General features: G+C 59.5%; 49 protein-coding genes, 2 tRNA genes and 1 pseudogene (1 of these 52 running past the window's edge). 18 read left to right on the forward strand and 34 right to left on the reverse strand.

The genetic code is table 11. The features are described from left to right. Positions 1-1,710 (forward strand): 4Fe-4S binding protein (locus tag SOX55_RS02185; RefSeq protein WP_325285797.1); only part of this gene is annotated, 1,710 nt, incomplete at its 5' end. 47 nt (positions 1,711-1,757) lie between these two features. Here SOX55_RS02185 and SOX55_RS02190 read toward each other — a convergent pair. Then, complete coding sequence (locus SOX55_RS02190) at positions 1,758-1,997, reverse strand: hypothetical protein (RefSeq protein ID WP_325285798.1); 240 nt, start codon at positions 1,995-1,997, stop codon at positions 1,758-1,760. A gap of 131 nt (positions 1,998-2,128) precedes the next feature. On the opposite strand from SOX55_RS02190, the gene SOX55_RS02195 reads away from it, so the two are divergent. Next, positions 2,129-3,037: an AraC family transcriptional regulator gene (locus tag SOX55_RS02195; protein ID WP_325285892.1), complete on the forward strand. Its 909-nt coding sequence runs from the start codon at positions 2,129-2,131 to the stop codon at positions 3,035-3,037. Between the two features lie 64 nt (positions 3,038-3,101). Here the strand turns inward: SOX55_RS02195 and SOX55_RS02200 are convergent, their stop codons facing one another. The 7 genes from SOX55_RS02200 to SOX55_RS02230 all read right to left on the reverse strand — a co-directional run bounded on the left by SOX55_RS02200 (position 3,102) and on the right by SOX55_RS02230 (position 10,693). Next, positions 3,102-4,487, reverse strand: a complete 1,386-nt coding sequence (locus tag SOX55_RS02200) for an MATE family efflux transporter (RefSeq protein WP_325285799.1) — start codon at positions 4,485-4,487, stop codon at positions 3,102-3,104. Beyond that, positions 4,488-5,099: a TetR/AcrR family transcriptional regulator gene (locus SOX55_RS02205; protein ID WP_325285800.1), complete on the reverse strand. Its 612-nt coding sequence runs from the start codon at positions 5,097-5,099 to the stop codon at positions 4,488-4,490. A 115-nt stretch (positions 5,100-5,214) separates the two neighbouring features. Then, a complete protein-coding gene (locus tag SOX55_RS02210) occupies positions 5,215-5,949 on the reverse strand; it encodes a type 1 glutamine amidotransferase (RefSeq protein ID WP_325285801.1) in 735 nt (244 codons plus the stop codon). Between the two features lies 1 nt (position 5,950). Further along, complete coding sequence (locus SOX55_RS02215; RefSeq protein ID WP_325285802.1) at positions 5,951-7,291, reverse strand: MurT ligase domain-containing protein; 1,341 nt, start codon at positions 7,289-7,291, stop codon at positions 5,951-5,953. Next, the gene (locus SOX55_RS02220) at positions 7,288-7,938 is read right to left on the reverse strand and encodes a cyclase family protein (protein WP_325285803.1); all 651 of its coding nucleotides are present in this window, start codon (positions 7,936-7,938) and stop codon (positions 7,288-7,290) included. The genes SOX55_RS02215 and SOX55_RS02220 overlap by 4 nt, the downstream gene beginning before the upstream one ends. Positions 7,939-7,942: 4 nt before the next feature. Then, on the reverse strand, positions 7,943-9,823 hold the full coding sequence (gene mnmG, locus SOX55_RS02225; RefSeq protein WP_325285804.1) for a tRNA uridine-5-carboxymethylaminomethyl(34) synthesis enzyme MnmG: 1,881 nt from the start codon (positions 9,821-9,823) through the stop codon (positions 7,943-7,945). Between the two features lie 18 nt (positions 9,824-9,841). Beyond that, positions 9,842-10,693 (reverse strand): metallophosphoesterase, encoded by an 852-nt coding sequence (locus SOX55_RS02230; RefSeq protein WP_325285805.1) that lies wholly within the window; start codon positions 10,691-10,693, stop codon positions 9,842-9,844. 265 nt (positions 10,694-10,958) lie between these two features. Between SOX55_RS02230 and SOX55_RS02235 the strand changes: the two genes are divergently transcribed. Together SOX55_RS02235 and SOX55_RS02240 are read left to right on the forward strand one after the other, a co-directional pair. Further along, entirely contained in the window at positions 10,959-11,600 is a 642-nt protein-coding gene (locus tag SOX55_RS02235; protein ID WP_325285806.1) for a hypothetical protein, read from the forward strand. A gap of 260 nt (positions 11,601-11,860) precedes the next feature. Continuing rightward, positions 11,861-13,948 (forward strand): sodium-translocating pyrophosphatase, encoded by a 2,088-nt coding sequence (locus SOX55_RS02240; protein WP_325285807.1) that lies wholly within the window; start codon positions 11,861-11,863, stop codon positions 13,946-13,948. Positions 13,949-14,068: 120 nt separating this feature from the next. Here SOX55_RS02240 and pta read toward each other — a convergent pair whose 3' ends face one another. Next, the gene (gene pta / locus SOX55_RS02245) at positions 14,069-15,049 is read right to left on the reverse strand and encodes a phosphate acetyltransferase (RefSeq protein ID WP_325285808.1); all 981 of its coding nucleotides are present in this window, start codon (positions 15,047-15,049) and stop codon (positions 14,069-14,071) included. 311 nt (positions 15,050-15,360) lie between these two features. On the opposite strand from pta, the gene SOX55_RS02250 reads away from it, so the two are divergent. After that, positions 15,361-17,226, forward strand: coding sequence for a peptidoglycan DD-metalloendopeptidase family protein (locus tag SOX55_RS02250; protein WP_325285809.1), 1,866 nt, complete (start codon positions 15,361-15,363; stop codon positions 17,224-17,226). A gap of 91 nt (positions 17,227-17,317) precedes the next feature. Here SOX55_RS02250 and SOX55_RS02255 read toward each other — a convergent pair whose 3' ends face one another. Further along, on the reverse strand, positions 17,318-18,733 hold the full coding sequence (locus SOX55_RS02255; protein ID WP_325285810.1) for an S-layer homology domain-containing protein: 1,416 nt from the start codon (positions 18,731-18,733) through the stop codon (positions 17,318-17,320). Between the two features lie 222 nt (positions 18,734-18,955). After that, positions 18,956-19,441, reverse strand: coding sequence for a zinc ribbon domain-containing protein (locus tag SOX55_RS02260; protein WP_325285811.1), 486 nt, complete (start codon positions 19,439-19,441; stop codon positions 18,956-18,958). A gap of 102 nt (positions 19,442-19,543) precedes the next feature. Between SOX55_RS02260 and SOX55_RS02265 the strand changes: the two genes are divergently transcribed. Continuing rightward, the gene (locus SOX55_RS02265; protein WP_325285812.1) at positions 19,544-19,753 is read left to right on the forward strand and encodes a helix-turn-helix domain-containing protein; all 210 of its coding nucleotides are present in this window, start codon (positions 19,544-19,546) and stop codon (positions 19,751-19,753) included. 333 nt (positions 19,754-20,086) lie between these two features. On the opposite strand, the pseudogene SOX55_RS02270 reads toward SOX55_RS02265, so the two are convergent. After that, a pseudogene (locus SOX55_RS02270) lies at positions 20,087-20,179 on the reverse strand (GGGtGRT protein); the annotation flags it as partial. 475 nt (positions 20,180-20,654) lie between these two features. Between SOX55_RS02270 and SOX55_RS02275 the strand changes: the two are divergent. From SOX55_RS02275 to SOX55_RS02285, 3 genes are all read left to right on the forward strand, one after another. Then, on the forward strand, positions 20,655-21,098 hold the full coding sequence (locus tag SOX55_RS02275; protein ID WP_325285813.1) for a hypothetical protein: 444 nt from the start codon (positions 20,655-20,657) through the stop codon (positions 21,096-21,098). Positions 21,099-21,143: 45 nt separating this feature from the next. Then, the gene (locus SOX55_RS02280) at positions 21,144-21,608 is read left to right on the forward strand and encodes a hypothetical protein (RefSeq protein WP_325285814.1); all 465 of its coding nucleotides are present in this window, start codon (positions 21,144-21,146) and stop codon (positions 21,606-21,608) included. A 105-nt stretch (positions 21,609-21,713) separates the two neighbouring features. Beyond that, positions 21,714-22,070, forward strand: a complete 357-nt coding sequence (locus tag SOX55_RS02285; protein WP_325285815.1) for a hypothetical protein — start codon at positions 21,714-21,716, stop codon at positions 22,068-22,070. A gap of 708 nt (positions 22,071-22,778) precedes the next feature. Here SOX55_RS02285 and SOX55_RS02290 read toward each other — a convergent pair. Beyond that, a complete protein-coding gene (locus SOX55_RS02290; RefSeq protein ID WP_325285816.1) occupies positions 22,779-22,991 on the reverse strand; it encodes a helix-turn-helix domain-containing protein in 213 nt (70 codons plus the stop codon). Between the two features lie 246 nt (positions 22,992-23,237). Between SOX55_RS02290 and SOX55_RS02295 the strand changes: the two genes are divergently transcribed. From SOX55_RS02295 to SOX55_RS02305, 3 genes are all read left to right on the forward strand, one after another. Next, the gene (locus tag SOX55_RS02295; RefSeq protein ID WP_325285817.1) at positions 23,238-23,516 is read left to right on the forward strand and encodes a hypothetical protein; all 279 of its coding nucleotides are present in this window, start codon (positions 23,238-23,240) and stop codon (positions 23,514-23,516) included. Between the two features lie 61 nt (positions 23,517-23,577). After that, entirely contained in the window at positions 23,578-23,886 is a 309-nt protein-coding gene (locus SOX55_RS02300) for a DUF6809 family protein (protein ID WP_325285818.1), read from the forward strand. Positions 23,887-24,031: 145 nt separating this feature from the next. Next, on the forward strand, positions 24,032-24,595 hold the full coding sequence (locus SOX55_RS02305; protein ID WP_325285819.1) for a tyrosine-type recombinase/integrase: 564 nt from the start codon (positions 24,032-24,034) through the stop codon (positions 24,593-24,595). A 79-nt stretch (positions 24,596-24,674) separates the two neighbouring features. Here SOX55_RS02305 and SOX55_RS02310 read toward each other — a convergent pair whose 3' ends face one another. Both SOX55_RS02310 and SOX55_RS02315 read right to left on the reverse strand, forming a co-directional pair. Then, positions 24,675-27,995, reverse strand: coding sequence for a type ISP restriction/modification enzyme (locus SOX55_RS02310; RefSeq protein ID WP_325285820.1), 3,321 nt, complete (start codon positions 27,993-27,995; stop codon positions 24,675-24,677). Between the two features lie 10 nt (positions 27,996-28,005). Beyond that, entirely contained in the window at positions 28,006-31,101 is a 3,096-nt protein-coding gene (locus SOX55_RS02315) for a helicase-related protein (protein ID WP_325285821.1), read from the reverse strand. A 153-nt stretch (positions 31,102-31,254) separates the two neighbouring features. On the opposite strand from SOX55_RS02315, the gene SOX55_RS02320 reads away from it, so the two are divergent. Beyond that, positions 31,255-32,331, forward strand: a complete 1,077-nt coding sequence (locus SOX55_RS02320; protein WP_325285822.1) for a helix-turn-helix transcriptional regulator — start codon at positions 31,255-31,257, stop codon at positions 32,329-32,331. A gap of 81 nt (positions 32,332-32,412) precedes the next feature. On the opposite strand, the gene SOX55_RS02325 is transcribed toward SOX55_RS02320, so the two are convergent. From SOX55_RS02325 to SOX55_RS02370, 10 genes are all read right to left on the reverse strand, one after another. Beyond that, complete coding sequence (locus SOX55_RS02325; RefSeq protein ID WP_325285823.1) at positions 32,413-33,351, reverse strand: tyrosine-type recombinase/integrase; 939 nt, start codon at positions 33,349-33,351, stop codon at positions 32,413-32,415. Between the two features lie 137 nt (positions 33,352-33,488). Continuing rightward, a complete protein-coding gene (locus SOX55_RS02330) occupies positions 33,489-34,487 on the reverse strand; it encodes a GGGtGRT protein (RefSeq protein ID WP_325285824.1) in 999 nt (332 codons plus the stop codon). A gap of 19 nt (positions 34,488-34,506) precedes the next feature. Beyond that, a complete protein-coding gene (locus SOX55_RS02335) occupies positions 34,507-35,199 on the reverse strand; it encodes an iron-sulfur cluster assembly scaffold protein (protein WP_325285825.1) in 693 nt (230 codons plus the stop codon). Positions 35,200-35,390: 191 nt separating this feature from the next. Beyond that, positions 35,391-36,509 (reverse strand): Coenzyme F420 hydrogenase/dehydrogenase, beta subunit C-terminal domain, encoded by a 1,119-nt coding sequence (locus SOX55_RS02340; protein ID WP_325285826.1) that lies wholly within the window; start codon positions 36,507-36,509, stop codon positions 35,391-35,393. Positions 36,510-36,524: 15 nt separating this feature from the next. Continuing rightward, entirely contained in the window at positions 36,525-36,782 is a 258-nt protein-coding gene (locus SOX55_RS02345) for a hypothetical protein (RefSeq protein ID WP_325285827.1), read from the reverse strand. Further along, positions 36,782-37,411, reverse strand: a complete 630-nt coding sequence (locus SOX55_RS02350) for an indolepyruvate oxidoreductase subunit beta (RefSeq protein ID WP_325285828.1) — start codon at positions 37,409-37,411, stop codon at positions 36,782-36,784. The genes SOX55_RS02345 and SOX55_RS02350 overlap by 1 nt, the downstream gene beginning before the upstream one ends. Next, entirely contained in the window at positions 37,408-39,291 is a 1,884-nt protein-coding gene (locus tag SOX55_RS02355) for a thiamine pyrophosphate-dependent enzyme (protein ID WP_325285829.1), read from the reverse strand. The genes SOX55_RS02350 and SOX55_RS02355 overlap by 4 nt, the downstream gene beginning before the upstream one ends. Positions 39,292-39,453: 162 nt before the next feature. Next, entirely contained in the window at positions 39,454-40,842 is a 1,389-nt protein-coding gene (locus SOX55_RS02360; protein ID WP_325285830.1) for a Na+/H+ antiporter NhaC family protein, read from the reverse strand. Between the two features lie 290 nt (positions 40,843-41,132). Continuing rightward, the gene (locus tag SOX55_RS02365; protein WP_325285831.1) at positions 41,133-42,875 is read right to left on the reverse strand and encodes a sigma-54 interaction domain-containing protein; all 1,743 of its coding nucleotides are present in this window, start codon (positions 42,873-42,875) and stop codon (positions 41,133-41,135) included. 114 nt (positions 42,876-42,989) lie between these two features. After that, entirely contained in the window at positions 42,990-44,675 is a 1,686-nt protein-coding gene (locus SOX55_RS02370) for a tetratricopeptide repeat protein (RefSeq protein WP_325285832.1), read from the reverse strand. A 240-nt stretch (positions 44,676-44,915) separates the two neighbouring features. Between SOX55_RS02370 and SOX55_RS02375 the strand changes: the two genes are divergently transcribed. Both SOX55_RS02375 and SOX55_RS02380 read left to right on the forward strand, forming a co-directional pair. Further along, positions 44,916-45,158 carry an acyl carrier protein gene (locus tag SOX55_RS02375; RefSeq protein ID WP_325285833.1) on the forward strand — a complete coding sequence of 81 codons (243 nt, stop codon included), beginning with the start codon at positions 44,916-44,918 and terminating at the stop codon, positions 45,156-45,158. Between the two features lie 168 nt (positions 45,159-45,326). After that, positions 45,327-46,025 carry a metallophosphoesterase gene (locus tag SOX55_RS02380; protein WP_325285834.1) on the forward strand — a complete coding sequence of 233 codons (699 nt, stop codon included), beginning with the start codon at positions 45,327-45,329 and terminating at the stop codon, positions 46,023-46,025. Here the strand turns inward: SOX55_RS02380 and SOX55_RS02385 are convergent. From SOX55_RS02385 to SOX55_RS02410, 6 genes are all read right to left on the reverse strand, one after another. After that, the gene (locus SOX55_RS02385) at positions 46,017-46,790 is read right to left on the reverse strand and encodes a hypothetical protein (protein WP_325285835.1); all 774 of its coding nucleotides are present in this window, start codon (positions 46,788-46,790) and stop codon (positions 46,017-46,019) included. The genes SOX55_RS02380 and SOX55_RS02385 overlap by 9 nt on opposite strands. A 73-nt stretch (positions 46,791-46,863) precedes the next feature. Continuing rightward, complete coding sequence (locus SOX55_RS02390) at positions 46,864-47,448, reverse strand: metallophosphoesterase (RefSeq protein WP_325285836.1); 585 nt, start codon at positions 47,446-47,448, stop codon at positions 46,864-46,866. Further along, entirely contained in the window at positions 47,448-47,795 is a 348-nt protein-coding gene (locus SOX55_RS02395) for a hypothetical protein (protein WP_325285837.1), read from the reverse strand. The genes SOX55_RS02390 and SOX55_RS02395 overlap by 1 nt, the downstream gene beginning before the upstream one ends. 64 nt (positions 47,796-47,859) lie before the next feature. Beyond that, positions 47,860-49,638: an RICIN domain-containing protein gene (locus SOX55_RS02400; protein ID WP_325285838.1), complete on the reverse strand. Its 1,779-nt coding sequence runs from the start codon at positions 49,636-49,638 to the stop codon at positions 47,860-47,862. Between the two features lie 15 nt (positions 49,639-49,653). Then, the gene (locus SOX55_RS02405; protein ID WP_325285839.1) at positions 49,654-50,190 is read right to left on the reverse strand and encodes a hypothetical protein; all 537 of its coding nucleotides are present in this window, start codon (positions 50,188-50,190) and stop codon (positions 49,654-49,656) included. A 176-nt stretch (positions 50,191-50,366) separates the two neighbouring features. Beyond that, a complete protein-coding gene (locus SOX55_RS02410) occupies positions 50,367-51,071 on the reverse strand; it encodes a protein phosphatase 2C domain-containing protein (RefSeq protein ID WP_325285840.1) in 705 nt (234 codons plus the stop codon). Between the two features lie 182 nt (positions 51,072-51,253). Between SOX55_RS02410 and SOX55_RS02415 the strand changes: the two genes are divergently transcribed. Genes SOX55_RS02415 through SOX55_RS02425 form a run of 3 tightly spaced genes read left to right on the forward strand, consistent with a single transcriptional unit; the run spans position 51,254 to position 56,448 of the window. Beyond that, positions 51,254-52,666 carry a hypothetical protein gene (locus tag SOX55_RS02415; RefSeq protein WP_325285841.1) on the forward strand — a complete coding sequence of 471 codons (1,413 nt, stop codon included), beginning with the start codon at positions 51,254-51,256 and terminating at the stop codon, positions 52,664-52,666. Positions 52,667-52,686: 20 nt separating this feature from the next. Then, entirely contained in the window at positions 52,687-55,371 is a 2,685-nt protein-coding gene (locus tag SOX55_RS02420; protein ID WP_325285842.1) for a protein kinase domain-containing protein, read from the forward strand. A gap of 48 nt (positions 55,372-55,419) precedes the next feature. After that, positions 55,420-56,448: a hypothetical protein gene (locus tag SOX55_RS02425; protein ID WP_325285843.1), complete on the forward strand. Its 1,029-nt coding sequence runs from the start codon at positions 55,420-55,422 to the stop codon at positions 56,446-56,448. A gap of 154 nt (positions 56,449-56,602) precedes the next feature. Here SOX55_RS02425 and SOX55_RS02430 read toward each other — a convergent pair. From SOX55_RS02430 to mnmA, 3 genes are all read right to left on the reverse strand, one after another. After that, positions 56,603-56,678: transfer RNA gene (locus SOX55_RS02430), tRNA-Met, on the reverse strand. Positions 56,679-56,689: 11 nt separating this feature from the next. Then, positions 56,690-56,776: transfer RNA gene (locus tag SOX55_RS02435), tRNA-Leu, on the reverse strand. Positions 56,777-57,024: 248 nt separating this feature from the next. Further along, positions 57,025-57,521, reverse strand: partial view of a tRNA 2-thiouridine(34) synthase MnmA gene (mnmA, locus tag SOX55_RS02440; protein WP_325285844.1) — the 3' end only. It continues 547 nt past the right edge of the window; 497 of the gene's 1,044 nt are visible here — the last part of the coding sequence; its start codon lies off the right edge, out of view; its stop codon occupies positions 57,025-57,027.

A 57,521-nucleotide genomic window follows, 5' to 3' on the forward strand; every position in this document is an offset into this window, starting at 1 on the left:
GATGCTGGCGCCACCGCCTTCAAGAAGGTGGAGATCCCCGCCGACTGGGCTACCGCCGAGGATGCCAAGAAGGAGAACGTCCTGACCGGTCCCGCCAAGCTGGTCAAGATGGTGGAGAACATTCTGGAGCCCGTGGACCGCATGGACGGCGACAGCCTGCCTGTCTCCGCTTTTGCCGAGCATGTGGACGGTACCTTCGAGCTGGGTGCCGCCGCCTACGAGAAGCGCGGCGTGGCCGTCTCCGTGCCCACCTGGAACTCCGACAAGTGTATCCAGTGTAACCAGTGCGCCTATGTCTGCCCCCACGCTACCATCCGTCCCTTCATGCTGACTGAGGAAGAGGCCGCCAAGGCTCCCGCCTCCGCCAAGATCGTGGACGTGAAGGCCGGCAAGGGCAAGGGCGTGTACAAGTTCACCATGGCCATCTCTCCCCTGGACTGCATGGGCTGCGAGGTCTGCGTGGGTCAGTGCCCCGTGGGCGCTCTGTCCATGGTTCCCCAGGAGAAGGAGGCCGCTCAGCAGGACGTGTTCAACTACTGCGTCGCCGAGGTGGCGGAGAAGAAGGATCTGCAGGACAACACCGTCAAGGGCAGCCAGTTCAAGCAGCCCATGCTGGAGTTCTCCGGCTCCTGCGCCGGCTGCGCCGAGACCAGCTATGCCCGCCTGATCACCCAGCTGTTCGGCGATCATATGTACATCTCCAACGCCACCGGCTGCTCCTCCATCTGGGGCGGTCCCGCCGCTACCTCTCCCTACTGCACCAACAAGGAAGGCCACGGCCCCGCCTGGTCCAACTCCCTGTTCGAGGATAACGCCGAGCACGGCCTGGGCATGTTCCTGGGTCAGCAGGCCACCCGCAACCGCCTGGCCGACAAGGTCAAGGAGCTGGCCGGCGTGACCACCGTTGACGCCAAGCGGGCTGCCTGCGAGGAGTATCTGGCCACCATGGATGACTATGCGGCCAACAAGGCTGCCACCGAGAAGCTGGTTGCCGCTCTGGAAGCCGATCCCGACTGCCCCTACAGCAAGGCCATCCTGGCGGAGAAGGAGTTCCTGGGCAAGAAGTCCATGTGGATCTTCGGCGGCGACGGCTGGGCCTATGACATCGGCTTCGGCGGCGTGGACCACGTGCTGGCTTCCGGCAACAATGTGAACATCTTCGTCTTCGACACCGAGGTGTACTCCAACACCGGCGGCCAGGCTTCCAAGGCCTCCAACATCGGCCAGGTGGCGCAGTTCGCCGCCGCCGGCAAGGAGATCAAGAAGAAGTCCCTGGCGGAGATCGCCATGTCCTACGGCTACATCTACGTGGCGCAGGTGGCCATGGGCGCCAACCCCGCCCAGACCCTGAAGGCCATTCAGGAGGCCGAGGCCTACAACGGTCCCTCCCTGATCATCGGCTATGCTCCCTGCGAGATGCACAGCATCAAGGGCGGCATGAAGAACTGCCAGAAGGAAATGAAGCGTGCCGTGGAGTGCGGCTACTGGAACCTGTTCCGCTTCAATCCCGCTGCCGAGGGCGCCAAGTTCACCCTGGACTCCAAGGAGCCCAAGGACGGCTACCGCGAGTTCCTGATGAACGAGGCCCGTTATGCCCGTCTGACCCAGGAGTTCCCCGAGCGCGCCGAGACCCTGTTCGAGCGCAACGAGAAGAACGCCATGGAGCGCTACGAGCATCTGCTGAAGCTGAAGGCCATGTACGCCGAGTAAGCTGCAAAGCAAATAAAGGACCGCAGGTTTTACCTGCGGTCCTTTTCTTACGCCCGGCCGGCCTCCATCATGTAGCGGAGGTAGGCAGGCAGATCCGCCGGGTCTGACAGGCGGAGGGAGATGCCCTCCGGCCCCGGCTCCAGCAGCCGCAGCATCTGCCGGGCGGCGGGATCGTGTTTCAGGTCGCAGGCGGTCTGATCCGGCAGCTGCAGCAGAACGCTGCCCCGGCTGCGGGCCACAAGGTTGAAAAATGACTCCCGGTCCGGGAGCAGCTTCATGGTCAGCATACGCTTCCTCTTTTCTGATGATCTCACGTTGACGGGATGTCCCGGTACTATTATAATATCATCAGGATTTCCGGCATGTTAGGAGATAACCGCCGGTTTTCTGGCAGAAAACCGTCAGAGAGGTGAGTGCGATGTCCCTGGTGCCCTGCAGTGCCGGCGCCGATCCCCACGGCCGGGAGCTGTCCGCCCACGGCACGGCCCGGTTTCCGGTGGCCTGCTACCGGGATGAGCTGTATCTGGAGGACGTCCCCTGCCCCTGGCACTGGCATGACGAGCTGGAGGCGGTTGTGGTGTCCCGGGGAGAGGTGCAGGTGACGGCCGGCGGGGAGACATTTTCCGTCTCCGCCGGCGGCGGGTTCTTTCTGAACGCCCGGGTGCTGCACAACGTCCGGGGCCGCGGCGGCGGGGGATTCCGCCTCCGTTCGGTGGTGTTCCACCCCCGTCTGGTGGGCGGCAGCGCGGACAGCGTTTTCTGGCAGGATTACCTGCAGCCGCTGCTCTCCCCCGGGGCGCCGGCCTTTGTGCGCCTGGACCCGGACATCCCGTGGAACCGGGAGGCCCTGGCGGCGGTGGAGGCCGCCTGGAGCAGCGCGGAGCGGGAGCCGCCGGACTACGTGTTCCGGATTCGTGCCGCGCTGTCGGAGCTGGTGTTTCAGCTGGTGACCCATCTTCCCGTGGAGCCGGGACTGCCCCCGGAAAAAGTCCTGCGGAATGAAGAGCGGATGAAAAACATGATGCGGTTTATCCAGGCCCATTACGGGGAGGAGCTGACCGTGGCCCGGATCGCGGCCAGCATCTCCGTCAGCGAGAGCGAGTGCCTGCGGTGCTTCCGCGCCGTCATCGGCACGACGCCCATTCAGTACCTGCGGCAGCTGCGGGTGCAGAAGGCGGCGGAGCTGCTGGCAGGCAGCGACCGGAAGATCAGCGACATCGGGGAGCAGTGCGGCTTCCGGGAGATGAGCTACTTCACCAAAACCTTCCGTGAGCTGATGGGCTGCCCGCCGTCCCGCTACCGGGAGAAAAAACGGGCGGGAGGATAACCTCCGCCGGCGCAGAAAACGGCCCGCAGGCGAATGCCTGCGGGCCGTTTTCGGATTTCGGGGGTCACACTCCGCCGCTGTCCGCCGCCATGTTCCGGGAGGCGATGCGCTTCATGGACCGGATGGACAGCACGCATACCAGAACGGTCAGGATGTCGGCGGCGGGCTGGGCGCAGTAGATGCCGGTGACGCCCAGCAGCCGGGGCAGCGTCAGGATGAAGGGGACATAGAACAGCCCCTGGCGGATGCGGGAGAGGAACAGGCCGTACCGGGCGGCGCCGATGGTCTGATAGGTGATGGTCATCATATAGCACAGGCCGAAGGCGGGGTACAGGGCCACCTGGGAGATCAGCAGCCGCCGGCCGTAGGTGACGATCACCGGGTTGCGGTTGAACAGCAGAATCAGCGGCCTGGACACCAGGATATACACCGCTGCCACCAGTACCGTCAGCGCCAGGGCGCCTTTCAGGGCGAACCGCACCGACTGGTGGAACCGGTCCTCGTCCCTGGCGCCGAAGGCGTAGGATGCCACCGGCTGGTAGCCCTGCATGAAGCCCATCACCACGTAGCAGCCGATGAGAATCAGCCGCTGCACCACGCCGTAGGCGGCGATGATCTCGTCGGACTGGGGCAGGCCCGCGGCAGCGATGTTGGTGAGGGAGGAGGCCACCGACAGGCAGATCTGAATCACAGCCGTGGGAATGCCGATCATGGCTACCGTCCGGATCAGCTGCCAGCTGGGGCGGAAGGCCGACGCCTTCAGCCTGATGACCGACCGGCCGCTGGCGTAGAACCAGATCAGAATGAAAAACGTGACGAACTGGGACACGGTGGTGGCCAGGGAGGCGCCCTCCACCCCCAGGTTCAGCCCCCAGTCAAACATGAAAACCGGGTCCAGCAGAATGTTCAGCATAGCGCCGGTGACCACGGCCACGGAGGAGATCTTCACGGAGGACTCCGCCCGGGCGGCGCAGTTCATGCTCTGGGCCGGCAGGTTGGCCAGCGCCGCCACAAACATCCAGAAGGCGTAGTCCTTGGCCAGGGGCAGGGAGGCGTCCGACGCGCCGAAGGCCCGCATCAGCGGCTCCATAAACACGATGCCTCCCACGCACAGCGCAATGCCGATGCCCACCGACAGTCCGATGATGGTGGTGACGGTGCGGCTGGCACCCTCCGGGTCTTTGGCGCCCAGCTGGCGGCCTGCCAGCACGGCGGCGCCGGCGGCGAAGATGTTCTCCACCGACACCATGATCAGCAGCAGGGGCACCGTGACCCCCACCGCCGTCAGGGCGATGTCGGAGTCCAGCATGCCGATATAGGCGGTGTCCACCAGGTTGTACACGGCCTTGGCCAGCAGGGCCAGCGTGGCCGGAACGGCCAGCTTCACAATGGCTTTCGCGGGCGCCATCTCCCCCAGCACGGAGGAGGCCTGAGACGGTTTTTCGGACATTCAGCAAAGCCCCCTTCGCTCAATGATCCCGTAGAGCAGAATGTTCAGCGCCTGGCGGCAGCCCCGCTCCCGGGCGGCGAAGTCCGTCTCCGCCGTGTGGCAGCGGGCGTTGACAAAGTCCTGAAACAGGCGGAAGGCGTCCGCCGCCTCTTCCCTGGTGATGTCGGGCCGCAGGGGAACGGAGGCCAGCAGGCCCTCCAGAATCTCCGTGTTCAGGGCGTCGAAGTCCTGCCGGCGCTGCCGGATTTCCCCGCTGAGATGGGCGGGGGGCGTCATCACCGCCTCGCAGAAAATGCGCTGGTAGACGGGATGCTCCCGGAAAAAGGTCCACCGGGCGTCGAAATATTGCTCCAGCCGGGCCTCCGGGTTCTCCTGCTCCGGCGTCATCCGGGTGCGGATGAAGTCGGTCAGGCGGCGAAAGCACTCCTCCACGCAGGCCAGGAACAGGGCGTCCTTCGTGTCAAAATAGTGGTAGACAATGCCCTTGGAAATGTCCCGGGCGGCGCAGAGGCGGTTGAGGGAGCTGCCGCCGTAGCCCTGGGCGGAGAACTCGGCCAGGGCGCCGTCCAGAATCTTCCGCAGAGTCTGTTGGTTTTTTTCCTCGCGGTTCATAGGGTCACCTCGCAAATATTGACCACTCGGTCTGTTTTGCGATAATAGCATAAATAGACCGGTCGGTCAATATTTTCGGCAAAAAAAGAGACGGCCCCGGGCCGTCTCTATTTGCTCACTGTTTGTCCCACCGCAGCCGCAGCTGCTCTGCCGTGACGGCGTAGCTCCGGGCCTCGTCGGGGTAGGCGGGGCGGTTTTCCGGCAGCGCTTCGCCCCGGCGGCGGTAAATGGCCTCCACCACCGTGTCCAGCAGCTTCGGGTTTTTCACCAGCAGCGGCCCCGTCAGCTGGGAGGCCAGCAGCGTGCCCCGGCAGTAGCCCTCGGGGGTGTCCGGGCCCTCGTTGCCGATGCCCATTTTCAGCTCCTTCAGCAGGGGGTGCTCCACCCCGGCGGTGACGGAGGACTTGTTCATGAAGCCCACCACCGGCTCCGGATAGAGATCCGTGAAGCCGTACACATCCTCCACGAACCGCTTCGGCCCCTGGACGGTGGAAAACTCCGCCAGCCCCAGGCCCCGGTACACGGTGCCCTCCTTGTCGGTGATGGTTTGCCCCAGCAGGTCCATGGCGGTGCCGGCGAACAGCACCGCCGCGCCGCCGCTCACAGCCGCCTCCAGCGCCGGACCGTACTGCCGCAGGTCCTCCAGCGCCGCCTTCTGGGCCCGCTCCGTCCCGGCCCCCAGATACAGGAAGTCGGCGCCGGTGAGGTCGGCGGTCTTTCCCGGCACCACGGCCTCCACCGTGACGGAATGGCCCAGGTCCTCCAGATGGCGGCGCAGCACCGCCACGTTGGCCCAGCCGCCGTACAGGTTCATCAGGTCGGGATAAAAGTGGATGATTTTCACGTCCATATCACAGCGCCTCCTTTTTTACGGCGGGCAGGTCCAGCAGCTTGTCCCGGTCGGAGAAGCAGGTGACCACGTAGAGGTCCTCGTCTCCCTGCTCCTGCAGCAGCGCGGCGGCCTCCGGAATGTCCTCCCCCACGTGAATCTTCTCCGGGGGGATGGCGGTGAAGCGGAAGCGCACCGCCAGGTCGCTGGCGTACCGGCCGCAGAGCATCACCCGCTCCACGTGCTGGCAGTTCAGCAGATCGAAGTCGATGTCCCACAGCCAGCTGGTTTCGCTGGTGTAGTACTTCCGGCTCACCGCGTCCACAATCACCAGCACCGTGCAGGGGGCCTCCCCGGCGCCGCGGATGTAGCGCAGGTTGGTGTCATAGGCGATGGAGTTTTCGTGCTTGCTGGTGAGAAGGGTGCCGTGGTGGCTCCCCAGGGTGAATTTCTGCATCCGGCCGTTTTTCAGAATGTAGCGGCTGATGACCCCGGCGGCGGTGTCGGGGCTGACGCCGCACTCCCGGCAGGCGGCGTAGGCCGCCAGAATGTTGTATACATTATAAATACTGCGGAAGCTCAGCTCCACCGTGACGGCGTTGTCGATGGTCAGCCGGCCGGCGTCCAGGTCCAGGGCCGTGGCGGTGTAGTCGGTAGTGGGCTTCCGGTGGCCGCAGGCGGTGCAGCGGTAGGCGCCGATGTGGTTGTAGTGGACGTAGTCATACTCCATGGGAGCGCGGCACACGGGACAGTAAGCGCCGTCATGGTAGGCGCCGGTGGGGGCGTCGGCGGAGACGGAGCAGCGGTCCAGGCCGAACCACTTCACGTTGTCCCGCCCCCGGGCGAAGCAGGAGGACAGGGGATCGTCAGCGTTCAGCAGCAGGGCGGTGTCCGGGTGGAGGGCCGGGAGAATGGCGTCATAGACGAATTCCGGATGGCCGTTGCGGGTCATCTGGTCCCGGTACAGGTTGGTGATGACGAACAGCGTGGGGTGGAAGAACCGGAAGCTGCGGGCGGCGTACCGCTCGTCGGACTCGATGAGCAGCACATCGGCCTTCACCCTGCCGCCGAAGGTGGCGTGGGTCAGCACCATGGTGGCTACGCCCTCCGTCTGGTTGGAGCCTTCCTTGTTGTACACCACGGTTTTGCCGTCGGCCCGGAGGATGGCGGCAATCATCTCCACGGTGGAGGTTTTGCCGTTGGAGCCGGTGACGGCGATGATGTGCCGGGGCAGCTGCACCCGGCTGAGGATGTCGGGGCAGATCTTCAGCGCCACCTTGCCGGGCAGGGAGCTGCCCTTGCCGATGCGGCGGCCGATGGCGTAGCCCAGCTTGCAGATCAGAATGGCCAGGAATTTTCTCATGGCAGATCGCGCTCCTTTGGAGTGAACTCGGCGACGGCCCGCACCGGGGCGCCGTCGGCGTTGGCATAGTGAAGGGGAAGGGCAAAGAACCGCACTGTGTCCGTGCCGGCCAGGGGGGAGAGCCGCAGGTTCTCCACCAGCACCAGTCCGCTGCCCAGCAGAATGCGGTGAATGGGCAGATCGCCGGTAAGCCGGTCCACGCTGAGACTGTCCACCCCCACGCCTTTCAGGGAGAAGGTCAGCAGATACCGGGCGGCGTCCACCGTCAGCACGGGCCAGGCGTCGGTCAGGTACCGCGCCGTGCCCCAGTATTGGTCATAGCCGCTGCGGAGCAGGAGAAACTCCGCCTGACGCAGCCGCGGCTCCAGACTCCGCAGGAAACCGGCGGTGACGGCGGTGAGCCCCGTCACGTCCGCCACAACGGCGTCGCCGCGGAACCGGTCCGGCGGCAGGGTGTCCAGGGCGGCGCCATCCGGAAAAATATGCCGGGGGGCGTCCATGTGGGTGCCGGTGTGGGAGCCGATGGTCAGCAGCGTCTCCCGGTAGTGGTCCCGCTCCATGTCCGCCGCCGGGGTCAGCCGCGGGGCGGGGGAGCCGGGATACACCGGACAGTCCGCCGTGATGGGGTGGGTCAGGTCCGCCAGCATGGCCTCAGCTCCTTTCTCCCCGGTGCTCCAGCCAGATCATCAGCGCCGCCACATCCGCCGGCGACACACCGGAGATGCGGGAGGCCTGGCCCAGGTTGGCGGGGCGGACGGCGTCCAGCTTCTCCCGGGCCTCCAGCCGCAATCCCTGAATGCTGGCGTAGTCCGCGTCGGCGGGCAGCGTCCGCCGCTCCATCCGCTCGAAGTCCGCCACCTGCTTCATCTGCCGCTGGATGTACCCGGCGTACTTCACCGAGATTTCCACCTGCTCCGCCACGTCGGCAGGCAGGTCCGGCCAGTTGGGGTCAAAGGGGGCCAGGTCCGGGTAGTGAATCTCCGGCCGCCGCAGCAGGGCGATGAGGGCGCAGCCGTCGGTGACGTCGGCGGTGCCCCGCTCCGCAAGGAAGGCGGACAGGGCCGGCGAGGGCGCCGCACCGCTGTGGGTCAGCCGGGCAATCTCCCGGTCCACGGCATCGTACTTGGCCTCCACCTCCGCCAGCCGCTCCGCCGGAACCAGGCCGATTTCGTGGCCGATGGCGGTGAGGCGGCGGTCGGCGTTGTCCTGGCGCAGCACCAGCCGGTACTCGCTGCGGGAGGTCATGATGCGGTAGGGCTCGTTGGTGCCCTTGGTCACCAGATCGTCAATGAGGGTGCCGATGTAGCTCTCGCTGCGCTTGAGAATGAAAGGGTCCTGCCCCCGCAGCTTCCGGGCGGCGTTGACGCCGGCCACAAAGCCCTGCACCGCCGCCTCCTCGTAGCCGGAGGAGCCGTTGAACTGGCCGGCGCCGTACAAGCCGGCTACGCCCTTGGTCTCCAGGGTGGGCAGCAGGAACAGGGGGTCCACGCAGTCGTACTCAATGGCGTAGGCGGGGCGGGTCATCTCCGCCCGGCGCAGCCCCGGCACGCTGTGGAGCATCTGCAGCTGCACCTCCTCCGGCATGGAGGAGGAGAAGCCCTGGATGTACATCTCCTCCGTGTTCAGACCCATAGGCTCCACAAACAGCTGGTGGCGCTTCTTGTCGGGGAAGCGGACAATCTTCGTCTCAAAGGAGGGGCAGTACCGGGGGCCGACGCCCTCAATGACGCCGGAGTAGATGGGGGAGCGGTCCAGATTCTCCTGCACCAGCCGCTTCGTCTCGTCGGTGGTCCAGGTGAGCCAGCACACCGCCCGGTTCTCCGGCGGCTCCTTGGTGGCGTAGGAGAAGGGGACAGGCAGCTGGTCGCCGGGCTGCATCTCCATCTCGTCAAAGTCGATGGACCGGGCGTTGACCCGGGGCGGCGTGCCGGTTTTGAACCGCCGCAGGGGCAGACCCAGAGCCAGCAGGGAGTCCGTCAGCCGCTTGGCGGGGTGCAACCCGTCGGGGCCGGAGTCCTCCACGCACTCGCCGATGATGGTGCGGCCCGCCAGATACGTGCCGGTGGCCAGAATCACGGCCCTGACATCAAACACCGCGCCGGTGGCCAGCACCACCTGGGAGACGGCGCCGTTTTCCGCCCGGAGGGCAATCACCTCGCCCTGCCGCACCGTCAGGTTCTCCTGCCGCTCCAACGTGCGCTTCATCCGCTCCTGATAGCGGCGGCGGTCCGCCTGGGCCCGCAGGCTCCACACGGCGGGGCCTTTCCCCTTGTTCAGCAGCCGGTACTGGATGCAGCACTCGTCGGCGGCTCTGGCCATCTCGCCGCCCAGGGCGTCCAGCTCCCGCACCAGATGGCCCTTTCCGGTACCGCCGATGGCGGGGTTGCAGGGCATGTTGCCCACGGCGTCCAGGTTGATGGTGAACACAATGGTCCGCATCCCCAGCCGCGCGGCGGCCAGCGCCGCCTCAATGCCGGCGTGGCCGGCGCCGATGACGGCAACGTCAAAGTTCCCGGCGTGAAATTCCGTCATGTTGTGAAACTCCTTCTGTCAGGATTTGTGCAGGGTCACGATGGCGATCTCCGGCCGGTTGAACAGCCGGAAGGTGGGGCCGGAGTTGCCCAGCCCCCGGGTGACGAACAGCACGGAGCCGTTTTCCTCATATAACCCCGCGGTGTAGGAGGGGAACAGCGTCCGGTCCGTGGACAGCAGCCCGTCGGTGAAGGGCAGGCGGATGACGCCGCCGTGGCCGTGGCCGGAGAACACCAGATCCGCCCCCAGCAGGCTGTACCGGGCGGGGAAGCGGTCGTTCCGGTGGGCCAGCAGCATCCAGAAGGCGTCGCCGTACCGGGCGTAAACCTCGGCGGCCAGCTCCTCCGGGGTTTTCTGGTCCGCGTAGCCGTTGGGGTCGTCGATGCCCGCCAGCACCACGGTGCCGCCGTTCCGCTCCAGCTCCACTGCCTGGTTGCTGAGCACCGTGACGCCGCCCGCGGCCAGGGCCTCCTTCAGCGCCGGAACGCCGCCGATGGCCCACTCGTGGTTGCCGGTAATATAATAGGTGGGGGCGATGGCCGTCAGCCCGGCGGCCACCTGCTGCGGATAGCCGTCGGCGGGGCCCCGGAAGCAGTCCTCCAGGTCCCCCAGATAGAAGATATAGTCCGGTTCCTCCGCCGCCACCGCGGCGAACAGCCTTTCGTTGTCCGTGCCGAAGGAGGCGCCGTGGAGATCGCTGAGCACCGCGATGCGGCAGCCCTCAAAGCCCTCCGGCAGGCGCCGGAACACGGGGTCAAAGCGGGTGACCTGCAGGGCGGTGTTGCTCCACCGCAAGAAGAGGGCCGCCAGCAGCACCAGCAGCATCAGCACCGGCAGGATCCGGCGGCGCCGGCGGGGGTGGTTTGCCATGAAACGGGTAAGCCTCCTTGTCCCCGGCGGAATGGCCGACGCGGGGTGGGAAATGATTGTATCATTATACCACCGGCAGCGGCGCTTGACGAGAGAAAAAATGACCAAAAAAGGGCGGAACCGGCCGGGGCGGGGCGGGAGCGGGGAAAAACGGGGAAAGCTGTGGAAAATTCGGGAAATTCAGTGGATTTTTTCCGGGAAATGTGATACTTATTTAAATAGGGAGACCGGCGCGTCTCCCGGTGTGTGAATTGAGGGAATTGCGATGAAGAAGAAACGGAACCGCGCGCTGGCGGCGCTGCTTCTGGCGCTGCTTCTGTCCGGCTGCGGGGCGGAGAGGGCCCCTGCCGCGGCAACTTCCGCGCCTCCGCAGCGGGAGGCGGACGCCGTCACCTTTCAGGCGGCGGATGTGAAAAACGATATGATTCCGCCGACGCCGGAGGAGGTGCTGGCGGCCTATGACCGGGCGGTGACGGCCTTCGGCTGGTTCCGTCTGGCGCCGCTGCCCTGCGGCGGCGATCCGGTGCTGGTGGACGGCACCTTTTACCGGCGGGTGGAGTACCCCGGCACCGCCAGCATGGCGGAGCTGAAAACCACCCTCCGCAGCCTGTTTTCCGACGAACTGGCGGAGCGGCTGGTGAAAGAGGGGGGCGACCTGCCGGTGTACCGGGAGATTGACGGGGCGCTGTACGCCCGGTCCTTCACCGGCCGCACCGACCCGGAAAAGGGGGACGCGGAGATCTCCGTGGAGCAGACGGCGCCGGATACCTGCGTGGTGAACGTGGCGGTGGAGCTGATGGAGGGGGGCGGCAGCGTCACCGGAATGGAGTACTACTCCTTCCCCTACCGCTACGTGGGCGACCGCTGGGTGTTTACGGATTTCCGCCTGGTGAACGAGCAGAAATAAGGGTTTTTGAAAAGAGCGGCGTCCGCCGCTCTTTTTCTGCTGTCAAGACATCAGACAGCGTCCGGGGCGGCACCGACCTTCCCGGCGGGAACGGAAGGACGTCCTGTTGTAAGTTTTGCCTAAAAAGTGCGTTAATTTTCGTCCCAAATGTAAAAAACGAAAAAAGAACCTCGTTTTAGCTAAAATTTTCTTGTAAAGTTACGTCGCGGTGGTAAAATGAATCGTGACCCAAAGCTAAACCATAGGAGGAAGTAATCATTATGGAAAATCTGTTTTGCCTCGGCTTTGTCGGTGCGCTGGTCGCGCTGGCCTTCGCCGCTGTGCAGCGCAACAAAGTCATGCAGTATTCGGAGGGCACGGAGCGGATGCAGAAAATCGCCGCCTCCATCCGCGCCGGCGCCAACGCCTATCTGAAGCAGCAGTACACCACCGTGTTCAAGGTGTTTGTGGTGGTGTTCGTGGTGCTGCTGATCATGGCCTTCGGCACCGGCGGCAAGATGCTGTCCAAGTTCACCCCCTTCGCCTTTGTCACCGGCGGCGTGTTCTCCATGCTGGCCGGCTTCATCGGCATGAAGATCGCCACCAACTCCAACGCCCGTACCGCCCAGGCCGCCTCTGAGAGCCTGAACAAGGGCCTGCGGGTGGCCTTCTCCTCCGGCTCCGTCATGGGCTTCACCGTGGTGGGCCTGGGCATGCTGGACATCACCGTCTGGTTCTTCCTGCTGCATTATGCCTTCGGCATCAGCGATCCCACCGTTCTGGGCAGCATCATGGTCATGAACGGCATGGGTGCGTCCTTCATGGCCCTGTTTGCCCGTGTGGGCGGCGGCATCTACACCAAGGCCGCCGACGTGGGCGCCGACCTGGTGGGCAAGGTGGAAGCCGGCATCCCCGAGGATGACCCCCGGAACCCCGCCACCATCGCCGACAACGTGGGCGACAACGTGGGCGACGTGGCCGGCATGGGCGCCGACCTGTACGAGTCCTACGTTGGCTCCATCCTGGCCACCTTCTCCCTGGGCGCCATCGCCGGCTACGGCTGGATGGGCATGCTGCTGCCCCTGCTGCTGGCCGTCACCGGCATCGTCTGCTCCATCATCGGCTCCTTCCTGGTGAAGACCAAGGAGGACGCTGACCAGAAGTCCCTGCTGAAGTCCCTGCGCACCGGCACCTACACCGCCGCCATTCTGGCCGCTGTGGTGGCCGCTCCCCTGACCTACATCATCCTGGGCAACTGGGGTGTCTACATCGCCATCCTCTGCGGCCTCATCGGCGGCTGCGCCATCGGCTACTTCACCGAGTATTACACCTCTGACACCTACAAGCCCACCCAGGAGCTGGCTGCGGCCTCCGAGACCGGCGCCGCCACCATCATCATCGGCGGCATCTCCTTGGGCCTGAAGTCCACCATGATCTCCATCCTGATCGTGGCGGCCGCCACCCTGATCAGCTTCTTCTCCGCCGGCGGCGGCAGCTCCTTCAACATGGGCCTGTACGGCATCGGCATTGCCGCCGTGGGCATGCTGTCCACCCTGGGCATCACCCTGGCCACCGACGCCTACGGCCCCGTGGCCGACAACGCCGGCGGCATCGCCGAGATGAGCGGCCTGCCCGAGAGCGTCCGCGACCGCACCGACGCCCTGGACTCCCTGGGCAACACCACCGCCGCCACCGGCAAGGGCTTCGCCATCGGCTCCGCCTCCCTCACTGCCCTGGCCCTGCTGGTGTCCTATGTGGACATCGTCCAGAGCGGCACCGAGGAGGTGCTGGACCTGACCCTCACCAATCCCCTGATGCTGGTGGGCCTGTTCCTGGGCGCCATGCTGACCTTCGTGTTCTCCGCCTTTACCATGAGCGCCGTCCAGAAGGCGGCCCAGTCCATCGTGGTGGAGGTCCGCCGCCAGTTCCGGGAGATCGCCGGCATCATGGAAGGCAAGACCGATCCCGACTACGCTGCCTGCGTGGCGCTGTGCACCAAGGGCGCCCTGCATGAGATGGTGGTTCCCGCTCTGCTGGCCATTGTGGTTCCCATCCTGGCCGGTCTGGTGCTGGGCCCTGTGGGCGTGGTTGGCCTGCTGGGCGGCGTGTCCGTCACTGGCTTCGCCATGGCTGTGTTCATGTCCAACGCCGGCGGCGCCTGGGATAACGCCAAGAAGTATATCGAGGGCGGTCACCACGGCGGCAAGGGTTCCGAGTGCCACAAGGCCGCTGTCGTGGGCGACACCGTGGGCGATCCCTTCAAGGATACCTCCGGCCCGTCCCTGAACATCCTGATCAAGCTGTGCTCCACCGTGTCCATCGTGTTCTCCGGCCTGATCATCGCCTTCAACCTGATGAGCCTGCTGTAAGCCAAACTCAACCCCGCCCGGGTCAACAGACCCGGGCGGGGTTTTTCGCGCCTGCGGCTCTTCAGGGCGAAAAAAGCCGGGGACCTTCACAGGTCCCCGGCTTTCAGCAGAGGTGATGTATCAGTCCTGGCACAGGCCGGCGGTGATGATGGCCATGGAGTAGACCTCGATGGCGTTGCAGCCCCGGGACAGGTCGTTGATGGGGGCGTTCAGGCCCTGCAGGATGGGGCCGTAGGCGTCGAAGTTGCCCAGGCGCTGGGCAATCTTGTAGCCGATGTTGCCGGCGTTGATGTCGGGGAAGATGAAGGTGTTGGCGTGGCCGGCCACCAGAGAGTTGGGGCACTTGGTACGGGCCACGGTGGGGGACACGGCGGCGTCGAACTGCAGCTCGCCATCCACGGCCAGACCGGGAGCGGCAGCCTTGGTCTTGGCGCAGGCGTTGCGCATCTTGTCCACGTCCTCGCCCTTGCCGGAGCCGAAGGTGGAGTAGCTCAGGAAGGCAATCTTCGGGTCCACGCCAAAGGACTTGGCGGTCTCGGCGGTCTCCACGGCGATCTCCACCAGCTCATCCTCGGTGGGCTTGATGTTGATGGCGCAGTCGGCCATGGCCAGCACCTCGTTGTCACCGGTGGCGGAGGGACGGACCATAATGAAGCAGGAGGACACGATCTTGTTGCCGGGCTTGGTCTTGATCAGCTGCAGGGCGGGACGGACGGTGTCGGCGGTGGAGTAGGTAGCGCCGCCCAGCAGAGCGTCGGCATAGCCCATCTTCACCAGCATGGTGCCGAAGTAGTTGGCCTGGGACAGGGCGGCGCGGCACTGGTCGGCGGTCATCTTGCCCTTGCGCAGCTCCACCATCTTGTCCACCATCTTGTCCATGTCGGCGAAGTTGGCGGGGTCCACGATCTCGGCGCCCCGGATGTTGTAGCCGATCTCCTCGGCGGCGGCCTGAATCTCGTCGGGGTTGCCCACCAGCACGGGGGTCAGGAAGGTACCGGACAGCAGACGGGCGGATGCCTCCAGAATGCGGGGATCGGTGCCCTCGGTGAACACGATCTTGCGGGGATGGGCCTTCAGCTTCTGAATCAACGCGTTAAACATATTCAAAAATGCCTCCAATTCGAATTTGGTTTTGCGCTCTTGCTATTATACACGTCCCATACAAAAGCTTCAATAAAGAAACGCAAAAATACGCAACAAAAAATGAGATTTTTTTCCTCTTCCGGCTGACGGCTTTGGCAAAACCGGGCCCGCGGCGGGACATTCGGAGGCAAAAAGGGGGCGAAACCGGGCGAAGCGGCCGCTTTTCTTTCCAAAAAGGCTTGACGGGGTACAGGAAAAAGGGTATCATACAAACGGTAACAAAATGTTACCGTTTTGGGAAATACTGAGTACACTTCAAAGGAGCGTTTATGAACCACACGCTGAATCAAGTGGATCAGGAGGAGAAGAGAGAGCGGGGCGCGTCCCCGAAGAAGCACTGGACGCCGGTTCAGTACCTGGAGCGGCTGGAGACGCAGATGCGCCTCCGGAAGCTGCACCGGCGCCTGGAACGGGAGGAGCAGGCCCGGCCGGCCGCCGCTGCTGCCCGGACGGCGGAGCGCGCCGCCGACAGGGAGGAGCCGGCGGAGAAGCAGGTTTACGGCGGGGAAGCGCCGGCCGCACCGGCGGCGGCTGTCCGCCGCAGCCGGCCCGCCATCACGGATTTCCGCAGCCTGAAGGCGGCGGTGTCGGAGGAGCTGGCCCATATCCGCCGCCGCATGCGGCATATTCACAAGGAGGCCCGGGCCCAGCGGTTTCCGGAGTCCAACCGCCGCCCCATTCAGCTGGTGCTGATGCTGGCGGGCCTGCTGCCCATGATCGGCAGCCATTTCCGGGAGCGGGTGCGCAGCCGCCATCAGCGCTCCGTGCGGCGCTCCAACGGCGTGGGCGCCTGGCTGGAGCGGCACAGACTGCGGCCGGCGGTGTTTTTCACCCTGGCGGCCCTCATCGTGTCCGCGGCGCTGTTTTCCTCCTTCTATACCCTGGGCACCACCGTCACCTACGGCGGAGAGGTCATCGGCAGCGTCGCCTCCGAGCGGGTGGCCAAGAGCGCCTGCAAGGACCTGGAAAAGGTCACCAAGGAGGCCCTGGGCGGCAGCTATACCCTCAGCGACAGTCTGGTGCAGTATTCCACCAGCATCATGCCCCGCAGCCAGCTGGTGGACGGCGAGACCTTCGAGGAGGAGCTGTCGGACAGCATCGGCCTGGTGACCTACGGCTATACCCTGTATGTGGACGGCGAGCGCATCGGCGCCACGCCCTATAAGGGCGCCCTGGAGGAGCTGCTGCAGCAGCTGAAGGACGGCGTCAGCGACGAGAACACCATCTCCTGCGGCTTCCGGGAAGAGGTAGAAGTGAAGGAGGGCTACGTGCCCACCGAGCAGATCATGAATCTGGGCTACCTGGCGGAGATGCTGTACAGCACCAAAACCGAGGAGGTCACCTACACCGTCAAGGCCGGCGACACCTGGTCCGAGATCGCCGAGGACCATGACATGACCTCCAAGGAGCTGCTGGAGCTGAACCCCGGCTATAACATCAACCGCCTGTCCATCGGCGAAGTGCTGACCATGTCCGCCGCCGTTCCCTACCTGACCCTGACGGTGACGGAGCGGGAGTGCTACGTGGCGGATATCCCCTACGACGTGGAATACACCGACAGCGCCTCCCTCTACAAAGACCAGGAGAAGGTGCTGTCCCCCGGCTCCTACGGCAAGGCGGACCGGGTGGCCAACGTCACCTACGTCAACGGCGAGGAGACGGAGCGGACGGTGCTGTCCTCTGTGACGCTGCTGGAGCCGGTGACGGAACAGCGGGCCAGAGGCACCAAGGAACGGCCCAGCTGGATGCCCACCGGGTCCTTCCGCTGGCCCTGCTCCGGCAATATCACTTCCCGGTTTGGCTACCGGAACCTGAAGTACAGCTACGCTTCCAAAAATCATAAGGGCATCGACATCGCCAACAGGAAGGGAACTCCCATCGTGGCGGCGGACGGCGGCACCGTGGTGTACGCCGGCTGGATGAGCGGCTACGGCTATCTGGTGGAGATTGACCACGGCAACGGCTTCGTCACCTATTACGGCCACAACAGCAAGCTGCTGGTAAAGGTGGGGCAGCACGTCTACAAGGGCCAGCAGATCGCGGCCATGGGCTCCACCGGCAATTCCACCGGCAACCACTGCCACTTCGAGATCCGCTATAACGGCGTGCCGAAAAACCCGCTGAACTACCTGTGAGAAAAGAGCGTCCGGAATTTAACTGCCCCCCACTTGTCAGAAGCAGTCTGACAAGTGGGGGGCAGTTTATTAACTCCTGATCCTGAAACAATCAGAGATTCAGCTCGCTGGCACTTACATAAACACCATCCCAGCTATTGACTCCGGTCTTCAGCACATTGCTCATGGCCTGGAGCATTTTGACATGGTAGCCGTTGATTTCCTGTGCCATTTCCATATAATGGATTTTGTTCGCTCCGTAATACTGATTTGCAACCCGGCTGTAATAGGAGCCGGGATCGTTGATTACGCTTCCCGTTGTCATGTTATGAAGCGTAAATTTACTATAGTTGCTGATAATTTTATAGCGGACGTCCGTCAGGACACACAGGTCACCGTTCATATCTGTAAAAGCATACACATATGCGCACTGCGCAGTTGCAGAAGCATAATCGCGGCGGACGCTGCGGAAATCTGTTCCGGCCAGATAGGCATAATCCGCGGATTTCGGTGCAGAGGGAACGGCGGGCTTCATTGCTTCCTCCACCAGCGCATTCACACGCTTTGTCAGCGGAGTCTCCGAGATGGCAGTAAACAGCATGTCACCCAAAGCCAATCCACCCTCAACAACCTGCGCTGTATAAGTTTCCTGCCGACGTTCTTCAGTAACTTTGTTATCAGCCAAATACTTTAAATCCATGTGAATGGACAGCTGATCATCATTCAGTGTATATGTTCCTCCGTAAAGCTCATACGTGCCGTCCATCAGATAGCGGCTGCCGGAGAAAGCATTTCCCTCACCGAAAGTGAACTCGAGTTCGAATGCCACCATGTCGCCATACATGCGCTTATAACTCCAATTGCCAAGAACAGCTTCGGAGAGAGGAACGGCCGGTGTTTCTTCAACCGGTTCTTCGACACGCTCCATGCCAAGAGATTCAATCAATGGCGCGCTCTCTCCCTTGCGGGGAACATCCAACGCACGATTGGAAATAATGGCCACATCGCCGCGCGTAAAACCGGTCACATTGGCATACTGACCATTGGTAATGCCCAACTTATCAGAAAACTCGTAGGATGTAGAAACATTGAAGTCCTCACCGGAAACATAGCCCATCGCACGCAGCACAAAGGTAATATACTGATTTGCCTTGATGGGGTTGCTGCCGCTGTAAGTAGTCGCAGTGGTGCCGCTGGTCAAACCATTGGCGTAGGCATAGCCAATATAGGAATACACGGTTGAGTTCTTGTCAACATCTGTAAACGGCAGATCCCAGGTACCCTTCAATGCTTCCTCTTCCTTACCCAACAGGCGAACCAGCATAATGATGGCCTGGTTCCGGGTGGGTGTTTTATCCAGGTCAAAGATGGGCGTGCCGTCGGGATTGGTGCCGGTTCCTTTGAAAAGTCCCAGCTCATACAGTTCTTGAGCCGCCTCGGCAGCCTCGTCACTTGCGGCAGCCGCAAAAGGAACGAGGCTAATCATCATAATCAGGGTAAGAATGATACACGATAATCTTTTTTTCATGGTGAACCCTCCTGTTTTGATATAAGCAGTATGATAGCATGTTTTCCAAATAATGTCTACTATTACAGGCATAAAGCGTCTCTTTTCTCTTAAACGGTTGGCGGGGGTGTGCGATTTGAGCCGAACAACTGTTTATAAATACATTGGCCTTTTGGAAGGGTAAAGGAACAGAGAGCCAAATCGGATCCCTGTTCCTTCTACTAAATACTTGCTTTTGCCTAATTAAGAAAGTTCTCTAATGCTGGTTATCTCATCAACTCCAATCTGCCAAGTTCCGATAGAATGGAGCCGTCCTTTAACCTCTATAACATCGCCCTTATCCAGTGCCAGAGTTTGGATTTTCACACGATTATTAGCATAATCGTATCTGATCTCTACGCCATCTTTAGATGTAATCATCTCAAAAAGAGAATTGACCTCTTTTACGGTCATTATTACTGTGCAGGGGGCTCCGATATAGGCGGTATCGTTTCCAATTTTCTTTAATTCGTTTGCGGTAAAAGACTTACCGCTTTCAAATCTGATTTCACTTGCCCCTATGTTTTTGGAAATTCCTATTACAATTCCGGCGATTGCGATTATAACAATCAGGATGAACCATCCACGCAAATAAATGGGCTTCTTATTCTTTGCTCCACATTTAGGACACGCTTTCGCACTGCTGGCAATATCTGCTCCACAGGTAGCACATTTTTTCATTTTAGCCATTTCTCTTCTCCTATCTTTTAAAAAGATATTAACCGATATTGCTTAATGTTAATATACACCGCTTACGGTTAACATTCAAGTAGAAAGTGAGGCTTGAATGTTATGATTTCATACGACAATCTATGGAATGTAATGAAAGAAAAGGGAGTCTCACAATATGCTCTGATAAAAAAGTGTAATGTCAGCCCCGCACAGATTACCCGACTAAAAAGAAATGAAAGTGTTAGCACTCACACAATAGAAATGTTTTGTAAAATCCTTGATTGCCAAGTTGGCGACATAATGGAATACATCAAAGACGATGAAGAATGAATTGGGCGGGGCATCCTGCCCTTTTTTCTTTTCTGTTGGCGTGGTATAGTCGTGAAAACGGCGTGGGAGGATAGTATATAAAAATGGATGATCTTGATTTACAAATCAAATACACCCCCGCCGAGCGTCAATTTCTCCTGTATGAATATTTCTTGAAACGTCTTTTCGTTGGGGAAGCACATCCTGATTTTCTACATCGTTTTATCCTCCAAATACGCAAAAACAGGAAGCACATCTCTCGCATTTTCGCGAAGATGACGTGCTTCCTGCTTGTATTGGAATGAAAATCAGGTGTCCGAACTTTTTAGGGGCAAAAGTCCCGAAAAAGTCCTCTTACTTCTGGCTTTCCGCAACAGCGACAGCCACAGCGACGGTGGCGCCGACCATGGGGTTGTTGCCCATGCCCAGGAAGCCCATCATTTCCACGGAAAATCCGCCTTGCGGCGGCTTTAGCGTTGGGGCGTAAGGGTTTCAGCCGAAGTAAGCCTATCATTTTTCCAATAGGGTAATCCCATCATTCAAGAAATGACGGTAGAATAATTATAGCTTCTATCCTCTGCTGTGTCAACTTCTCAACTTTCGTTGATTTGGCTTAATTGTCTCTGTTTGGTTCTAATTGGCTTTAGCCATCAACTTTCAGCTACTTTCTTCAACTTCATAGTATGCCTTGAATAGGTTTCACTCTTCCAACAGTCAGAAGAAGATCATACCGAAACATCTCTAAAAACTTCTCGAACTCCCGCCGTCATGCAGCCTCAAACGCAGGGCTGCATTTTCTTTTTTGCCAAAGTTTCACAGGTACAGTTATGTGCCAGATATGGATAGTGAATTTGGTATACTGATCTCAGAAAACAGGGGAACAAAGAACCCCAGAAAAAATGATTAAAAGGAGATTACTACAATGACTAACAACAAGAAGAGTTCCATCCGCTATATCGATGACAACACCGCTCTGGTCACCAAGGCTTTCCAGAAGAACGCTTCCATCTTCGGCACCGACGAATTCAAGCTCTGGCGTGAATACAAGGCCATGTTCCCCGGTGCAAAGATGACCACCAAGACCATCAAGAAGAATCCCAATAAGCTAAACATCACTAAAAACATGACCTACGAAAACATGGCTCTCTACATTCGGCAGCAGGATGATGCCGTGGAAGTCATGGTAGAGTTCCAGAAGCAGATCAAGCTCTCCAAGGTTAAGGCTAACCCCTACCGCGCAGTGCTGGCATGGTTCAAGAAGAAGTATTCCGATGTCAATGATTACATGGATTTCTTCGAGGAACTGGCTGCTAAGAACGCCGCAGAGAACGACATGTTTGCCGTTCCTACCGCTACGAACCTCTAATCCGCCAACAAATACGAATCTAAATTAAGAAAGGAATCATGAATTATGGCTACTACTAAGAAGATTTCCGGTTATCGGATTAACTTTACTACCGACACTCTGATTATGAACTACAAGTTCTACGCCGCCTCTCAGCAGTATGGCTCTCCCGAATACAATCTGGTCAAGAGCATTACGAAAGACTTCCCTAATCTGACTGTCAGCGTTCAGGCTGGCCGGGAAGTCACTACCGCCAACAAGAATAAGCGCATGACCTATGAGAACATGAAAAAGCACATCGAAGCCTACGAGAATTCCGCCGATCTCCTGGACGTCTTTGAAACCGTTAAGGCTCTGTCCAAGCCGCTTGCCAATCCCCATAAGTTTGTTGCCGATTGGTTCAGAGCGCAGTTTCCTGATTACGCGGCAGTTCCTACCTTCAAAGACAATAAACTGTTTGTCCTTCCCAAGAAGCCCGAAGAGCCCAACCCCAAGGTTTACAAGTTCAAGAAGACTAAAGAGGCTTCCTAATCCAGATGCAAAAAGCTGACAGCTGTCCCCAAAACGCCTGTTTTTGATTTAATAATTAAAAAATGTTATAATATTTATATAAAACAAAAGAAAAGGAGATAGATTATGCCGTATACGGTTCCCAACCAGAGGGTTGTAACCATTCACCGAGAAAAGGCTCGATCCGACTTTCTCGGTATCAAAAATGAAAACTGGCAGTCCGCGGCGCGTGACCTCGGCGCTCATGCATTGCTGTTGTATCTGTACCTTGCATCAAACGCAGATGGATATGATCTTGCGCTCTCCCCTGCCGCCATTCGTCAGGCGGTAGGAATGGCACGATCAACCTACCACGATCAATTTGTAAGACTGATTGACAAAGGGTATCTGGTAGAAACAGGCGGAAACACCTATGATTTCTATGAAGTACCGCAGACGCGCCCCGGAACACCCCTCAAAAAAGCGGTGTCGGCAGACGGATAGAATTCTGAGGGATGTCCGAGCGCCGTCACAGACAGCGAGTCAGCCGTTCATTCTATACCGGGAGAGGATATAGAAATAAATAATACAACTATTCCAACAGATAACAACGGAATAAATAATAGATATGGTCTGGAGATTACAAAGGAGGTAAAGATTCCAGAAGTGAAAGAAATACACATTAAATTACCAACAGCAGAGCCGAAAAAGACGCTCCTGCCAAAACCGGAAAAGAAGGAGTTCGTATTCTAATGGGCTACGCAGAAAATATGTATCAATGTCTGAAACGAAATGGGTATGCCGATAAATACGATCATGCGGGCATTTACTGTATCAAGATTGACAATATCATTTCAGAAAGATGCCAAGGTTTTGATCTGTGAAGACTATGTTTGCGAGGTTGCAGTTCAGGTAATCCGAGACATGAAACTGCCTTGGCATGAGATCATGGAAATCGCCCGCACAGGATTGTAATTATTGCACATTCTCCCGCCAACGATCAACAAAACCGTCTTCTGGATTAAAACCATCATTTAGCGGGAGCGAAGCCCACCCCAAATTTGAAACGGCAAGTAAAGAAATAATTTTTCCCGAAATAGCTAAGGATGTCCGCAAAAGGGTGTCAGTAATTCCCTGAACAAAATTTGCGCCAAAACAGGGCGATTTCTTTCTCTTTTGGAGCCTCCGCCGTCGTGCAGGAAACCAACTGTTTTATTGGACAGGCTCTTTCACATACTCCATCAGATCACCGGGCTGGCACTCAAAAATTTCACAAAGTTGCATAATGGTATCAACCGTCACGCTCCGGTTGTTTACAAGGCTATCAACCGTCTTCGGGTTGATTTTGTACTTGTTACGCAGATCGACCTTTTTAATCCCTCTGTCTTGCATAAGGGCAAATAGCTTGCTGTAAGATACGGGCATAGTTTCTCCTCCTTTGTACCATAAAGTATACAGCAAAGTCAAGTATCTGTCAATTATACTTGTACCGAAAAGTATACAAATATATTGTACCAATTTAGGTACATTCGTCAATAGACATTTTGTACCCTTAATGGTACAATATAGACAGTTAAGAGAGATCGGGTGGCTGCGACGGACGGGCCGAGGACGAATCGGATATTCCCTCTATAATCCACCCGATCAAACGAAGAAAAGGAGAAATGAAAAATGAGCAAGAACGAAATGATTTCCATGATCGAGACCATGAACAACTACGACGAGCTGGCTTCCAAGGCAAAGGCCAAGGCCGACGCCATCCGGGAGGCCATCAAGGAAGAGATGGTTCGGCAGAACACCGAAGAGTTGGTTGCCGGGGCTTACATCGTCCGCTTCACCAATGTGATCTCCAACCGCTTTGACAGCACCACCTTCAAGCGTCTGTATGCTGACCTCTACAAGGACTTCACAAAGCCCGTCAGCAGCCGCCGCTTCTCCGTATCCTGCTGATAAGAAAAACGCTCCACGGGCAACACAAAGCCCGTGGAGCGAGAAATAGGAGGGATTCAGGATGTATGTGCTGAAAGATTTGTGGGAGGGAAATATCACTCCCGCCGACAGAGGGTATCGAAAGGGAAGCCCGTATGCGAGGCTTATCCATCAGGCAAACGAGAGCGAGGACGAGTTTTACAACCACCTGTCCGATGCCGGGAAAAAGGCATATCAAGTCTATTGCGATCAACAGGCACACGTTGAAGATGTGAAAGACTGTGATACCTTCATCCGTGGCTTTCGGTTGGGGGCAAGGATGATTCTGGATGTAGTGGGGGAGTATGATTCCCCTATGGTTCAGATCAACGAATTGAATACGGCGGAGTAATTCTCCGCCGCGTCCTCTTCAAAGTTCTTATAATCCCACAAATACGAACACCAAAAGCCAGACATTTCAAGGCGCCGAGGCTGACGCGGCAAACAAACGAACTTGACGGCTTGGAAATACGAACTTTTCACTCCTGGAGGTCACTATGAACAAGAAAACCAAGGCTCTGACCACAGAGCAATACAAGGAAATCGTGCAGACTATGAAAGCGGGTTTCTGCGGCTGCCGTCCCAATGAGCGTATCGCAACCGCCCTTGTTCTGGAGGGAAATCTGGGATTGCGAATCAGCGACATCGTGAAGCTCCGCCCCTGTGACATTGTTCGTGATGGTGACCGTTTCCGCCTTGAAGTTGTGGAACAGAAGACCGGCAAACGCCGCGTATTCACCGTCCCGCTGGTCATCGCTCAGTATGTCGAGAACTACTGTCTGCGGAACGGCATCGGCAGAGAGGACTTGGTTTTCCCCATCACGGAACGGGCTGTGCAGAAACAGCTTGCCATCGTTTGTGACTACCTGGGTTTTGAGGGCATCAGCACTCACAGTTTCCGCAAGTGGTACGCCACAGAGATTTACAAATCCAGCGGGTATGACATCGCCCTTGTCCAAAGGCTCCTGCAACACAGTTCTGCCTCCGTTACTCAGCGTTACATCGGCATCGAACCGCAAAGGATCGAAGCAGCCATCCAAAACCACGCACAATTGCTCTGATGGAATATCGTGCCAATTAGAACTGTATGTAAACAACACTCAAAGGCGATCAGCATAAAAATGCTGATCGCCTTTGACATTAGGATTCAATTAACACATCAACTTCTTTCATGATACGCTGTGTTTCACTAAGTCGGCTGATAATCTGCTTATAGTGCTCAATGTCTGCACCAGTTAGCGCCTTACCTTTTCTGTCTTTGAGCCATTTCATGGCAATTTGATAGCATCCGATTTCAAACTGCCAAATAGTTTCAGGAACCTCAAACCAACTGGTTTTGTTGATGTATACCCGACCGCTTTTGTAGTCTGCTGAGGTTACTACATTATTCTGGATGTTTGCAGCAATATTGCAAGCATTGACTTTGTTCTTTTCGAGATGCAGTTCAATCAAATCCTGGCCCAACCGAGAAAGTTCGTTGAATACAGATTGGCTCGTCGGATAGGGAATGCGCGGGAACCCAATCTTCAAAAACTCCAAATACCGATTTCGATAAGTTTGGGAATGAAGATACGCGTAAATGTATCCGAAAATCGACTCAGCGTTCAGTATGCCTCCGTTAGAGCAGAATGCTTCTCCAATTGCCTTAGAAAAACGATCAATAACTTTTTGATCGAAGTTGGGGAATTTACGAGCATTTTTCTTTATATACAGAGGAAATGCGTATGTAATTTCACTTGTTTTATTCGAAACATAACACGAGTCCAACGGCTTATCTGCAACAAAAACATGATGCCAGTTCTTGCTCGCCTTTAGTACCTTTGTCGTACACAAGGCAAGATTATCGCCAGATTTCATATTTGACAATGTTTCATATCGTGGATAGCACTGAAACCCTCTACTCTCACCAGTGTAATAAGTGTATCTTTGGTCGAATGGACGATACGAAACTTCGCAAATATAACTTTCATCAATATCGCCGTTTTTCTTTTTTCTAATATTGATATCTCGTTGCGCCCAAGCAACCCGCCAATCTCGCACATCATTTTTCAAATTATACTTGCTTCTGGCAACTTCGCTGTTCAAAGAAGAAAAGTCCGATACTACATGATGCATTTGATCGTAGGTGTCCTGAATACACAAGCCATCTCTGGCTGATACAAAGCCGACAGAACTAATGTTGAACAACTCATCGATGCCAAAGAAATTACTACTCAAATACTCCTCACCCGTTTTCAAATCCTTGGGCACAAAAAAGAACTGTGGGGATTCGGGGAGTAATCGTTCAAAAGCGATATCTTCCAAAGAATGCCTATTCAGCCATTCGTATTTGCGATTTCGTAGGCCATACAAATCGGCATGGTATACTTCGGGGGTGGATTTTCGCGTCCCTTTGTGAATGCCTAATACAATACACACACCTTGCTGAATATCAAAAACATTCTCGTCCTTGCTCCCATCAGGTGCAGTTTCCTTCTTCTTGGCATTACCATGCAAATCAATAATGTAGGTGGTTCTGAATGTTTGAGTAAACCACCATCGCATGCCACGAAATGTGGGATTGTCTAAGAAACCGTGAGGACAGATGTAAGCAAGAATTCCATCTTGGGACTTTCCGATTACTTCTTGTGCATATCTGATGAACTTTACATAGTCATCATTAATCCACTTCGGATTTCTTTCTTGGAGTTTTAGTAGCCCTCCCGGTTCCTTCTTATAGTCGTCCATAAGGCCAAGAATATACTCACCTTTGTTGGCACTTTCCCCAGAGTAAGGAGGATTTCCAATAACGACATTGATACCAAGATTCTTTTTTACACCATTTGCCTCGACAGACTCCCATGCAAGCGGATCATCAAAGAGGGTCATTTGAGTTTCAGAAGTTCCTGCTTCTTCGAGTGAATTAGTCAAATACACATTCAGTCGAGTATCACCAGAAAAATCGTAACCAGTATCTTTCAAAATCATTGCCAACTTCATGTGTGCCACAGCATAGGGAGCCATCATCAACTCAAAGCCATTGAGTCGAGGGAGTAACTGTTCAGGAACATACTTGTTCCATTCAGCCGCCAACTGGTCAGGATGCAGCCCTTTGTGTTTTGCTTTGAAGTTCTCGTAAATCTGAAGAATGGTCTGACGCAAGAATGTACCAGTACCAGCAGCAGGATCGAGAACCTGAATGGCAGGAACATCAATGAGTTCGTCTACTTCTTTATAAAAACCAGCCTGCTTTTTCTTACTTTGCCGCTTAACTTTGATCTTCTTGGTTTCCTCAGAAGCCAGACCATCACACAAGCCAAACTGCTCCTTGATAATGGAATCCACGGCTCTGACCATGAAGTTGACCACAGGCTGAGGCGTGTAGTAAACACCACGCTGAACCTTTTGGGCTTTGTCGTAAGCAGTCAAGAATTCTTCATAGAAGTGAATGACAGGATCTTCCCGACCACCACCAGTTTGACGATTGAAGTCCTGAATGATGGCTTCAATTCGGGTGTTCCGAAGCAGTTCCACCACATTGCTGATTTCCAATTCATCAAAGGACAGTTTAGTATTATTCTCAGATCCCAGGCATTCCTTCATCAGGCTCTTCAAGAAGGGGTTGGTGTTAGGGATACAGTCAATGGCTTCATCTGCACTGAAGTCCTCTTGGGTATCATCCATACAGCGGGCTGAGAACAGACCATAAACTACAGTCTGGGCATACATGTCCGCAAACTGCTGCTCAGTCATGTCATGAATCAGCGTATTGCGGAATTTTTCATAAAGCAGATGGACATAGCCATTTCGGGATTCGACTTCCAAAATGTCCATGATTCTGTCTCGGATATTCTGCGCCTCCGCCGCCAACTGAACAGTAAGGGTGACAGAGTCATGAATTGTCTGGCGATAACCTGAAACGAATGCAGATGCCCAACTTTCTCGCCACGCATCGATATTATTGGCGTTTCGCGGCCAAGTGAGTTGAGACAACCGATCCTCAAACACCTTAATCTGCGTGAAGTCCTCCATTGCAGGAGCGCAAGAAATCATCTTAATTTGAGGCAGTCCTGAATCCTTATCTTCAAAATGGGCAATGCCAATCGTGCGGTTATTGTCCTTGCCCCAAGTGCAGATAAACATCAGATCCTTCTGATCCCAAACGGCATGATCCGCAGAGTTTCTTCTTTTGGGAACCAAACCAGAGAGAATCTTTCTAAGAGCAGTGACCTCAAATTTGTCGCTGTCGAACTCAACGCAGAAGATACCCCATCGCTGACCATCGACCAAAGGCTGAAGTTGACGTAGAGAGGAAATCTTTGCAAATGCCTCTTCCTTCAGACCGATGTCTTCAGCATCGAAGTCATAAGAGATATCTTCGATGTCATCGAAATCATCGACATCAATATTCCACTGCAAATTCTGTGAAAAATAACCGATTAAATCAGTCATCGTTTTCACATTGCGAATGTCGTAAGCCATGTTTTCCTCCTTAGCAGAGTTGCATCCAAGTCACCAAGCGCGGCTTTACACCAAGGGGAGCCTGAACTGCTCTCATGTAGGATTTCTTGATGTGGGAATCAATCTTCTTTTTCAGGTGAGAGAAGTGTTCTTCATCAGTTGCAATGCAGCGAGGCTCAGTCTGTTCACACTGAATTGCTTTCCAAATCTCATAGATTTCCTCAGTGACCTTGCCACTGTCTTCATCCAAGAGATACCAACGATAGATTCCATCGCCCTTCGACCATGTTCCGTCTGCTCTCTTGGTGGGAAGTTCGTAACAGAAGAAGAATCCCTTTCTTGTGGAAGCCATCTTGCCACTGTACATCTTTTTGGGGAGTTCAACAACAGCGGTTTCATACCCAGGATTATCTGCGAGAAGTTGCTGATATGCCAGGGCAATTTCTTCGTCCCCAGAGGTTTCTCCCTCATACTGCGTGTTGAAATCCTTCAGAGCCTCATAGTCATCATCAGGAGTCAACAATTTCTTTCCTTCGATGCCGAAGGTCTTGGAAATGCGAAGCGTCTTCTGAGAGACAGTCCGATACAAAGACAGTAATTTTTCTAACTCAGCAGGAGGCAGGAAGTTCCAATAGTATGCATTCTCTCTGTCCTCGGCCAATTCAGGATGATCAGCAAGCAGTCTGGCTTCGATGTCCGCATTTCTGCGTCGATCCACACGACCAATTCTCTGCATCAGACGCACAGGGTTCCAATGAAGTTCGTAGTTTATCAGGCAGGAAGCATCCTGCAAGTTCAGACCTTCAGCCAGGACATCAGTTGCAATCAATATCTGAATTTCATCCTGAACATCGGCAGAACAGGTGTCATTGTAGTAGGGAGCAAAACGCTGAATCATTTCATGACGATCACCCTTTGTCTGACCGTCAATCTCGAACATATTTGTAAATCCAGCCTTTTGGAGTTCACGATAGATGTAGAGGGCAGTTGCCTTGTACTCGGAGAAGATGATGACCTTCTTGCCCTTCACGCGCTTATCTTCTGTCAGGATGCGCTTCAGTTCACGAATCTTATCATCATTGCTCGGATCGATATCCATCATGTCCTCAATAAACTCAGACAGAATTTCCATATCGATGATGGTGTCATCCAACATGGCTGCAATGTCAAAATCAGATACATCCAAATTGTCTTCAACATTCCAAACATAGTCAGGAAGATCATCCTCCATGTCCTCGACAGTGATTTGGATGTTGTTTTCGATGTAACGCTCAACATATTCGATGATATCCGCTTGCTTCAGAAGGAACCGATCAATCGCGCGACAATTACCCTCTTCACGATAATCAATCATGAACTTCTTCAGGCGAATGTAAATTCTGATACAAGTCTCTTGGAACGCAGCAATAGAACTCTCAAACCGCTTCAGTAGCAACTGACGAATCAGATTAACAACCTGAGCCTGTCTGCCAGATACCATTTCATCAATCTTAGAGCGATCACCGATGAAATATTCCGACTCGTAGGGAGAGTAGACAGCCAGCGCCAGGATCGGCAAATTTCTTCCCGTCTCCTTATCCTTGCGGTAGAAAGAGTCAATAAAGTCATCAATCAACTTTCCATAAGATTTTCGCAGAGAATAGTTTGCAACTGTAGGCGGTTGCCGAACGGAGAACAGAACATTAGAGCCATCAGCCGCAGCAAGACTCTTTTTGACATACGCACGACTTCTCTGAACCACGAGTTGATTCACAAGAGCATCTCCGCGGAAAATATCATCAGAAATGTCAATAGAATCAGAAACAGAAGATCCTGTCATAACAGTCAACTTCGCTTCCATCTTCTTGAAATGTCCCGCGAGACTATGGATGCCCAGAGGTGCCGCCGCAAAATAATCATCCTGCCGATGGGTGAAGAGTTCAATCAAATGCTGAAGATCCAAAAAACTATTGTTGATGGGAGTTGCAGTCAGCATAAACATCTGCTTCTGTGAACCGCAAGCCATCATGTCAAACAGTTTTCTGTATCTGTTGGAAGAGCGATTTCTGAAGTGGTGTGCTTCGTCAATGACCACAACTTCCGCTTGCTCTGCAATCTGATTCATCAGATTTTGGTTTTTCTCCAAAAGCAAATCGGTATGGTTGATAATTTTGAAGGGATAGAAACCTTCGAGGATTTCGGGAATGTACTTCTTAATAGTGGTCTCCCAAACTGAAATTCGGGCAGAAGCAGGAACAATCAGCACAACATTTTTGCGTTCTTTTTTCACAAAACGCTCAATGAGCATCATGCCGACATAAGTTTTACCCAAGCCAACACCATCGCAAAGGAATGCACCAGAGTATTTGTTCGCGATTTCAACCATGCTGTTATAGCCATCCCGCTGATATTGAGAAAGCCCCTTGTAGATTACAGAATCATGGTTTTCCCATTCGGAAACAGTCTCTTCACGGCTTTTGAAATACTCGTACATGGAACGAAGGTACACATCATAGGGGCTGTATTCTTTGCAATGATTTTCGATGACCTTCAGGATGGCTTCAGTGATGTCAACCCCATCTTGCCAATGCGTCTCAAACCAATCCTGCAACTGCTCAACATCATCTTTCACCTGAACATTCAGTTCAATGTTTTGAGTCAGCCCCGCTTTTGTAAAATTGCTGGAACCAACCAAAGCATAACCAGCAGGGATGTTCATCGCCTGAATGAACTGATTCCTGTAGTCATCTCTGAAGTATGTAATGTAGGCTTTTGCATGGAATTTGTTTCTGTTATAAACTCGACACTCGATTTTACCCGACTTCAACGCATCAAGAATGGCGGGAACACCAATCAAAAATTCGTTGTGTTCCTGTTCCTGATCGACACTGTTTTTAAGTTTGTTGAGAATCGCTGCTACTGCCGCATCAATGACATCTTTGGTTCTCTTGGTAACCTCATTTCCAAGAATGATGCGAATTTTATCCATCTTCTGCCAATGAGTATCCAGTGTCAGTAATCCGCCGATTTCTAAATAACCAGTTGCAATGTCCATCTGCTTTGAGACAGAACACCACTCAGTCAGATATTTTTTGACACTCTGATCCTCAGAACTATTATCGACGATGTATAAGTTGTTGTGCATCATGCTTTCCCCCAAGCATCAACATTTCTGTGTCTTTGCAACAAGATTACCATAAAAGCCTGTTTTTTTCAATCTGCTCCTTAGTGGAAGAAAACTTTTCTCCTTCCCAGAAACATGGTATAATGTGATAGAAATTAGTTTTCGGAGGCAAACAAGATGGCATTTCCAATCAAAAACAGTGACAAAGGCGGCAAAAAGCCAGGACAAAAGTTCAAATCTCTCTTGGTATGGCAATACCTCCTGAAGCACACTGACGATGACCACGCTGCCAGCTCCGAGGCCATCAAGGAACATCTGCGGGAATACGGCATTACCGCAGACCGCCATTCCATAGCCCGCGACATTGACGCTCTGAACGAGCTTTTTGCCATTGACGCAGCAGCCGAGATTGATGATCGTGACCGTCTGAACTACGAAATCACCTACGACACCAGCAAGCGGGGCTACAAGATTGCCTGCCGCCCCTATGATTTTGAAGAACTGCGTCTTCTGGCTGAATGTGTCCGCGCCTCCAAGTTTATCTCCAAAAGCCAAGAAGATCATCTGCTGACCACCATTGAAGACCTGTGCAGCGAAAGCCAGATTGAAGAGCTTCACAATGAGGTCTATCTGGTAGGCCGCAACAAAACCAGCAACAGACACATCATGCGCTCTATGCTGAGAATCAATCAGGCAATCAAAGCCAAGTGGAAGATCAGCTTTAAGTATCTGAAATACACCCTGAATGACCGCTCTACTCAGGTAGCCAGAAGGGGCGGAAAAGACTACATCCGCAGCCCTTACAAACTGATTATCAACGACGGCAACTACTATCTGTTGGCATACGACAGCGAAAAAGGAAGCATGATGACCTACCGCCTTGACCGTATGCAGGGCGTTGAGATCGTCAAGCAGCCAAGGGACGGAGCTGCCGCCTATGACAAAATCGACATGAGAACCTACACCCAGCGTGTTTTCTCCATGTTCGGCGGCGAAGATAAGTTTGTCAGCATCCGCTTTACCAACGACCTTCTGGATACCGCTGTGGAACGTTTCGGCAACGGAGAAGAGGTTTTCTACCGTCCAGATGACAAAGGGCATTTTGTTGTTTCCGCCCATGTGGAAGTCAGCAAGCAGTTTTACGCATGGGTTTGCGGATTTTACAACAAAGCCAAGATCATCAATCCTCCCGAAGTGGTGGAGGGAATGAAAGAGTTTCTGCATGGTATTGCTGACCGCTACGAAAGTGAATGAAAGATAAAGCAATCCTCCAGAAAGTTGAACCTTCTGGAGGATTGTTGCCAAAAGATGACGCCGTATACCGATTAAATCCAGTTAGTGCCGAACTATCTGCATCCGCTCCTGTTTAAGACTTCTGATAATGTTGATTTCATTCATGTCTTTCTTCAAGTCCGTGGTCAACATATTCAAATACCCTTCCGTAATGGCAAGGCTACTATGTCCCAAAATCTTTTGGAGCGTCACAATAGACCCACCCATTGTGACCCACTTCTTTGCAAACGTGTGGCGGTAGCGATGGACACCCGTCTTGTCCAGCCCTCTGGAATGGCTGTAATCCCACAATGCTGTGTAGTTCGCGCCCTTTGTCATCTTCTCTCCATAGATGGAGCAAAACAGCCAATCTTCCGAACCTCCGCCGCGATATTTCAGATATTCATGCAGGATTTTCACGATGTCCTCATTCAGCGGGATAATCAGCGATTTACGGTTCTTCGTGGTATTGATGTAAACCATATCGTTATCAAAGTCCAAATCCTTGATCTTGATGTTGATAAGGCTGTTTTGCCGGATTCCTGTTGATAGGAGAAAGTTGACAATCACCCAACTGCGGTATGTGACAAAACCGCATTTTCTAATGTCGGGCTTTTTCAACAGCCTCTTCAATTCTGCGTCGGTGTATGTTTCGATAGCTTCCTTGTCCGCTTTTGGAATCTTAATCTCAAAATAGGGCAGATATTCGCACTTCATAAAGAAGCGCATGAGCGTTTTCAAATCCCGCGCATACGTTCCCATAGAAACATCATTCAAATTGGGGTCATCCCGCAGCGCAACAATAAAGTCAGGCATTGTGTATTCGTCCAAGTCGGAAATCAAGGTATCCGGGGGAACACGCTTGTAAATCTGCTTGATGGATTCTCTGTAATGTCGCAGCGTTCCATCTCTTAAATTCCGAGATTTGCAGTCCAGAATATACTCTTCAAATCCCTCAGCAAATGTCTTATCTGTATCGACGCACATACGGATTTTCTTCATAATCTGCCCCTCCAAAAGCCAAAAAAGCGGGAATCCCATCATTGAGCTTTTTCTCAAAATGATGGGATTCCCGTTGTGCTTTTGAAATTGGATAGACTTCCGAACTTTTCAGAGGGAAAACCGAAGGTTATTCCCTCTTACTTCTGGCTCTCGGCAACAGCAACAGCCACGGCGACGGTAGCGCCGACCATGGGGTTGTTGCCCATGCCCAGGAAGCCCATCATTTCCACGTGGGCGGGCACGGAGGAGGAGCCGGCGAACTGGGCGTCGGAGTGCATCCGGCCCATGGTGTCGGTCATGCCGTAGCTGGCGGGGCCGGCGGCCATGTTGTCGGGATGCAGGGTGCGGCCGGTGCCGCCGCCGGAGGCCACGGAGAAGTAGCGCTTGCCCTGCTCGATGCACTTCTTCTTGTAGGTGCCGGCCACGGGGTGCTGGAAGCGGGTAGGGTTGGTGGAGTTGCCGGTGATGGACACGTCCACCCCCTCCTTGTGCATGATGGCCACGCCCTCCCGGACGTCGTCGGCGCCGTAGCAGCGGACGTTGGCCCGCTCGCCGTCGGAGTAGGCGATCTCCCGGACCACCTTCAGCTCGCCGGTGTAGTAGTCAAACTGGGTCTGGACGTAGGTGAAGCCGTTGATGCGGCTGATGATCTGGGCGGCGTCCTTACCCAGACCGTTCAGGATCACCCGCAGGGGCTCCTTGCGGGCCTTGTTGGCGTTGCGGACGATGCCGATGGCGCCCTCGGCGGCGGCGAAGGACTCGTGGCCGGCCAGGAAGGCGAAGCACTTGGTCTCGTCCCGCAGCAGCATGGCGCCCAGGTTGCCGTGGCCCAGGCCCACCTTCCGGTCCTCGGCCACGGAGCCGGGGATGCAGAAGGCCTGCAGGCCGATGCCGATGGCCTCGGCGGCCTCGGCGGCGGTCTGAACGTTCTTCTTCAGGGCAATGGCGGCGCCCACGCAGTAGGCCCAGCAGGCGTTCTCAAAGCAGATGGGCTGGATGCCGCGGACGATCTCGTAGGGGTCGAAGCCGGCGGCCTTGCAGATGTCGCGGCACTCCTCCACGCTGGAAATTCCGTACTGGGCCAGGACGGAATTGATCTTCTCGATTCTTCTCTCGTAGCTTTCAAACAGAGCCATTTGTCAATTCCTCCTTTTCTTACTCGTGACGGGGGTCAATGTACTTGACGGCGCCCTCAAACTGGCCATAGTGGCCCTTGGCCTTCTCCAGCGCGGCGTTGGCGTCCTCGCCCTTCTTGATGAAGTCCATCATCTTGCCCAGATTGACGAACTCGTAGCCGATGATCTCGTTGTCCTTGTTGAGAGCCACCCGGGTGCAGTAGCCCTCCGCCATCTCCAGATAGCGGGGACCCTTGGCCTTGGTGGCCATCATGGTGCCCACCTGGGAGCGCAGGCCCTTGCCCAGGTCCTCCAGCGAGGCGCCGATGGGCAGGCCTCCCTCGGAGAAGGCCGTCTGGGTGCGGCCGTAGACGATCTGCAGGAACAGCTCCCGCATGGCGGTGTTGATGGCGTCGCACACCAGGTCGGTGTTCAGGGCCTCCAGCAGCGTCTTGCCGATGAGAATCTCGGAGGCCATGGCGGCGGAGTGGGTCATGCCGGAGCAGCCGATGGTCTCCACCAGCGCCTCCTCAATGATGCCGTCCTTCACATTCAGGGTCAGCTTGCAGGCGCCCTGCTGGGGAGCGCACCAGCCGATGCCGTGGGTGAGGCCGGAGATGTCCTTGATCTCCTTGGCCTGGACCCATTTGCCCTCTTCGGGGATGGGAGCGGGACCGTGGTACGCGCCCTTGGCCACGGGGCACATATGCTGAACTTCCGCGGAATAGATCATGGTTCGTTCTTCCTTTCTGCCTATTTTTGAAAAGAAACCCGGTTGTTTCTTCGCATTCTGATGTAAATTATACTGTTAAACGTTTACACTGTCAAGCGGGTTTGGGGGAGAATCGTCGTTTCCAATTGCGGGAAAGCCGCCATGGGCGCACGTTGCCCATGGCGGCTCCGTCAGTTGTTCAAAGACCCGGCTCACAGCTCCTGAAACAGGGCGCGGCTGGGGTTCAGATAGCCCAGATCGCCGTCGCTGCCGGTGAGCTGCCGCAGGTTCCGGACGCCGGTGCGCTTTTTGCCCAGAGACGCCTTTTTCAGCTTCTCCAGACCGCCCTCCGGCACCTCTTTGAACTCCAGAACGCCCCGCTCCCGGGCCAGCTCCAGCAGCTTCGAGCCCTTTTCGGAGCGGACGATCACCTGGTTCCAGACCTTGTCCACGTCCCAGCCGTCGGCGCTGCGGGCACCGCCCACGGAGAGGTCGGCGAACTCAGCGGTCATGTCGGTGCAGTAACGGCAGCCGGAGCGCACCAGCGGCGTCACCTCGTCCAGGTTCACGGACACGGTTCCGTCGCCCTGCCGCAGCTCCAGGGAGTGGTACTTGCTGGGGGGAATGTCCATGTGGGACACCTGCTCGGGATCGGCGTGCTTCGCCGTCAGATCCCGGAGGCCCTCCCAGTCCAGACCCCAGCCGCAGAACAGGCCGAACACCATGCCGATGTTTTCGGCGTGGTTGCCATCCTCCGCGAAGGGCCGGGCCTTCATCTTATAGGCCGCCAGGGTCTTGCAGGGGGTGCCCACCACGCCGATGGCGTGATAGCGGTCCTCCCGCAGCGCCCGGTTCAGCACCGCCAGAGTGGGGGGAATCTGGAAGCTGCTGCCGGAGCAGCCACGGACCTCCTCCGCCGTGGCGGCCAGAACGCCCTCCGGTTCCAGTCCGCCCCGGGAGCGGGTCAGCACCGCCGCGTCAATGAAGCCCTCCCGCAGCGCCAGCTCCACCAGGGCGGTCATGGTGCCGCCGTGCTGGGCGCCGGAGCGGAGGGAGGCGTCCGCCGCCCGGGTCAGGTACAGGCCCCGGAAGGGGCCGATCTCCGGCAGAATGGCCTCCGCCGGGAAGAACTGCTTCCGCAGGGCGTCCAGATCGGTGGGCATCCGGGGGCAGAACCGCTGGCAGCGGCCGTCGGGCCGCTCACAGTCGAAGTAGCAGATGGTGCGCCCCTCCACGGAGTCCCAGTAGGGGCACATTCCCTGACAGGCACCGCAGCCGGTGCAGAGGCCCGGCCGGATCACCTGGGTATCCAATGCGATTGTACTCAGCATGCTGCATCTCCCCCTTTACACCATGATGGCCGGAAAGCCGAACATCCGCAGCGTGATCTCCGCGGCCTCTTCCGGGATGTAGTCCCCCAGGGTGTGGCCCGTGCCGCACAGATGCTCCTGATAGAGATAGGAATAGCCGGGCTTCTGGGGCTCCACAAACTTCCGCTCATAGGCAATGGGCGTCAGGGCGGCAAGCCGGGTGTCCCGGGGCAGCTGCAGCGTCAGCTCCTTTTCCTCGGCGGGGTGGAGCAGATGTACCGTAATCATATCCATCAGACAGCGCCTCCTTTTCCGCTGACCGCCTCGCAGCCCATGGCGAAGGCCCGCCGGTTCAGCTCCAGCACCGCGCCCCGGAACCGCTGGGTCAGGATCTTCTCCAGGTCCTCCCGGCTGAGGGGACTGTCCGGCAGCTGGGTGAACGCACCCAGCAGGGCGATGTTGGCGGAGCGGGAGTCCCCCACCTCCATGGCGATGTCCGCCGCCGGAACGGCGTAGGCCGCCGCCGACAGGGACTGAATCTCCGCCGCGATGTCCTCCATGGCGGGGTAGGTCTGCACCCCCTGCAGTACGCCCAGGGGATAGACCGGGCGGGGATCGTAGACGATCATGGTGTCCGGCCCGGCGTATTTCCGGGCCATGCGCAGCGTCTCCAGCGGCTCAAAGCCGATGATGATGTGGGCCTCGCCGGAGGGGATCAGCACGCTCATCTCCTTGTCCGCCGACACCCGCACGTGGCTCATGACGGAGCCGCCCCGCTGGGAGGCGCCGTAGGTCTCGCCCACGGCCACGCGGTAACCCCGGTCGTTCATGGCGCTGCCCACCACCTCGGAGGCCAGCACGTTGCCCTGGCCGCCGATGCCGCAGATGACGATATTCAGCGGGTCGAATTTCAGTGTTTTCATGCGTCCTCACCGCCTTCCACCTTGATGGCCCCGTTGGGGCAGAGCTTGGCGCAGACGCCGCAGCCCACGCAGGTGACGGGGTCGATGTACGCCTTGTTGTTCCTGAAGTCCCAGGTGTTGCCGGGGCAGCCCCAGACACGGCTGCAGTACTTGTCGCAGCCGCAGCCCTCGCCCCGGCACTTGCTCTGGTCCACGTAGACCCGGGGCTTTTTCCGGGTCTGCTTGCTCATCAGGGTGGCGCAGGGCTGGCGCATGATCAGCACGTTCATGCCGGGCTTATGCAGCAGCCGCCGCAGCACTTTCTCCGTGTTCTCCACGTCGAAGGGGTCCGCCACCTCCACGTCGCAGCCGATGGCCTCCACAATCTTCTGGATGTTCATGGGCTTCACCTGGGCGCCCATGGCGGTGAGGCCCGTGCCGGGATGGGGCTGGAAGCCGGTCATGGCGGTGGCGGAGTTGTCCAGCACCATCAGCAGCATGTTGGCGTTGTGATAGGTGGCGTTCACCAGGCCGGGCATGATGGTGTGGAAGAAGGTGGAGTCGCCGCAGACGGTGACCACCTTCTGGTCCAGGCCGTAGTTGGTCAGCTGGCCCAGGGCCTCCGCCAGGTTGACGCCGGAGCCCATGCAGTTGCAGGCCTGGTAGGCGAAGTGGCCGGCGGACTGGCCGGACATGATGTAGCAGCCGATGTCGCCCACCACGGCGCCGGGGTGCTTCTCCTGGCGCAGCACCTTCTTCAGCAGGTAGAAGGTGGCCCGGTGGGGGCATCCGGCGCAGAAGGTCAGCTCCCGCTCCGGCAGCTCCGTCTCCGACGTGGGCCGCTTCTCCGGCATCGGTACGCCGGTGAGGGCGGAGACGGCGGCCAGCACGTTGTCCGGGTCCAGCTCCCCGATTTTGGGCAGCGCCCCGTCGGACCGGCCGGAGAAGGTGACGCGCAGCTGGTTCCGCCCGGCGATGGCCTCCAGATTGTGCTCCAGCACCGGGTCCACTTCCTCCAGCGTCAGCACCTTTTCCACGCCCTGCAGGTGGTTCAGGATGTACTGCTCCGGCAGCGGCCACACGGTGGCCAGGCTCAGCAGGCCCACCCGGTCCTCCACCCCCAGCCGGTGGATGGCCTCCTGGGCGTACAGCCGGCCGGTGCCGCCGGCCGCGATCAGCTCTCTGGGACGCTCCGGGCCCGTGTAGTGGTTGAAGGGGCAGTTCTCAAATTCCTGGCGCAGCACGTCCATCTTCCGCAGCATGTCGGCGTGCTTGTAGGAGACGCACACCAGCCGGTCCCACTCCCCCACGGTCTGCAGGGGATGGGGCTTTTCCGGCAGCGGCCCCAGGGTTACGTTGCCCCGGCCGTGGCACACCCGGGTGGTGAGCCGCACGATGACGATCTGCTTCGTCCGCTCCGACAGCTCGAAGGCGTAGGGGATCATGTCCTTGGTCTCCTGCATGCTGGTAGGCTCCAGCATGGGCACGCTGGCGGACATGGCCTGATACCGGGAGTCAAATTCGTTGGTGCTGGAGTGGGCGCTGGGGTCGTCGGAGGTCACCACCACCAGGCCGCCCTTCACGCCGTGCTGGGCGCCGCAGTGGAGGGCGTCCGCCACGCACAGAAGACCGTTCTGCTTCACGATGCACAGCGCCCGGGCGTTGGCCAGGGACGCGCCCACGCAGGCCTCCATGGCGCAGACCTCGTTGGTGGACCACTCCGCGTAGAAATTCCGCTCCCCGGCGATTTTTCCCAGCATGGCCAGCACCTGGGAGGAGGGAGAGCCGGGATAGGACGCGGCGAAGTTGATGCCTGCCTCCACCGCGCCCCGCACAATGGCCTCGTTGCCCTGCATCAGGCAGACCTGACCGGGGGCGTTGGCTGTCATTGTCCATTCCATGTTGAACGAGTCACCTTCTTTTCCAAATTTGCCGCCGTCAGGGCAGCTTGACCGAAAAATTCCCGTTTATCAACGGCTCTATTGTAGCACATTCACCAACGATTGCAAGACGTAAACACAATTCCTGCAAATTTTCCGGGCCTGGACGGAACAGGCATCGGCTTACTTCCTGCCGGCGGTGTACCGGGTGTCAAAGCCCAGCAGGGTGACCAGAAGCAGCACCGCGGGGGTCACGTAGGCGAAGAAGGTGAAGGGGATCAGCTGGGCGGGGGTGACCCCCAGATAGCCGGCGGCCACAATGGCGTTCATGTTCCAGGGCAGCAGCACGCACATGGCGGTGCAGCCCACCGCCAGCGCCCGGGACAGGTTCACCTTTTCCAGCCCGGCGCGGTCATAGATGGGGGCCATGATGTTGCCGGCGAACACATAGGCGAAGTTGGAGGAGGCGCCGATGGCATTGCCCAGAACGGACATCAGCACCGTGGCGCCGATGATGCTGACGCGGGAGCGGAGCCGCCGGGTCAGAGGCTCCACCAGGGCGTCGATGATGCCGGCGGTGTTCAGCACGCCGAACAGGCCGAAGGCGAACAGGAACAGAATGGCGGTGCTGCTCATGCTGGTGATGCCGCCCCGGTTGAGCAGCTTGTCCACCATCTCCGAGCCGGAGTCGATGGAGTACCCGCTCCAGAAGTAGGTGATGACCTCCGCCATGGTCCTGCCCTCCACCAGACAGGCCACCACTCCGCCGGAGAAGGCGCCGCACAGCAGGGAGGGGATGGAGGGCATTTTCACCGCCAGCATTCCGAAGACGATGACCATGGGAACCACGGCGGCGATGCCCATGCGGAAATTGGCCTCCAGGGCGCGGCTGATGCTGTGGACGGCGGTGTAATCCACCTGGCCGCCGCCTGTCGTCAGCCCCACGGCCAGATAGAGCAGGGCGCAGATAACGCCGGCGGGCAGGGTCACCCTGCACTGGTGGCGGATGCCGGTGAACAGGTCCACGCCGGTGATGCCGGAGCAGAGGTTGGGGCCGTCGGACAGGGGGGACAGGGTGTCGCCGAAGAAGGCGCCGGAGCAGATGGCGCCGGCGGTGAGCATGGGGTTGATGCCCATGCCCAGGCCGATGCCCGCCAGGGCCAGACCGGCGGTGCCGAAGGTGCCCCAGGAGGTGCCGGTGGCCATGGAGCACATGACGCACAGAAGGAAGGCCGCCGCCAGAAACAGGGAGGGGGAGATGAACTGAATGCCCAGATTGATGATCATGGGCACGGTGCCGGAGGCGTTCCAGGTGCCCACCAGACCGCCGTTGATCAGCAGAATCAGGATGGGGACAATGGCCCGGGTGCAGGACTGCACCATGCCGGCCTGCAGCTTCTCATAGGGCACTCCCAGGTGCATGCACAGCGGCAGCGCCGCCAGATAGCTCAGCAAAAACAGGGGATGGATTTTGGAACCCCACGCCAGCGCCGGAATCATGATGACGGCAAAAACGACCGTGACAGTCAGCAGCGCGTAGGCGAAGGACGGTTTCTTTTCCGCTTTTTCCATGGTGGTTACCTCTTCTTTCTGTTCATCCGGCCCGGAGACCCGGAATCCGAGGTCCGGGGCCTCATACAGACAAGCAAGAACCGTGCCAGAAACGCCGGCCCGCCGGATTTGCCTGCCGTGTTTTTCCGCCGCCGCCGGAAGCGCTGCAATCAATGCCCTCCGCACCTATGGCCGGCGGCCGCCGCCGGTTCCGGAACCCCGCCCGGCGGGACGGTGGGATTCTCAAAATGAAAATTGCAGGAAAAAATCTCTCTCAAAATGAGAATTTCTCATTTTGAGAGAGATGGTCTTTACAGGTGATATTCTTTCATCTTCCGGTACAGCGTGGCCAGGCTGATGCCCAGCTCCCGGGCGGCGGTGGGCTTGTCGCCGTACCGGGCCAGGCACCGGCGGATGATCTCCGCCTCCGCGTGCCGCAGATTCCAGTCCTCCCCCGGCGGGGCGGCTTCCCCGGGGAGGGAGGCCGGAAGCTCCGGGGCGGGCGGGGCGATTTTGCCGCGGAGCAGATCGGCGCACAGAACGCCGGAGGCGGGCATCATGTTGACGGCGAACTCCACCGCGTTCTGCAGCTCCCGGACGTTGCCGGGCCAGCTGTACCGCTCCAGCGCCTGCCAAAAGTCCTCGGTGACCCGCCGGCAGGGCTTGTTCATGGCGATGCTGAATTTCCGGATAAAGCCGCCGGCGAGGAGGCGGATGTCCTCCGGGCGCTCCCGCAGGGGCGGAATGGCCAGGGGCACCACGTTGATGCGGTAGTAGAGGTCCTTCCGGAAGGTCCCCTCCGCCGCCATCTCCGCCAGGTCCCGGTTGGAGGCGAACACAAAGCGGGCGTTGATGGGAGTGGGCACATTGCTGCCCAGCCGGGTGATCTCCCGCTGCTCCAGCACCCGCAGCAGCTTCACCTGCAGGGAGGGGGGCATCTCCCCCACCTCGTCCAGAAAGAAGGTGCCGTTCTGGGCGGATTCCAGCAGTCCGGCCCTGCCGCTGGCGCTGGCGCCGGTGAAGGCTCCCTTCACGTAGCCGAACAGCTCGCTCTCCAGCAGGTTTTCCGGCAGCGCCGCGCAGTTCACCGCCACAAAGGGGCCGTTTTTCCGGTCGCTTCCGCTGTGAATGGCCCGGGCCGCCAGCTCCTTGCCGGTTCCGCTCTCCCCGGTGATCAGCACGTTGGAGCAGGAGGCGGCCACCATGCGGATGTTCCGCTTCAGGGTGCGGATGGCCCCGGACTGGCCCACAATCCGGTCCAGGTCCCCCGGTGGAGTCAGTCCCAGCAGCCCGTCGGAAATGTCCGAGCGCAGCTCCGCGTCGCTGAACAGCATCAGCCGGTCATAGGGGTCCATGGAGAGGCGGTAAATGTCGGCCACCACGCGGCGGGTGCACCCCGGGGAGTGAATCCGGTATTCCTTGGGGGCGTCGGGGCCGGCGCTCTGAATGGTCAGCGACGAGAAATCCGCGCCGGACTCCTCCAGCCCCAGCAGCTGCTTTCCCAGCTGGTTCACGTCGAACACCCGGCCCTCCGCATCCAGAATCAGGCTGCCGATCTGTGCCCGCTCCAGCACCCGCTCCAGCACCGCGCAGACGTTCTGATGCCGGTCCACGTCCACCAGGTCATGGGCCCGGCTTTCCAGCAGTCCGGCAAACTGAGTGAAAAACTGCTCAAAGGTCTCCCGCCGCCGCAGGAAGATCTCCTTCTGCTCCGGGGTGTAGCAGACGCAGCCGATGACGCCGATGGCCTCGCCGTCCAGCATGATGGGGCTCCACATTTCGCACAGATTGTCGCACTGGCCCCGGATGCCGCAGTCGGCGCAGATGGGGTTGACGGTGGGGTTCTCCACCACCGTGACGCGCCCGGTATCCAGCGTGTGCCGGACAATGCAGCCGTAGCGGGCGACGCTGCCCCGCCGGGCCTTCATCCGCCCGCTGCCGGCAATGCGGACCTGGCGGGCGTCGATGATGGAGACGTCAATGCCCAGAAGGTCCCGAAGAATCTCCACATACTGCTGCGCCGTGTCCTGCATGCGCATAAGGATGTGCTCCAAAGGTACCACCCTCCGCTCCGGGGAATTCTCCCCACTTCGTGGGAGAGATTATAGCATATTTCCGGGAGGGCAACAAGTGGCAACCCGCCGCCTGCACCGGGAGGGCGGCGACGGTTACAGGTCCCCGGCTTCCTCCCCGTCCGCCAGCCAGAGGCCCTCCCACGCCGGAGCCTCCCGGGGGACCGACTCCCCGGAGCACCGGGTCCGGGCCTCCCGGGCCAGCTGACCCTCGATGCGCTCCAGCGCCTCCTCGTACCAGCTGTCCGGCCAGTCCCGGACGCTGCCGGCGTTGGAGGTCAGCTGCGCCAACAGCTCCCGGGCGGCCCCGCCGCTGACCGGCATCTTCTTCAGAATGTCCCCGCAGCGGCTGTCGCCGCTTTGCGCCCCGTCCCAGAGCAGCCGCGCCTTTTCCCGCTCCAGCAGGCCGCACAGCAGCGCGTAGGGGTCATCCCTCCGGCCCGCTGTCCCAAGCAGGTCCGTGCCCATCAGGTCATAGAAGGCGTTTTTTCCGGTCTGCAGCCGCCAGACGCTGCGGAGGTCCTCCGGCCGGAGCCGGACGCAGCCCTCCGGGGCGGACACGCGCGTCAGAATTTCGGCCCAGAGGAGAAGACCGTGATGAAAACACGTGTCCCGCATCCAGTACCGCACAGCCGCCCGGGGATTCCGGGGGACCTCCGCGCCGTCTCTGTAGCAGTCAAATAAGTAATAGCCGGAATCCTGGGCCTGCCGGTACAGCTCCGCCGCCTTGCGGCGGTCCTTCGGCACGCCCCTGCCCTCCGCGTGGCACTCTGCCAGCATCCGGAAGCATGTGCACCACTCGGCAAACGCACTGTCTCCTTCATGTCGGCCTGCCGTTGCGGCGGTGAGGGCGCGGACGGCCCGCGCCTCGTCCGCCGGGACCCCCTTGCCGTCCAGAAGAAGACCGGCCAGGTAGGGGACCGTGTCGATCCTGTGGGGCAGGGCCGCCTCCATCCACCGGAGGGCCTCCTCCCCGGAGACGCGGTCTCCGCAGTACCCCTCCCGGTTTTCCGGGGGCAGGCCCATCACATGGAGGAAGAACTGCCAGCCCATCTCGCACCGGGCGTCGGCGCTGCCCGCTTCCGCGGCCCTCCGCAGAAGGTCCAGCGGCTCCCAGGGGTCGCTGAACCACTCCGCCTCCCGGAGCTGCTCATACAGGGGCCAGGCGGCCTGGCCGCAGCCCGCCAGAAGGGCGCCCTCCAGCAGCTCCTTCACCAGGTCTGTCAGCCAGTCCAGCTCCTCCTCGTCCAGAAAACGGTCCAGCTGCCAGAACGTCCGGAACTCCCGCATCCGCAGGGCCAGGGCCAGCTGTTCCTCCGGCTTCCGTACCCCGTGCCGCACGATCCGCTTCAGAATCATGCCGTCATCCTCCTCTTCAAACAGGGTGCGGCAGGACCGGCTGCCCGGGCTGTCCGGCTGGGCGGCCGTCAGAAACCGGTATTCCAGCAGCAGTCCCACGGCCTCCGGAGGCAGTGTCCGCCGTGCTGTTTGTTGGGTTCCGGAGTCGCTCCGGCCGCAGCGCCGCTCCAGACAGAGCTGCGCGCCGCCGGAGGGGCGGAGTTCCTTTTTGCGGGCGGCCAGCCGGGGCAGCTCCGGGGCCAGGTCCGCGAAGCAGGCGGGGATGGGCTCCTCCCCATCCTCCCGCGGCCGGGTACGCCAGCGCTCCAGCGGCCGGCGGTAATACTCCAGCAGGGCGATTTCCCACAGGTCCCGGTCCTCCGGGACCAAGTCCAGAAACGCCTCATAGCATTTCCGGATGTGCTGTTCCGATTTGCGCAGCATGATGGTAACCTCCTTTATTGATGTGCCGCCTTCGGCATGCTCCGGCGGGCTGCGGGGCCGGCGCGGCGGGAGCGGATCGGCTCCCCCGGCCTGATCTTTCCAAAAAAATGCGGATTCCGGTTTGACAATCCCGGGAAATGTGGTATGCTGTTGCCGTCCAGATTCCGAACAATCGGCGCAGGGGGCGTCCGGCACCAAAGCCCCGGCTGCGCATTTTTATCACAGGAAGGGGTACGGAGTATGAGCACAGAAGAAATCTACGCAAAGGTAAAGGAAATCCTGGCAGAAGAGCTGAACGCGGATGAGGACCTCATCAGCATGGACACCGCCGTCAGAGCCGATCTGACAGCGGATGAAAGCGGGCTCGTCGATGTCCTGCTGGATCTGGAGGAAGCCTTCGATCTCGACATCCCGGATTCGGACTTTGAGGATATGGAAACCGTAGGCGACATTGTGGAATACGTGAAAAACGAGATGGACTGAGAAGGCCCGCCGCGGTTCCCGGACCGGCGGCCGCTGCCTGACAGTTTCCGGAAGGCCCTGAGACTCATGTCTCAGGGCCTTCTGTCTGTGTTGGGGGATGCCCGGCACCTTGTATCCGCCCCGGTTGTGTGATAAGATGCGGGTAATCCGGGTTGGGGAGGTGTGGATATGATCTACTGCGTATCGGATATCCACGGGGAGCTGGACAGATTTGAGCAGATGCTGGAGCTGATCCGCTTTTCCGGGGAGGACCGTCTGTACGTCATCGGGGACGCCATTGACCGCGGTCCCGACGGCGTCAGCGTGCTGCAGAAGATCATGGACACCCCAAACATGACGATGCTGCTGGGCAACCACGAGCAGATGTGCCTGGCGACGCTGGGCCCCCGCAGCGAATACGGGGTCCGGGAGCTGTGGCGGCAGAACGGCGGCGCGGGTACATACCGGGAGCTGCTCTACCGCCGGACGCCCGCCCAGCGCGGCAGGCTGCTGCGCTTTCTGGCGGGCCTGCCGGAGCAGCTGGACGTGGAGGCGGGCGGCCGGACCTTCCGCCTGGTTCACGGCTTCCCCGGCGAAGACCGGGACAGCCGCCTCTGGGGCCGGGTGGAGCCGGACAGCCGGTGCCCCTGCCCGGGCATCCTCTGCGTCGTGGGCCACACACCCACCAATTTCCTGACAGGCCGGGAGGATGAGGACCTCCGCATCTGGCACGGCGACGGCATCCTCAACATCGACTGCGGCTGCGGGCACCGGAACGCCCCCCATCGCCGCCTGGCCTGCCTGCGGCTGGACGACATGGCCGAGTTCTATGTGGGCGGCACCGGCGGAGCGGAGACTGCCGTCCCGCCCCGGTACGGCTCAGGCTGAGAAGGCCTCCGCCCAGGCGCCAAACAGCAGAAAGCCGCCCAGCTCCTCCAGATCGTTGTCACAGCGCAGGGGCAGGAACAGCGGCACTCCGCGGAACAGCAGCCCCAGCGGCGCCAGCAGGGGCACCGCGATCAGCACCAGCGGCGCCGTGATGCCCATGAACACCATGACGTATACGCTGTACAGGCAGAAGCCCACTGCCAGCTGCACCAGCGTCATCAGGAAGTTCCCCCGGGAGGCGTCCGTCAGCGCCAGATACAGCTGCGCCGCCAGAACTCCCAGGGTGACGCAGTTGACGGTGTGGAGCCAGAACCGGAGCAGCCGGAAAAACCGCAGCTTCAGAAGGCAGAAGAGAGTCCGGAGCACCGCGTACAGCAGCAGAAACGTGAAGAGGTACCGGCAGGTGTCGTTCCACTCCCCGAAGTTGGAGAGAGTGGCCCGGGTGTGGGCGCTGACCATGCCCTGAAAGATGCCGGTGTTTCCGCCCTGCCCCGACACGGCGCACAGCAGGGACACGGCAAAGACCACCGGATAGTAAAACAGCCGGGAGAGAATCCCGTAGTACCCGAAGAAGCGCTCCGGCGGCTCCGGGGCCTGCCGGCCCAGTCTGACGTGGGCGAAGGTCAGCAGAGGCCCCAGAATCAGGGACACCAGGGCGATGGCGATCAGCAGTCCGTCATTTTCCAGAACGGGCCGCGCCGCCGTGTCCGCCCGGGCCAGCAGCTCCGCCAGGAGAACCTGGCAGCGGTTCCATACAGCAATCATACTCCATACTCCTTCCAGTTGACGTGTCCCGGGGGCAGGCGCCCCCGGGACATTTTGGCATAGGGAGGAACTGTCAGCTCCCCGGCGCTCTGCTTTTCCAGACCTCGTTGAAAAAGAGCCACTGGTCCAGCGTGCCCGGCTCCCCCCAGTGTCCGGTGGTGTACGCGCCGATCTCGGCGGATACGTTGAGCACGTGGGACCTGGCGCACAGGGCCTTCCAGTCCTCCCGCCGGGGCGGCTGGTCATGGAGGTGACCGTGCAGCAGCCAGACCTTCCCGTCCCCGTCATACAGCTCCGGCCGCGGTTCGTGGCTCATGCGCACCGGACGGCCCCCGTCCGTGATTTCGGCCTCATCCCGGATGTCCGTGAAGACCCGGGCCAGCAGCGCCGGGGAGGCTTTGCGCAGCCAGTGGAAGGTCTCGTGGTTCCCCTGGATGAGCACGATGGGGCCTTTGATGTCCAGCAGCTGCCCCAGCAGGGCGTCATCGCAGGTGTAGGCGAACAGATCGCCCAGCAGAAACAGGGTGTCGTTGGCGCCCACTCGGCGCGCCAGGTTCTCCAGCACCGTCCGGTCATGGTCCTGAACCGACGGGAAGCCCCGGCGGAGGGCGATGCGCCGGTGGAGCAGGTGCAGGTCGGAGAGATAGTAAACGGCCATCAGGACGTCTCCTCCCCGCCGGGGACAAAGTTCCGCAGGGGGGTCATGATGTCCGCCAGACGGTACACCAGCTCCACCCGGGGGTCGCTGATTTCAATGTCGGCCAGCATCTCCCCGTGGAGGACGTCCAGCCGGCGGATCAGCTCGCGGTATCCGGAAGAGGCTGCGTGCAGCTCTTCACGGTCCATTTCCGCAAACAGGCGGTCATGGATTCTGTCCAGCTGACCCATCAGGTCACGGCACTCGGAAGCGGTCCAGTGCCGGTCGCCCAGCCCCATTTCCTCCAGAATTTCTCCGTGGATGATCTCCAGACGGCGGATGAGGCGGCGGTGTTCGGAAGCGGTCATGTCAATTCTCCTTTCCGGTGTGCCGGGAGGGGGCGCCCCCTCCCGGCGGTTCCTGCGGGGATGATCAGAAGTAGGTGTAGCGGTAGGACTTGTAGGCCCTCAGGCTGGAGGAGGACAGCACGGAGTACACCACGCGGCTCTTGTCGGCGTTGGCCTCGATGACGGCGTAGCTGCTGCCCACCTTGCCCAGGAAGAGCATGGTGTGGCCGCTTTTCAGGAAGATGTCGCCGGGGAGCATCTCGGAGCGGCTGATCTGTTTGAACAGGGAAGAGGAGAGCATCTGGTCGGTGTTCTTGCTGGTGGATGTGCCGCAGCCTGTATTCAGGGCGGTGCACACCAGGTAGGAGCAGTCGATGCCCTTGGCGGTGGTGTTGGTCCGGGTGACCTTCTTCCCGTTGCTCTGCACCGTGTAGTTGGTGGTCATGCTCTTGGTGGTGATGCCGCTTCTGAGCTGCTGCAGCCATCTCATGTCGTCATAGGTTCGTCCCGCCATGGAGTAGGGGATGCCGGTGTAGGTCTTCCCGGCCAGGAACTTCCGGCTTGCCGTGCCGTCGGTGGCGGTGGTGGTGTTGTAGACCCCTCCGGAGCTCTTCCAGGTGGGGAAGTCGCAGGGGGCGGTCCACTGCACGGTGGCCATCTGCACGGCCTTGTCGCAGGCGGCGATCCGGCGGGAGTCGGAGGTCAGGCTGCGGTAATTGACACCGGTGTAGGCGGCGTAGCCGGAGAGGGTGGGGGTGGGAGGCGTGACGCTGACCGGCTCCAGCTTCCACTTCATGGCGTTGGTGCCGTCATAGTGGTAGCCGACGAGCTTGGTGCCGTCCACGGTGCGGTTCATCCACAGGTTCAGCCACAGTCCGGTTTTTACATTGCGGAAGCTGTAGAAGGAGCCGCTCTGGTAGACCTCCCACAAAGAGCACTGGTCACCCTCCCGCCAGGTGGCCAGGGTCAGCTGGTTGCCGTCGTTGGGATTGGCCGCCCAGCAGTTCAGGCAGACGTTGGGCGCGTTGGAGGGGGAAATCGTGTACTGTCCGCCCCCGCGGTCCGTCAGATTGTAAATCTCCCAGGGCTCCCGGTTCCAGGTGTCCAGCACTAAGCAGGCAGTACCGTCGCCGGCGGTGGAGCCAAACTGGTTATTGGCACCCTTGGCGGGGTTGGAGGCGGCCAGAATCCCGTAGGCGCCGTTTTTGGGGTAGGCCCGGGGCCCGGGGGTGAAGGTGGAGGTGGACTCGCTGACGCGGATCATGTTCCAGCTCTGGGCATCACGATAGCCGTTTCTCTGGTAGTTCAGCACGGGGTTCCCGGTGGCGCTTTCGCCGTGAGCCGTGTCCATAGCCAGACCGGTTTTCCGGTTCACCAGCACATACTGGGAGCCGTCGGGAATGGCCATCCACTGCACCGCCGGGTCGGAGGTACTGGTTTTGGACAGCTTCAGCTGGCAGTCATTGCTCTGCCCGGCGATGTAGTAGCCCGGGTGGGACAGGGGAGCCAGGGAGAAATAGACAGAGGTGCCGCTGACCGGGGTCAGGATCCAGATCTCGTTGAGCTGGAAATTCATTCCATCCAGGACCAGACCCTGGCCCACCTGGTCAAACTGCAGATTCAAAGCCTGGTAGACGTCCCGGTAGCAGCCGATCCACCAGAGGCCCCGTTCCATTCGGACTGCCATGGAAAGGGCGGTGGTCGTCTCCGACACGTTGGCGGTGATGCCGGCGGTGGAGGGGGCTGCCCCCAGTTCCAGATCCACAGCCCCGGCGGCCGGTTCCAGAACCGACACCAGGGACAGTGCCGCCAGGGCGGCGCACATCTGCCGGCGCAGACGGGGGGAATACAGGTAGTTTTTCATGGTTGAATTCTCCTCTCAATGTTTTTCCGTGTCATTTTTGGAGGAGCGGCGGCGCAGGAATTCCTCAATGGCCTCGTCCTCCTCGGTTTTGCTGTCTTCCAGATGTTCCATCAGGGCGTCCAGCGCCCGGTTCAGGGACGGCTCCACGGCAATCAGCAGCAGCCCCCAGGCAACGCAGATGCAGGCTGCCATGGCCATGGCCCCGGCGTCGTCAAGGTGCCAGGCCCGGCCCTGCAGGGCGTTCACCCCGGCGGCCACCCCATTCCACAGCAGGGGGGAGAGCAGCGCGGCAATGCCGATTCTGCTCAGCAGGCTGCCGGAGTTCGGGGCGGAAGGCTCCTCAGGCTCATCCTCCAAACTGACGGGGGGACGCAGGGCGTCCTGCACCTCCATCACTTCCATCTGCAGACCGGCCAGCCGGGCGTTCAGCTCCTCCGCCTTCCGCGCAAGCTGCTTGTGTTCCTGCTCCAGCCCCTTCAGGACCTCCTGGCCCTCGCACTGGAGATTCAATATGGTTTCCAGATAGTCGGTGAGTTCCTTGCGGTCATCCATGACAAAGTCTCCTTCTGTGATTGTGTGCCGGCGGGCCGGCTCTGTTTCTGCCCTCCCGGGGCGTCTGTTTTCGTTAAGAGAACCCTCTGTACATACGATACCGGAACGGGAAGACAATGGAAACGGGCGGGGGTGCCCTGTTTTTTCCCCGGGATGTCTGATTTTTTTCCGGGCCGTCATTGCGGCGGTTCGGGGGGTTCCGGCTCCTGCCGCGCAATCAGCCACGCGGCGGAGCAGTCATTCTCCGGCTCTCCCAGCAGCTCCGGACTGCCCAGCAGCTCCGGGTGCTCCTCCGGCTCCGGCAGGATGGCGAAGGCCTCCGGCATATCGCCGGTCAGCAGGAACAGGGCGCGGTCAGCGGGCTGGACCTGGCGGTAAAACCGCAGGTCGCGGAACATGGTGTCGCCCATGGTCAGGCCGGCGGCGCCGGGGGACAGGCCCCGCTGGGCATAGGAGAAGGTGAACCAGTCGCCGTCATCGTCCGGCTTTCCCACCACGATGCCGTCCCCCAGATGGAACAGACAGCAGCGGCCCTGCCGGTCCATGGCGGCGGCCATCACCCTGCAGCCGAAGCCGGCGGGGTCGGCGCCCGCCTTTTTGGCGGCGTAGGTCAGCACCTCCGTGATCAGGCCGTCCACCTCCATCCGCAGCACCTCCGGCGCTTCCAGCAGGCAGCGCTCAAAGTGGACGGACAGATACTCCGCCAGGGCATCTGCGGTCAGCCGGGCCGCCGCCTGGCCGTTGGCGCAGCCGCTGCCGCCGCTGCACACCACCGCCGCCTTCCAGTCGCCGCAGTCCTGCTCCATCACCGCGTCCCAGCTGTTCTCCGGCAGACATTCGTGACATTTGCCGGCGCGGGACAAAGATCCGCTTTTCAACATGTGTGTGTCACCTCCGTTTGAGATGCTTCCATTATAAATGTTGAGGCGGCGGGAATACTTTCCCGCGTCTGGGGAACTTTCCCGGATTTTCGGGGGTTTTTCCAAAAACGCGGGAAGGTTTTTTCCGGCGCGGTGTGCTATAATGGCCCCATCCTGAAAAAACACAGAAGGAGGGACCTCTCATGCGTCACCCGCAAAGCTTCACCGCCGCCGTCCGGGCGGAGATTGACCGCTGCGTGGAACGGCAGATTGCCAACGCCAACGAGCAGCTGGACCGCCTGCAGACCGCTCAGGAGCTGCGCCGGTTCCTGACCGACGAAACAAAGATGGCCACACCCGGCTTTGTCCTCCGCCGGTACATCCAGACCCGGGGAAAGCTGCCCCTGCCGGAGGAGTGCCCGGACCTGAGCCGCGGCGGAAACGTGCCCTGGACCTGCCAGGCCGTGCGGCAGGCGGCGGTGGAGCTGAGCGTCATCGGCCGGGAACGCCACGGCCTGGGGATCACCCCGGAGGCGTGGGAGCGGTACCTGACGGCGGACATGCCCCAGGGCCCCCAGCGGGAGACGCTGTTCCAGCTGGCCGTGGTGGCCGGCATGGACCGCCAGGCCACCACGGAGCTGCTGATGGCCTGCGGGCAGCCCTCCTACAACCTGCGCAGCCCGCTGGAGCTGATCTGCTGGTTCTGCCAGTTCCTCCCCGGCCTCTACACCTGGAAGGACATCCGGAGACTGCTGGAAAAGTACCGGGAGTGCTCCGCGGAGGCGGAACAAAACCCCGGCGGCATCAGCCGACAGGAGGAACCCACCGGCGATACCACCCGTCTGATCAGCTGGAGCGTGGACGAGATTCTGGGAACCGGCGATCCCCCGGCGGACGCCGAGCGGGAGCTGGTGGAGCTGATGGTGAAAAACCGCGGGGGGATGAGAGGTTACTCCGGGACGGCCCGCAAAAAGTACCTCCGGCTGCTGGATTACCTGACGGTTCTGTACCGCACCAACCCCCACAGGCTGACCAGCACCATGTTCAAAAGCCAGGGATGGAATTTTGAGGATGTCTTCCAGACGAAAACAGGCCCGCGGTACGTGTTCCGGGGCGAGGAGGAAGAGGAGGGCGCTCCCCGGCAGGAGGACGACCGGCTTGACGGGGCCATGGGGAAAATCGCCCTGTTCTGCAAGGGGTACAACAAGCGCATCAGCGCCATCCGGAACAGCTCCGTCCGGGGCGGTGCGGAGGCGGAATACTGGAAGGCCGTGCAGCGCTGGGACATCCTGCTGCTGGGGTACTTCCTCATCACCGGCTATATGGACGCCCCGGAGGAGAGCCGGCAGGCGATGTGGGCGCTGACGGAAAAGGGCGGACCCATGGACCGGCGGATGACGCTGCTCCGGGACGATCTCAGCGAGCTGGGCCGGGAGTGCGGCCTGCGGGAAAAGCAGGTGCTGTGCTGCCGGGTGCTCAACGAGCTGCTGGCGGGGTTCGGCTTTTACTCCCTCTACGTGCCCGGCCCCTTTGACCGCTTCATTCTCCTGTGCCTGCTGACAGACCAACCGGCCTGGACCAGCCGGTATCTGCTGAGGGACCCGAAGCTGACCTGAACAATGGCGGGAGGACTGACATGAACGAGAGAAGACTTTCCCTGGCTCTGCCGGCGGGAACGGTGCTCTGCCGGGGCCGGGACCGGTACATCCTGGGCGGGGTTACCGGCTTTGGCGGCACCTCGCTGTTCTACACCGCAAAAAAAGAGGGCAGCACCCTGCCCTTCGGCATCAAGGAGTGCTGCCCTGCGGAAATGACCAGATACCTGCGTCGGGAGGGCGGCGTCCTGACCGGCGTCAGCGCCCAGGCGGAGCACGCCCTGGGGGAAGCGCGGAAGCGGATGATGCGGGAGACGGAAATCAGCCGGAATGTGGCTGCCGTCAGCGCCCAGACCATCCCCGTGTGGGAGGCGCCCCGGGATTCCGCTGTGGAGACGGCGGCGGGGAGGACCCCTGCCCCGGCAGGCAGCTTCCTGATTCTGCGGGACATGAGCAGCGTGGGCATGTTCCTGCCCCAGCTGCTGGAGGAGTGCGCCCTGCCTCCGGCGGAGGGCCATCCCCTCCGCACCGGCGGGCGGCCCCACATCCACACCGCCGCCTGCATTCTGGAGCAGGCCCTTCAGGCGCTGGAGCTGGTCCACAAGGCCGGGTATCTTTACGGCGACATGCAGGTGCAGAACGTCTTCTTCGCCGGCGCCCGGCCGGAAAAGGGGAAGATCGGCCTTGCCTGCCTGCTGGACTTCGGCTGCGCCCGCCCCCTGACGGACCGGGCGGGAGGCGGGCAGGAGACGGCCCGCATCGAAGACCGCATGGTGTTCAGCACCCCGGGCTATACCGCTCCGGAGATTCTCTGGCACAATGACGGCAATCTCCGGCTGACCCCCGCGGCGGACGTCTACTCCGCCGGGCGGCTGCTGCTGTTTTTGCTGCGGGGCCGCACCTACTTTGAAAACGGCCGGGACCGGCTGCTGACGGAGCAGGCGTCCCTGGGCTGCGTGCTCCCCTATGAGGGGGAGCGGCTGGGCTGCTCGGCCAGAAGCCTGCGGCTGCTCCAGCGGATTCTGGACCGGTCCCTGGAGCCGGAGCGGGAGAAGCGCTACCAGACCGCGGCGGCGATGCTGGAAGAGGTGGAGGAGCTGGCCTGGATGACCCGCTCGCCCACGGACCGGCTGTCCCTGTCCTGCCCCGCGCTGCCGGATGAGGAATTCCTGCCCCGGGAGGAAAAGCTGGCGGAGATCAACCGCTGCCTGGAGCGGCGCCGCAAGCCGGTGGTGGTGTGGGGCTTTGCCGGCATGGGCAAGACGGAGCTGGCGCTGAAATTCGCCCAGAAGTATACCCGGGGCCAGGCCTACGCCGTCCGCTTCCGGAACTCCGTGCGCCAAACGGTCACCGGCCCCATTGCCGACGCCTTCAGCGGCTATGACCGGCGGGACATCCACGGCCGGGAGAAGCCGGAGGAGCAGATCTACCGGGAGGTGATGAAGCGGCTGGGGGAGCGGAGCGAAAACGACCTGCTGATTCTGGACAACATGGACGGCGATGAGGGCGGCTTTGATGTGCTGCGGGGGGAGCCGGCCTTCCGGGACCTGTGCGCCCTGCCCATGGGGCTGGTGGTGACCACCCGCTCCCCGGCGGAGGGGGGCGTGGAGGTGGACGCCATGCCTCTGCCGCAGCTGCGGCAGCTGCTGCGCCGGTTCGCGCCGGAGTTGTCCGATGAGATGGCGGACGCCCTGATCCGCGCCGTGGAGGGCCACACCCTGACGGTGGAGCTGATGGGCCGCACCCTGAAAACCAGCATCCCCCGCCTTTCCCCGGAGGCGCTGCTGGAAAAGCTGACCCGGGGGGACCTGGACAGCGGCGCACTGGCGAAGGTGGCCAGCCCCAAGGACCGGGAGGGCCGGATGGAGCGCATCCAGGGCCACCTGACAGCCCTGTTCCGGCTTTCCAACCTGCCGCCGGAGGAGAAGCGGCTGCTGGCCTACGCCCTGCCCGTCTCCCCGGAGGGCCTGGCGGCGGAGGACTTCGCTCAGGTTCCGGGCTTCGACCAGGACGTTTTGCTGCGGCTCATGGACCGGGGCTGGATCCGCCGCGGCGAAGACGACGTCCTGACCATGCACCCCCTGGTGCAGGAGATCGGCCTGCGGGAGCTGGACTTTGACCCGGAGGACATCCGACGGTTTGCCGCCCAGCTATATCTGCGGACGGAATCCGGAATGGCGCTGACCCGCCGCCGGAGAAACGCCTATATCGCGGCCACCATCGGCCTGGACGCGTTTGTGTGGCAGTCCGGGCGGATCTGCCAGTGGGCCCTTGTCCGGGGCTGGACGGAGGAGGCGGCCGCCCTCTCGGAGCATACGCTGCGGTGCGTCGGTGACTGTCCGGGCCGGAACCTGCAGTCTGCCGCCATGACCAATGAACTGTGCGCCAACGCCCTGGGGCGGCAGAAGAAGGTGAAATACCTGGTGTCGCTGGACCGGAACCCTCCGATCCATCCGCCCCGGGAGGGGCAGATGCAGCATCCCCCGGAGGACGCCGAGCGGCGGGCGATGGACTGGCTGTACAGGGTGGCGGACGCGGACTGGCTCAACCTCCTGACCGACGCGGTGCGGATTTATGAGGAAGAGCGCCCGGAGGACGTTCCGCGGGTTTACGGGGACCTGGCCGCCCTTGCCGCGGCGGACGCATACCGAAAACTGCGGGAGTCGGACTTTGAGGAAGCGGTCCTCTGGCGCAGGGCCCACGGCATCCCCACACCGCAGACATGAACACTGCGCGGCAGGCCCGGAGGGGACCTGCGGAAAGGAGCGGCACCGATGATGGGATTTGCGCTGGCTGCCGGCATCTGCTATGGCATCGCCTGTCTGATGATGGGCGTTGTGATGCTGTCCGGCCTGGTGTATTGCGTGATCGTGCTGGGCGTTTTTTCCCTGACCCAGTGGATCATCGGGCTGGTACTGGAGAGCGTCACCGGAAAACGGCCGGCGTGGCTGTTTTCCGAGACCGCTTTCACCGTGGAGGTGCTGCTGATTGTGGCGCTGGCGGTGGGCTACGCGTGTGTGCCCCTGCACCCGGCCCGCATGAAGGCGGAGACCGTCGCCCTGGTCTGCGACACGGCACAGACCGCCCCCGACAGCGGCCAGGCCAGATTTTCCCACCGGGAGAACGTGGACAACCTGGTGGAAGCCCTGAGCGGTATCCGGGTATCCCATGTTTTTACCACCGGCAGGGAGGTTCTGGAACAGGCTCAGAACAGAAAGGCCGGGAAATACTATTTCTATGACGGCAGCGGAAAGCTGGTCAAAAGAATCGCCGTCGCCCCGGGGCTGCTGGGCGTTTCCAACCGGCAGGACGGGAAGTTCACCTGGTACGATCTGGACAGGCAGGACCGGGAGGCCCTGGAGCGGATGATCCGGAACCTGGACGCTGCCGAGAGCCGCTGCCGCACGGAGGACGCCAACGGGGAGGCCCTGGCGGCCCTGCGGGGCAGCTTCCGGTACGGGGAGGGCACCTATTGGTTCACCGTCCCGGAGTTCCGGGCGGAGGAGTGGAACATTGAACTCTCCGCCTTTGAGCGGACCTTCACAAAGACGGTGCTGAAAAGCAGCGGCTACGTGATGCGGACCGGGGACGAGACCGGCACCGGATACTTCCTGACGGAGCAGACCGAAAACCGGGCGTGGCAGGCCGGAGAGACCTATTCCTTCCGGCTGGAGGACCGAACCTATGAGGGCGTTTATTGCACCGTGACCCTGGACGGGAGCGAATTCAGGCTGGACTTTCCCGACCCGGCCCCCGCGTATCGGGCCGACCGGGACAACCCGGTGATCTACTACATCTGCTGACTGCCGCGGTGAGATAGTATAAACCAACAGCGGCGGAACACCTGATGGGCGGAGTCTTTTGAAGGACCATATGAAGGAGATGTTGTTGGAAAACGGCATTTTTCTCTGCAGCAACAGAAGAAACCCCTGAAACCGTTGCGGTTTCAGGGGTTTATGGTTGCGGAGACAGGACTTGAACCTGCGACCTCCGGGTTATGAGCCCGACGAGCTACCAACTGCTCTACTCCGCGATATCAAATTGTGGTGCCGGTGACCGGACTCGAACCGGTACGGTATTGCTACCAGAGGATTTTAAGTCCGCCGTGTCTACCGATTTCACCACACCGGCAAATCATCAGCATTACAATATTACCACTGTGACCGCCGGTTGTCAACACCAAATTCACCGTCACCGGAAAATATTTTTCGCCCCCGTTCCCGTGTCTTTGCGGCGGCGGCCGCATATACTGATGGAAATGCCAGTTTGAAGGAGGAGAGAAAGATGTCTGTACTGCGCTGCGGGGATGTGGATGATCTGATCTATCAGGACAGCTGGATGATCAGCGACCGGTGAGGGCGGACTGCCGCCCCGGGTACTTAACAGATGGTGCCGCCGCCCACCACGGTGTCGCCGTCATAAAACACCACCGCCTGTCCCGGCGTAATGGCCCGCTGGGGCCGGTCAAACACCACCCGGACCCGGCCGTCGGTCAGGGGGTACAGCATGGCGGCGTCCTCCCGCTGGGAGTGGCGGGTTCTGGCGGTGACGGCCATGGCTTCCGTCAGGCGCTCCACGGAGATCAGGTTCACCCGCTCCGCCGTCAGCTCCATGGAGAACAGGGCTTCGTTGGGGCCCAGCACCACGGCGTTCCGGGACAAGTCCTTCCGCAGGACGTACACCGGCGCGCCGGCGCTGACGCCCAGACCCTTCCGCTGGCCGATGGTGTAGCACTCCTGGCCCTTGTGGCGGCCCAGCACCCGGCCGGTTTGATCCACAAAGTCGCCGGGGGCGCCGGTGACGCCCCGGCAGCGGAGGAAGGCGGTGTAATCCCCGCCGGGGATGAAGCAGATGTCCTGACTGTCGGGCCGGTGGG

The organism is Dysosmobacter sp. (assembly GCF_034093755.1).
GTDB lineage: Bacteria > Bacillota > Clostridia > Oscillospirales > Oscillospiraceae > Oscillibacter.

Bases quoted from the DNA above. Each gene is read 5' to 3' on its own strand.
- SOX55_RS02275 (WP_325285813.1), top strand. From the start codon at position 20,655: ATGACTAACAACAAGAAGAGTTCCATCCGCTATATCGATGACAACACC.
- SOX55_RS02350 (WP_325285828.1), bottom strand. From the start codon at position 37,411: ATGAAAACACTGAAATTCGACCCGCTGAATATCGTCATCTGCGGCATC.
- SOX55_RS02305 (WP_325285819.1), top strand. From the start codon at position 24,032: ATGAACAAGAAAACCAAGGCTCTGACCACAGAGCAATACAAGGAAATC.
- SOX55_RS02230 (WP_325285805.1), bottom strand. From the start codon at position 10,693: ATGGCAAACCACCCCCGCCGGCGCCGCCGGATCCTGCCGGTGCTGATG.
- SOX55_RS02410 (WP_325285840.1), bottom strand. From the start codon at position 51,071: ATGTTGAAAAGCGGATCTTTGTCCCGCGCCGGCAAATGTCACGAATGT.
- SOX55_RS02415 (WP_325285841.1), top strand. From the start codon at position 51,254: ATGCGTCACCCGCAAAGCTTCACCGCCGCCGTCCGGGCGGAGATTGAC.
- SOX55_RS02335 (WP_325285825.1), bottom strand. From the start codon at position 35,199: ATGATCTATTCCGCGGAAGTTCAGCATATGTGCCCCGTGGCCAAGGGC.
- SOX55_RS02400 (WP_325285838.1), bottom strand. From the start codon at position 49,638: ATGAAAAACTACCTGTATTCCCCCCGTCTGCGCCGGCAGATGTGCGCC.
- SOX55_RS02205 (WP_325285800.1), bottom strand. From the start codon at position 5,099: ATGAACCGCGAGGAAAAAAACCAACAGACTCTGCGGAAGATTCTGGAC.
- SOX55_RS02355 (WP_325285829.1), bottom strand. From the start codon at position 39,291: ATGGAATGGACAATGACAGCCAACGCCCCCGGTCAGGTCTGCCTGATG.
- SOX55_RS02210 (WP_325285801.1), bottom strand. From the start codon at position 5,949: ATGGACGTGAAAATCATCCACTTTTATCCCGACCTGATGAACCTGTAC.
- SOX55_RS02285 (WP_325285815.1), top strand. From the start codon at position 21,714: ATGCCGTATACGGTTCCCAACCAGAGGGTTGTAACCATTCACCGAGAA.
- SOX55_RS02345 (WP_325285827.1), bottom strand. From the start codon at position 36,782: ATGGATATGATTACGGTACATCTGCTCCACCCCGCCGAGGAAAAGGAG.
- SOX55_RS02255 (WP_325285810.1), bottom strand. From the start codon at position 18,733: ATGAAAAAAAGATTATCGTGTATCATTCTTACCCTGATTATGATGATT.
- SOX55_RS02325 (WP_325285823.1), bottom strand. From the start codon at position 33,351: ATGAAGAAAATCCGTATGTGCGTCGATACAGATAAGACATTTGCTGAG.
- SOX55_RS02340 (WP_325285826.1), bottom strand. From the start codon at position 36,509: ATGCTGAGTACAATCGCATTGGATACCCAGGTGATCCGGCCGGGCCTC.
- SOX55_RS02260 (WP_325285811.1), bottom strand. From the start codon at position 19,441: ATGGCTAAAATGAAAAAATGTGCTACCTGTGGAGCAGATATTGCCAGC.
- SOX55_RS02195 (WP_325285892.1), top strand. From the start codon at position 2,129: ATGTCCCTGGTGCCCTGCAGTGCCGGCGCCGATCCCCACGGCCGGGAG.
- SOX55_RS02310 (WP_325285820.1), bottom strand. From the start codon at position 27,995: ATGGCTTACGACATTCGCAATGTGAAAACGATGACTGATTTAATCGGT.
- SOX55_RS02405 (WP_325285839.1), bottom strand. From the start codon at position 50,190: ATGGATGACCGCAAGGAACTCACCGACTATCTGGAAACCATATTGAAT.
- SOX55_RS02190 (WP_325285798.1), bottom strand. From the start codon at position 1,997: ATGCTGACCATGAAGCTGCTCCCGGACCGGGAGTCATTTTTCAACCTT.
- SOX55_RS02240 (WP_325285807.1), top strand. From the start codon at position 11,861: ATGGAAAATCTGTTTTGCCTCGGCTTTGTCGGTGCGCTGGTCGCGCTG.
- SOX55_RS02295 (WP_325285817.1), top strand. From the start codon at position 23,238: ATGAGCAAGAACGAAATGATTTCCATGATCGAGACCATGAACAACTAC.
- SOX55_RS02200 (WP_325285799.1), bottom strand. From the start codon at position 4,487: ATGTCCGAAAAACCGTCTCAGGCCTCCTCCGTGCTGGGGGAGATGGCG.
- SOX55_RS02380 (WP_325285834.1), top strand. From the start codon at position 45,327: ATGATCTACTGCGTATCGGATATCCACGGGGAGCTGGACAGATTTGAG.
- SOX55_RS02290 (WP_325285816.1), bottom strand. From the start codon at position 22,991: ATGCCCGTATCTTACAGCAAGCTATTTGCCCTTATGCAAGACAGAGGG.
- SOX55_RS02215 (WP_325285802.1), bottom strand. From the start codon at position 7,291: ATGAGAAAATTCCTGGCCATTCTGATCTGCAAGCTGGGCTACGCCATC.
- SOX55_RS02280 (WP_325285814.1), top strand. From the start codon at position 21,144: ATGGCTACTACTAAGAAGATTTCCGGTTATCGGATTAACTTTACTACC.
- SOX55_RS02425 (WP_325285843.1), top strand. From the start codon at position 55,420: ATGATGGGATTTGCGCTGGCTGCCGGCATCTGCTATGGCATCGCCTGT.
- SOX55_RS02320 (WP_325285822.1), top strand. From the start codon at position 31,255: ATGGCATTTCCAATCAAAAACAGTGACAAAGGCGGCAAAAAGCCAGGA.
- SOX55_RS02375 (WP_325285833.1), top strand. From the start codon at position 44,916: ATGAGCACAGAAGAAATCTACGCAAAGGTAAAGGAAATCCTGGCAGAA.
- SOX55_RS02235 (WP_325285806.1), top strand. From the start codon at position 10,959: ATGAAGAAGAAACGGAACCGCGCGCTGGCGGCGCTGCTTCTGGCGCTG.
- SOX55_RS02385 (WP_325285835.1), bottom strand. From the start codon at position 46,790: ATGATTGCTGTATGGAACCGCTGCCAGGTTCTCCTGGCGGAGCTGCTG.
- SOX55_RS02330 (WP_325285824.1), bottom strand. From the start codon at position 34,487: ATGGCTCTGTTTGAAAGCTACGAGAGAAGAATCGAGAAGATCAATTCC.
- SOX55_RS02315 (WP_325285821.1), bottom strand. From the start codon at position 31,101: ATGATGCACAACAACTTATACATCGTCGATAATAGTTCTGAGGATCAG.
- SOX55_RS02220 (WP_325285803.1), bottom strand. From the start codon at position 7,938: ATGCTGGCGGACCTGACCCACCCCATCACGGCGGACTGTCCGGTGTAT.
- SOX55_RS02390 (WP_325285836.1), bottom strand. From the start codon at position 47,448: ATGGCCGTTTACTATCTCTCCGACCTGCACCTGCTCCACCGGCGCATC.
- SOX55_RS02300 (WP_325285818.1), top strand. From the start codon at position 23,578: ATGTATGTGCTGAAAGATTTGTGGGAGGGAAATATCACTCCCGCCGAC.
- SOX55_RS02420 (WP_325285842.1), top strand. From the start codon at position 52,687: ATGAACGAGAGAAGACTTTCCCTGGCTCTGCCGGCGGGAACGGTGCTC.
- SOX55_RS02370 (WP_325285832.1), bottom strand. From the start codon at position 44,675: ATGCTGCGCAAATCGGAACAGCACATCCGGAAATGCTATGAGGCGTTT.
- SOX55_RS02395 (WP_325285837.1), bottom strand. From the start codon at position 47,795: ATGACCGCTTCCGAACACCGCCGCCTCATCCGCCGTCTGGAGATCATC.
- pta (WP_325285808.1), bottom strand. From the start codon at position 15,049: ATGTTTAACGCGTTGATTCAGAAGCTGAAGGCCCATCCCCGCAAGATC.
- SOX55_RS02250 (WP_325285809.1), top strand. From the start codon at position 15,361: ATGAACCACACGCTGAATCAAGTGGATCAGGAGGAGAAGAGAGAGCGG.
- mnmG (WP_325285804.1), bottom strand. From the start codon at position 9,823: ATGACGGAATTTCACGCCGGGAACTTTGACGTTGCCGTCATCGGCGCC.
- SOX55_RS02265 (WP_325285812.1), top strand. From the start codon at position 19,544: ATGATTTCATACGACAATCTATGGAATGTAATGAAAGAAAAGGGAGTC.
- SOX55_RS02360 (WP_325285830.1), bottom strand. From the start codon at position 40,842: ATGGAAAAAGCGGAAAAGAAACCGTCCTTCGCCTACGCGCTGCTGACT.